Here is a 49242-nt window from a genome sequence, read left to right on the forward strand (position 1 = left end):
GGCGGCATCGCCCTTTAGCGGCGATTCCAGGGCCAGCTGCAGCGCCACTGGCTTGGTCGTGTCGTTGCGCAGGGGGATGCTGAGGTCGTATTCGACGCCGTAGTTGCCGTGGGCGGCCCAGGCGGTGCCTGGGTAATAGGCCTGGAGCTCGGCGGTTTGTACCTGGCCGCTGCCGAGAGTGCCCCGCTCCAGGCTGCTGATCGGCCAGGAGATCGGCGCCCGGCTCACGCTCAGCCAGTTTTTGCCCGGATCGCTGAGGCGGCTGCGCCAGGTGCTGCCCACCTGCACCCCACTCACCCGCGAGTACACCATCCCCCCTTTGCTGCCCCGCGGGCTGGGGGCGTGCTCCCGGGGGCTGAGTCCCCCCTCCAGCAGGGCGGCCCAGGTGGCGGCGTCCGGGGGCTCATTGCCGCGGCCGAAGGCCGCCAGGGTGGCCAGGCTCACGGGACCAGAGCTTTCCAGCCGCAGCTGCAGGTTGCGGCCGTTGAGCAGGGGGTCCAGGCCCCGCACCGGCAGGGGCAGCACGATCAGGGTGGTGGGAGCGCCTGTGGTCAGGGTCCAGCTGGTGGGCAGCTCGGGGCTGCGCTGGCGGGCCAGCAATTCGGTGGCCACCCGGCTGCCGGGGCCAGCCCACACCGGCGTAGTGCCCTGAACCATCAGGGATGGCAGGGGCAGGAAGGGGGCGCCGGCCTGGCCGGGATCCACCGCCTGAGACAGGGCCGTTGAGCCAGCCAGCAGCTTCAGAGTTACGGGGCCGGGGCCGCGGGGAGCGGCCAGCACCGCCAGCCACATGGTGGAGTCGAGGCTCTCCGGCTTGCCCGCATACACGTGATGGCTGAACAGATCAAAGCGGCCGTTTAGCGCCACATCCAGGTGGGCTGCAGGCACGCCGCGGCCGGCGCCGGGGAAAGTGGAGAGCAGGATCCCTGGCGCCCGAATCAGCTCGGGGTTGTTGTCGTTTACCAGCAGCAGCTGGTCCAGCCCGCCGCTCAAGGGCGCCACGGTCTGGGGGCGCAGCAGCGGGGCCGCTGGGTTGGCTTTGGTCTGGGTCAGGGCGGGGGCAGCCAGGCTGGTTAGCAGCAGCAGGGGCAGCCAGCTGGCCTGGAGCAGGCGAGGGCGGTTCATTTACGGCCTACCAGGGTTTTTGAAACTTCAGCTGCCATGGCGCGGATCAGATCGGTGGAGCGGGGGTCGTTGAACGGACCTTTAACCATGAAGGCCGCCACGGCGCGCTGGCCGTTGGGGAGCTGGATCAGGGCCGCATCGGCGTAGGCAATGCCGATATCACCGGTTTTGTTGTAGACGGTGATGCCGAAACTGAGCAGTTCGCTGTCGGGGTCGGCGGCATCTTTACCGAGTCCCTGGAGTAAGCCCAGGGGAATCAGGGTGTTGGTGCGGGAGCTGCCCATGATTTCCCTAAACAGGTCCCGAGCCCGGGGACTCAGGATTTCGCCGACATCCACCATGGCGATCGACTTGGCCAGGTCGCGGCTGCTGGTGGTGTTGGTGCCTTCGAGATCGGGCAGCCAGTTATTGACTGCCGTTGAGGGCAGGCCCATGGCGGTGAACCGCTCATTGAGGGTCGTTTTGCCGCCTAAACGCTTGATCAGCAGGTTGGTGGCGCTGTTGTCGCTCACCCGGATCATTTCGGTGGCCGCTTCAAAAAACGGGAAGCGGGTGCCCACCGGTTTGTTGGCCATCCAGCCGGCTCCGCCGCCCACCACCTCTTTGGTGAGGGGCAGGGGCTCGTTCCAGCGCAACTTGCCGTTGTCGAGGTCTTCCAGGCCTGCCAGCAGGATCGGCGTTTTGATTGAGCTGGCGGCAGGCAGGGGTAGGTCGGGCTGCAGCTGGGCAAAGCGGCCGTCGTCGAGCACCAGCAGGAAGGCGCTGGCGGTGAGGCCTTTCTGGGCTGCTGCCAGCTCGCTCCAGCGCTTGCTCACCGCTGCCAGCTCCGTGCGGGCTTCGAACTGTCCCGGATCGAGGCCCTTGCTATTGCGGGCTGCGCCGAGGTCGAGGCTGGGGGCCTTGCTGGCGCCTTGGGCCAGGCGGGGGGCCAGCAGCTTGAGGCTGGTGCCGGTGACCACGCCCAGACCAATTCCCATCACCACCAGGCGCAACACCAACCGAAAGGGGCCTCCCCAGCGGTTCTTGGGGCTACGGGGCTGACGGCCAGCGGTCACGGGCCACTCCAACGAAGTGACCTGAAGTTAAGGGGTCTGGCCAGGGTTGCTCCCGCGCTCACTAGCCCAGCGCAGCTGGCGCACCATGCCGCGCACCAGGGCCACCTCTTCAGTGGAGATTTGGGCCCGCTGTAGCAGCCCCCGCAGCTTGGCCATGCGGGCGTGGGCAGTGTGGGGATGGAGGAAGCCCACGTCGAGCAGCAGGGCCTCGGCATCGCCGAGCATCGCTTCGAGGGCCTGGCGGTCGCTTGGCTCCGGCAGGGCGCCAACCTCAGGGCTGCTTTCTAAGCCGCTCCCTAAGCAATGCCAGCTATGCAGCACCAGGGCTGCAGCGTGGGAGAGGTTGAGGGAGGCATAGGCGTCGCCGCTGCCCAGGGTGAGCAGCTGGCCAGCCTGGAGCAGCTCGTCGTTGCTGAGGCCCCGATCCTCCCGGCCGAACACCAGGGCGCAGGGCCCCCTGGCCTGGGCCAGCCAGCGCAGGGCCGGCTCCGGTGCTTGCAGGGGTAGGGGCTCGCCGGAGCGCCGGCCGCTGGTGGCCACCACCCGGCAGCAGTCGGCCAGGGCGGCGCTGAGACTGGGGAACAGGCGGGCCTGCTCCAGCAGCCAGCTGCCGTGTACGGCCATGCGCCGGGCCTCCTCCCCGAGGTGGTCGCAGCGGGGCGCCACCAGGCGCAGCTCAGCTACGTCGAAGTTGGCGCAGAGGCGAGCAACGCTGCCGACGTTGAGCGGCCCGGAGGGTTCCACCAGCACTACGGCCAGCTGGGCGGCGCCGCTCACACAAGACCGTTCAGATAGGCCAGCAGGTCCGCCATGGCCTGGGGTTCCGGTTGGAAGCGGGGCATCGGCGGCGTGCGGCCACTCACCACCTGCTGGATCAGCTGGCGGGAGCTCTTGCGGGCGGCGACCCCGTGGAGATTGGGGCCCACCAGCCCTTGGGCGGCGATGCCGTGGCAGCCGGCGCAATTGAGCCGAAACAGCCGGCCGCCCTTCTCGCTGGAGCCGCTGAGCTCAAGGGTCTGACGGCTGTAGGGATCGGCCTGGGCTGCAGGCAGCACTAGCAACACCGCCACGATGCAGGCCGCGGCCGCCATGCCCACAAGGGCAGCGATCAGGCCGCGGCGCCCTTTAGCGGCATCTGGGTTTAGGGGTTGGCCGGTCACAGTTGGTGCGGGGCGCTCGCGATGGGGGGGATGGGCGTGGAACAATTGTGCCCTGAACGCCTTGTCAGTGCTCCCATGATCGAACCCCTGCTCTGCGGCATCGTGCTCGGTCTAATCCCCGTGACCCTGGCTGGTTTGTTTGTAGCCGCCTGGAACCAGTATCGCCGTGGCACCCTGCTCGACTGAGCTTTTGTCTGAGCTTCAGACGGCGCTTCAGTTGACTTGGTCCAGCAGCAGCAAGCTGGTGCTGCCGTAGCGGCGTTCATCGCGCTTGCTCCACCCGGCTGGAATCGCTGGCAGCTTGGAGCTGGCGCATTCCCAGATCAAGGTGCCGCCTGGATTGAGCCAGCCTCCTGCCAGCACAGCACTGGCTATCTGGGCATAAAGGTCTGCGGCGTAGGGGGGGTCGGCATAGATCAAATCAAAGGCTGCCTGTTGATTTGGCTCCGCCAGCCAACGCCCCACCTCGCGGCAGTGCACCGCCCAGGCGCTTGCTTGGCGGCCGGCGTCACCTAGCCCCTGATGCACCGCTTCGAGATTGGTACGGGTCACGGCGGCGATGCGGCGGTCCTGCTCGATCGCCACAACTCGGCTAGCACCCCGATGCAGGGCTTCGCAGGCCATAGCGCCGCTGCCGCTGCATAGATCCAGCCAGGCGCAGCCGGGCAGCTCGGCTGCCAGCAGGTTCATTACCGCCAGCCGCACCCGGGAGCTGGTGGGGCGGGCGATGCTCCCCGGTGGACTCTGCAGCCGCCGGCCCCCGCTAAGCCGCAGGCTCATAAGGCAGCGAGCCAGGCCAGCCAGCGGCGCAGGATCGCCTCGCCGTGGGGGCCTGATTTTTCCGGGTGAAACTGGCAGGCGCCAATGGCTCCTTGCCAGACAGCGGCGGTGACAGCGGTGTCGGCGAAGCGCACCAGGGCGGTGTTGCAGGCCGGATCACTGGGCTCGGCGGCGTAGGAGTGCACGAAATACACCCAGCTCTCCGGGCTGCCGGCCGGTAGCAGGGGACTGGGGTTTGCTGGCACCAGGGGCTCCCAGCCCATGTGCGGAATCGGGTGGCCTGGCCGGCGGGGCAGGGCCCGCACCCGCCCCTTGAGCAGGCTCAGACCAGTTGCTTCGCCCTCGTCACTGGCCTCAAACAGCAGCTGCAGCCCCAGGCAAATGCCCAGCAGGGGCCGGCCGGCATCGCACCAGGTCGTGATCGCCTCGGCCAGACCACCCTGGCGCAGGCGCTCCATCGCCGGATCAAAGGCTCCCACCCCTGGCAGCACCAGGGCCTTGCAGCCCTCCATTTCGGCGCCGCTTTGAACGGGCTGGACCGTTGCGCCAAGCCGTTCGAAAGCTCGCTGCACAGAGTGCAGATTGCCCATGCCGTAATCGATCAAGCCGAGGCGACTCATGGGGCCGAAGAACTGGGTTGGCGGCGGCCGGGCTCCGTAAGCAGCTGCTCTGGAGGCACCTCCAGCCCGTTGAGTGTGTCGAGCAGCTGGTAGAGCCGGCCGATGCGGCGGCGATTGAAGTGGAAATTCAGGCAGGGGCGCAGCAGGCCGGCATCGTCGACGGTCTCGCTCGCCTGGATAACACCCTCATCCACCAGATCATCGAACTGCAGGTTGAGGGCAGCTAGCTGAACTGGCTGCAGGGCGCAGTTGAGCAGCAGCTCGATGCGGTTGTCGCCCAGCCTGGCGGAGTGAAAAAGGCGATAGAAGCGGCTGATGTGGGCCACTGCCTCCTCGGCACTGTGGGCCTCCCTCAATATGTCGCCGTCTTCGGGGGAGATCAGGCCGCTGGCGGCCAACCCCTGGCTGACATCCCGCTTCCAGCCGCTCCAAAAGGGGTTGCCGGGAGGGGCAAGCAGCACCAGGGGAATCGGTGGGGTGCGGCCGGTTTGGATCAAGGTGAGCGATTCGAATAGCTCGTCGAGGGTGCCGAAGCCGCCTGGCATCACCACCAGGGCATCGCTCTCACGCAAAAAGAAAAGTTTGCGGGTGAAGAAATAGCGGAAGTGGAGCAGCCGGCCATCGCAGCTGCTCACAAAGCGGTTGGCGTGCTGCTCAAACGGCAGGTCCACGTTGAGGCCGATGCTGGCCTCGCAGCCGGCACCGCTGTTGGCGGCCTCCATAATGCCGCCGCCGGCGCCGGTCATTACGTCAAATCCAGCGGCCACCGCATAGCGGGCCAGCTCTTCGGCCAACGCGTAGCTGGGGTCGCTTTGCACCGTGCGAGCTGAACCGAAGACGGTGATCTTGCGGGTGTGGCGGCGGGGGCGAAAGACCTCAAGGGCCTCACTGATGTCGGCCAGCGCGCCACTGATCAGCCGCCATTCATCCCGGCCATGCTCGTGGCGACCCACCTGCAGCAGGGAAACCAGGGAGCGCTCGATCAGATGCCGCTGGGGGTGGTTTTCGAGCTCATGGGCCAGAACCTGCAAAGGGCTCTGGCCGAAATGGGATGGGTCGCTCAGGACTAGATGCTCAACTGCGCTCAGAGGTACTTGGAAATTGTGGACGACAGGGTTGTTTTAGGTACGGCACCAACCACCGTGTCGACCTTTTGGCCCCCCTTGAAGATCATCAGGGTGGGGATGCTGCGGATGCCGTACTGGCTGGCGACGTTTGGATTTTCGTCGGTGTTTAGCTTGAAAACTTTGATCTTGCCTTCGAATTCGGTGGCGATTTCGTCGACGATTGGCGCCACCATGCGGCAAGGGCCGCACCAGGGGGCCCAGAAGTCGATCAGCACGGGCAAATCACTTTTGAGCACGTCTTGCTCAAAGGAGGCATCAGTGACAGCAGCGGCGCTGGACATCCTTGCAGGATCAGGGTTTGGCGAATCTAGCAAGGTTGTTTAAGGCCTACCCACGACCGTTGCAGGTCGTGATCCGGTGAGCCTGGGCAGGGAGAAGACAAAAGGCCCGGACGCGCCGGGCTGGAGGGTGTGAGGAGTGTGAGAGCCGAAGCTCGCACCTGCTGAGGCTAACGCTGCAATCTGTCCCGCCTGCAGCAACAACCGCCCTTGCTTATTTGCCCATGCCTAGCTGCTGGGCTTTTTGGTAGACCTTGCCTTCAGTGAGCAGGGATGGGGCGACCACCACCTCCACTTTCTGCATGTCTTTGATGGTGCGGGCGCCGAGGGTGCCCATTGAGGTGCGAATGCAGCCCAGCAGGTTCTGGGTGCCGTCATCGAGACCGGCCGGACCCCGCAAAATTTTTTCCAGGCTGCCGGTGGTGCCAACTTTGATGCGGGTGCCGCGGGGCAGCACCGGGCTAGGGGTTGCCATGCCCCAGTGGAAGCCCCGGCCGGGGGCCTCGCTGGCGCGGGCAATGGGGGAACCGATCATCACGGCGTCGGCGCCGCAGGCCAGGCACTTGCAGATGTCACCGCCGTTGACGATGCCGCCATCGGCCACGATCGGTACGTAGCGGCCGCTCTCGGTGAAATATTCGTCGCGGGCGGCGGCACAGTCGGAAACTGAGGTGGCTTGGGGAATGCCTATACCCAGCACACCGCGGCTGGTGCAGGCAGCACCGGGGCCGATGCCCACCATCACGCCGGCGGCGCCGGCCCGCATCAACTTCAGTGCCACCTCATAGGTGACGCAATTGCCAATGATCACGGGCACCCCGAAGGTGCGGCAAAGGTGCTCAAGATCCAGGCTCTCCTGGCCCTCAGGGCCGATGTGCTCGGTGCTGACCACCGTTGCCTGCACGAAGAAAAGGTCGGCGCCGGCTTCGGCGATGGCCTTGCCGAATCGCAGGGCGGCCACTGGAGTGGCGCTCACCGCCGCGATGCCGCCCTGCTGCTTGATCTCGGCAATCCGCTGACGGATCAGGTCTTCCCGCACCGGCTGGCTGTAGAGCTCCTGCATCAGGGGCACGAAGTCCTCCTTGCCCACCGCGGCGATGCGGTCGAGGATGGGATTGGGGTCGTCGTAGCGGCACTGGACGCCCTCCAGGTTCAAAACGCCTAGGGCTCCCTGTTTGCTCAGTTCCACCGCCATGGCCACATCGACCACCCCGTCCATGGCACTGGCGATGATCGGAATCTCGCGGCTGATGCCGCCGAGGCTCCAACTGCTGTCCGTGATAGCTGGATCAACCGTGCGGCCACCCGGCACCAGGGCGATCTCGTCGATGCCGTAGGCACGACGCACAGTGCGGAAGCGACCGAGCTGAATGTCCACCTGGAGTTAACTAATTCGGGACAAGCTATCAACCAGCCGCCCGCAGGCCGCGGGGCAAGGTGGGATCAGGCCTTGCCGCGGAAGGCTTTCCAGCTTTGGCTCAGACCGCCCAGCAGCCGTTCGCGCTCGCTGCTGCGCAGCAGTTTGGGAATGCCGTAGCGCACCGCCCACACCACCCCAGCTAGCTCGAGCAGGCCGGGCACCAGGGGCAGGCTGTCGAGGGCACCCAGCACGGCGCTGTAGACCCGCACCACCAGCAGCAGGCCCACCAGGCCAGCCAGGATGGTGACCGGTTTGCGGGCCTGGGCCCACAGGTTGTTGAGCTCGTTTTGATCGAGCCACTGGCGCAGCTTGCCCAGCAGCACCTCCCACTCACCACCTTCGCCGCTTTGGGGCCCGGCTTCGTCACTGAACGAGTTGGAGCCGGCGCTGGGACTGGCTTCAATTACCAGGGTGGCGGCAATGCTGGGTTCGGGGGGCGCCGCCTCTGGAGCGGGCTGTTGAACAGCCCCGTCGGGGTTGGTGGTGGTGTCGTCGGCCATGGCGGGCGGCGCGGCGGGGATAGGAATGTGGCGGGAGCTTAGGTGCGGTTGGCTAAGACTCCAAGCCCTAGGCCTCAATCGGCAGCAAGCTGGGGCGGCTGCTCAGCGGCACGACCGGTAGGCGCAGGGGGAAGCTGCCGTCGATCAGGGCCGCTATTAAGGCCTCGCAGGCGGCGGCGGCCAGTCGCGGGCTGTGGGAGGGCGCACAGGCCACCGAGCGGCCTCCCACCTGGATCGTGCCGCTGAGCAGTTCGGCGTAGCTCACCGAGCCCAGGCTGGGTTTGATCCGCCGCGGCACCGACAGGTCGAGCACGGGCGCCTCGAGCTCCTGGGGGCCAGCGGCGGCCTGGCGCGCTACATCGGCATTGATCAGGGGCACAGGCGCCGCAATCGCAATCAGTAGGGCGCTGCCATGGCCCTCAAAAAAACAAGGGCGCACCCACTCGGGTCGCAGGCCGTGTAAGTCCACGCTCACGGCGGCGGCCGCGCCGGGGGTGCGGGCGTGGCCGCTGGCCTGGCGCCGGCAACCGGGCTGGTGGCCGCTGCCAGCCCCTATCACCCAGCCGATGGCGCCGCCTACCAGCACCGGTGAGCCAGGCCCCAGCAGCGACAAACCCGGCATGGTGAGGCCGATGCTGCCGGCGCCGCCGCAGGAATAAAGGGCGTTGGCGGCTGGACCCAGCAGGGTGCCGTAGGGGCTGGGGCAGGGCCCTTCCGCCTGGCTGAGGGCGACTACGCCGTTTTCACTGATGGCCCGCTGCAGCAGCAGCCGGCCAGCGCCGATCTGCTCCAGCCCCAGCTCCGTGTGCAGCTCCCGGCGGGGGTGCAGGGCGGTGGCCTCGCCGCTGGCGTTGAAGGGCAGGGCCCGGCCCTGCAGCAGGGCGCCGAGCAGCTGGGCGCCGCCCATCGCATCGCCTAGGCCACCGCCGATCGGCAGCACCAGCTCGCCGCTGCCGCAGCCCGCCAACCCCGCCACTCCGGCCAGCTGGCCGTCGCGCAGGCGGATCGGTGGATCCGTGGGGCCGAGGCTTAGGAGCAGGCTGGCCTGGTCGCTGAAGCCCGCATCGGCTGCCACCACCACATCAGTGCTGGCGTAGGCCTCGGCCAGCCCGGCTTGCAGCACCAGGCTGCGAAAATCAGCGGCGGCGCGCACCTGCAGCTGGCCCCGTTGCTGCTTGAGCCTTAGCTCCGCCTCCTGGCGTGGCGGGAATGGATCGGATTTGGGCATTCCCCCTGGGCTTTAGATAAACTGACCACTGGTAAAGACGGTCATCCATGGCGGACCCCAGCGAACCCGGTGCTGATATTCCGGGGGAGTCCGGTGGCAACGGTGATTCGAGGATCATCCTGACCGATCTGCGCAACGAGATGTCGCGCTCCTATTTGGAGTATGCGATGAGCGTGATCGTGGGTCGGGCCCTGCCCGATGCCCGCGATGGCCTTAAGCCGGTGCACCGGCGCATCCTTTACGCCATGTATGAGCTGGGTCTCACCAGCGACCGGCCCTATAGGAAGTGCGCCCGTGTGGTGGGTGAGGTGCTTGGTAAGTACCACCCCCACGGCGATACGGCCGTCTACGACGCCCTGGTGCGGATGGCCCAGGACTTCAACATGCGCATGCCCCTAGTCAATGGGCATGGCAACTTTGGCTCGGTGGACGGCGACCCCCCGGCCGCCATGCGTTACACCGAATCACGGCTGCAGGCGCTGACCACCGACAGCCTGCTCGACGATATCGAAGCCGAAACGGTCGATTTCGCCGACAACTTTGATGGCTCCCAGCAGGAGCCCACCGTGATGCCGGCGCGGATTCCGCAGCTGCTGCTCAACGGCTCTACCGGCATCGCCGTGGGCATGGCGACCAACATCCCACCCCACAACCTCACTGAGCTGATCGACGGCACGCTGGCGCTGATCGCCAACCCCGACATCGACGATCTGCAGTTGATGGCGATCATCCCGGGGCCGGATTTCCCCACGGGAGGTCAGATCTTGGGTCGCCGCGGTATCCGTGACACCTACACCACCGGCCGCGGTTCAGTGACGATGCGGGGCGTCGCCTCGATTGAAACGCTGGAGGTGAAGGGCCGCCCCGATCGCGATGCGGTGATCATCACCGAATTGCCCTTCCAAACCAACAAGGCCTCGCTGATTGAGCGGATCGCCGAGCTGGTTAACGACAAGAAGCTGGAGGGGATCTCTGATATCCGCGATGAATCCGACCGCGATGGCATGCGGATCGTGATCGAATTGCGCCGTGATGCCTACCCCCAGGTGGTGCTGAACAACCTGTTCAAACTCACGCCGCTGCAAAACAACTTCAGCGCCTACATGCTGGCGTTGGTGAGGTCGGAGCCGGTGCTGCTCACCCTGCGCAAGATGCTGCAGGTGTTTCTCGACTTCCGCATCGAGACGATCGAGCGCCGCACCCGCTACTTCCTGCGCAAAGCCGAGGAGCGCGACCACATCTTGCTGGGCCTGCTGCTGGCCCTAGACCAACTCGATCCGATCATTGCCCTGATCCGGGCTGCTTCCGATGCGGCCACGGCCCGCGTGCAGCTGCAGGAGCGCCACGGCCTCAGTGAGATCCAGGCCGACGCCATTCTGCAGATGCAGCTGCGGCGACTGACGGCCCTCGAGGCCGACAAGATCCGCCTTGAGCATGAGGATTTAGTCGCCAAGATTGCCGACTACAAAGACATCCTGGCCAATCGCGAGCGCGTACTCACGATCATCACCGAAGAGCTCGGTGCGATCCGCACTCGCTACAACTCGCCCCGCCGCACGGAGATTCTGGATCTCGAGGGCGGCCTCGAGGATATCGACCTGATCGCTAATGAGCGCTCGGTGGTGTTGCTCACCGAGAACGGCTACCTAAAGCGGATGCCGGTGAGCGAATTCGAGGCCACCAGCCGCGGCACCCGCGGCAAGGCCGGCACCAAGACCCAGGGTGAGGAGGCGGTGCGGCTATTCATCAGCTGCAACGACCACGACAACCTGCTGCTGTTCTCCGATCGCGGCGTTGTTTACACCGTGCCGGCCTATCGGGTGCCGATCAGCAGCCGCGCTGCCAAGGGCACGCCGATTGTGCAGATGTTGCCGATTCCCCGCGAGGAGCAGATCACCTCGTTGCTGGCGGTTAGCGAATTCACCGATGACGGTGTGCTGGTGATGCTCACCAGTGGCGGCACGATTAAGCGCACCCGTCTATCGGCCTTTGCCAACATCCGCTCCAATGGCTTGATCGCCATCGATTTGGTGGAGGCGGATGCCCTCACCTGGGTGCGCTTGGCCCTGCCCGGCGACAGCATCCTGATCGGCTCGCGCAACGGCATGACCATTCACTTCCGTCTCAACGACGAGGAGTTGCGGCCCCTGGGCCGCACCGCCCGCGGCGTGCGGGCCATGAACCTGCGCCCCGGCGACCAGCTGGTGAGCATGGATGTGCTGCCCGCCGAGCTGGCCGATCGGGTGGCCAGTTCGGCGGGCGCCGAAGACGATGACAGTGAGGAGGTGGCACCGAGCGAGGGTCCTTGGGTGCTGGTGGCCAGTGCCAGCGGCCTGGGTAAGCGGGTGCCGGTGGATCAGTTCCGCCTGCAGAAGCGCGCCGGCATGGGCCTGCGGGCGATCAAGTTCCGCAATAAGGGTGATGTGCTGGTGGGCCTCAAGGTGCTCGGGGCTGGCGAGGAGCTGCTGCTGGTGAGCGAGAAGGGGGTGATCGTGCGCACCCAGGCCGATGCGGTGCCGCAGCAGTCGCGGGCGGCTACGGGCGTGCGCTTGCAGAAGCTCGATGCCCGCGATCGCCTCAGCGAAGTGGTGCTGGTGCCACCGGCTGCCGAGGAGGAGGAAGTGCCCGTCGACGAGGAGGCGCCCCCTTTGGAGGTGGTCGCCCTGGATGAAGCTGTCGCCCTCACCACCGAAGACGCCGGCGCTTCCCCTGCCGAACTTGAAAGCCCAGCCAGCGAGGGGTGACCATGGCGTCGTTTGTGCGGCTCGCGGCCAAGGCGCGTGCGGCCGAAGCCATCCAGCGCGACCAGCAGAGCACCCTGTCACAACAGGATTTCAAGGCCTTTCATGCCGCCATCGCCCAGCCGTTTGAGCCCAACGCCGCCCTGCAGGATGCGTTGGAGCAGGGCTGCACGCGCGTGAGCCGTGTTTGAGGAGGAGCTGCTCGACCCAACCCGTCACAATCGCAAGGAGTTTTGCTGTGGCGAGCCCGCCCTCGATCGCTTTTTAAAACAGCAGGCGCACCAGAACATGCGCCGTGGTGTTAAACAGGCATTCGTGCTGGTTCCTGCAGAAGCCCCTGGCCGTACAACGTTGCCTCCATGCCAGTGCCTCGGTCGGAGGGTATGCCCTGGTTGTTGATGCCAAGACTCCTGCTGCGGTGGCGTTTTATGCGGACCATGGTTTCCGTCCCTTTAAGGACACCCCACGAAGCCTCTATCTGCCCCTGTGATGCAGCATGAGCTCTCTTTCGACCGGTGTGATGCCCACTGATGTGCTGGTGGTGGGCGCAGGCCCGGCGGCCCTGGCCATCGCCGCTGAGCTGGCGGAGCAGGGGCTGGCGGTGGCAGTGCTGGCGGCGACTGATCCTCGCGAACCCTGGCCCAACACCTACGGGATCTGGGGAGACGAGGTGGATGCGCTAGGCCTGGGCCACCTGCTGGAGCACCGCTGGAGCGACACCTGCAGTTACTTCGGCTCCGGCAGCAGCGACCCTGCCGATCCAGCCAACAGCCCCACGCGCCACGGCCGCGACTACGGCCTGTTCGACAAAACGCGCTTGCAGCAGTTCTGGCTGGAGCGTTGTGAGGCCGCCGGCGTGCAGTGGCTGCGCGGGCAGGCACAGGAGCTGAGCCATGGGAGTGGCCGCAGCCAGGTGCGCTATGCCCCTGCTCGTGCTGCCGATCTAGCGGTGATCGAGGCGCGGCTGGTGGTGGATGCCAGCGGCCACAAGGCGGTGTTTGTGCAGCGGCCTGAGCGGGGGCCGGTGGCGGGCCAAGCTGCCTACGGCGTGGTGGGACGCTTCACGGCGCCGCCGGTGCAGTCGGGGCAATTCGTGCTGATGGATTATCGCGCCGATCACCTCAGCGAAGCGGAGCGGCAGGAGCCCCCCACTTTTCTTTATGCGATGGATCTGGGGCAGGGACGGTTTTTTGTCGAGGAGACCTCCCTGGCCCTGGCTCCGCCGGTGCCCTACGCCACGCTCAAGCAGCGCCTCGAGCGGCGGTTGGCCCATCGCGGTGTGGCGATCGAGCAGGTGGAGCACGAGGAGTTTTGCCTGTTTCCGATGAACCTGCCGCTACCGGATTTGGATCAGCCCGTGCTGGCCTTTGGTGGGGCTGCGGCGATGGTGCATCCAGCCTCCGGCTACATGGTGGGGGCGCTACTGCGCCGGGCGCCGGTGCTGGCGGCGGCGGTGGCGGCGCGGCTGCGGGCTGAACCGGCCGCCGACTCGCTGCAGCTGGCCCAGGCGGGCTGGCAGGCGCTCTGGCCCCCGGAGCTGCGCCGTAAACACGCCCTCTACCAATTTGGGCTGGAGAAATTGATGCGCTTCTCGGAGCCCCAGCTGCGCAGTCACTTCACCAGCTTCTTTTCCCTGCCCAGCGCCCAGTGGTACGGCTTTTTGATCAATACGCTCAACCTGGGCGAGCTGCTGGCGGCGATGCTTGCCCTATTTGCCACGGCACCCTGGAGCGTGCGCTGGGGCCTAATGGGCATGCGGGGCCGGGAGTTGCAGCTGGGCCTGCGCATGCTCTGGCCGTTAGGACTCTGATGGGGCGGCGTCTGCCCAGGCTTTGGCCCCGCTCGATCGGCAATCAATGCCTGCTGATGTTGCCGTTGGGGCTAATGGTCGGCCTGCTCTGGCCTGAGGCCGCGGAGATGCTTAAGCCTGTAGGGCGGGTGTTTCTGCAGGCCTCCCAGATCGTGGTGATGCCCTTTCTGATCTGTGAGCTGGTGGTGGGGTTCGGCTCTTTGCGGCCGGGAATGATTCGCAGCTTTGCCCGCTCGGGGTTGCTGGTGCTGCTCGGGCTTTGGCTGGTGGGGGGCTTGCTGGTGGTGCTGCTGCCCCAATTCCTGCCGCCGTTGGTCACCTCCCAGTTTTTCCACGCTGGCTTGTTTGACCGCCCTGAACCTGTGGACTTGCTGGAGACATATCTGCCAGACAACATTTTCAGCGGCCTCGCGAATGACAACTTCCCCGCAGTGGTGCTGTTCAGTGCAGTTCTGGGCATTTTGCTGCAGGGCGTAGAGCAAAACCAGCGCCTTCTGGCTCCGCTGGAGGTGATGCGCGACTTGTTTGCACGACTCAACAAGCTGACGGCTCGGATGATCCCCTTTGGCATCTTTGCCTTGACAGCCCTCAACGTCTCTCGCCTGGATTGGCCCCAGTTGCTTCGAATCCAGGGCTTCTTTCAGCTTTCTCTAGTGGCCTTCCTAGTGCTGAGCCTGGTCTGCGCTGCGGCAGTACTGCTCCTGACTCCCTTGCCCCCGGCACAGTTGTGGTGGGTTGTGAAAGGCCCCCTGGCCCTCACCGCCAGTAGCGCAAACCTACTGATGGCCCTGCCAATGCTTGTGGATAACCTCCGCCATGCGTTGCCCGCGTCCCTGGATCCCTCTGGCCGGCAGCTCCAGGCTGTCGACGAGATCGCCCCACTGGTTTCGCTTGGCTTTGCCCTACCCACTCTTGGTCAAGTTGCGGCGCTTTGGTTTATTCCCTTCGCCGGCTGGTATGTGGATCAGCCACTCCAGCCCTCTGCCACACTGCGGATGCTTGTCTCCGCAATACCTGCAGCGGTATCGGGTCTGAAGGCGGTGATCCGCCAGGAGCTCCAGGCCCATGGCTTGCCACTCGACTTGCTCCAGCTGGTGTACATCAACGGCGAATGGCTTTATCGCTTTGAGAAGGTGCTGGCGCTGGAGGGTTTGGTGGTCCTGGTCACTCTGGTCTATGCCTCGACTGTTGCCGCTTTGCGTCCGCGCCCCTTGCCCCTAGTGGTAGGTCTTGCTGCCATTGGGCTGCTTCTGGGAGGCCTCGGTGCCGGTGCCCGTATCTATCTAGATCGCTCCCTGGCGGGGACCTACAGCAACGACCGCAAATTGCTGGCTCTGGCTTCAGCCAGCAGCGGTCCACAACCCGCCGTTTTGCGGCACCTCAAGCCTGAATTGGTGGCCCTGGCCGCCATTTTGGATCGAGGTGTGCTTCGGGTTGGGGTGCGTTCCGACGGTCTGCCCTGGGCCTTTCTAAACGGTCGTGGCGAGCTAGTGGGATACGACCTGGATATGGTTAAGGGATTTGCAAGCAGCCTTGGCGTTCGGCTGGAGGTGCGTCAGGCGCAGCTTCAGACCCTGGAGCAGTGGCTGGACAAAGAGTTAATTGATGTAGCGGTCGGGGGCATCCAATCCATTCCCCAGCGGGCGGCGCGTCACCAGCTCAGTCGCGGTTACCAAAGCGTGCATCTGGCCCTAGTTGTTCCTGATGCCAAGGTGGCCATGATTCAGAACCTGCGACAGCAGCCCCTTGATAAGCCCCTGCGGCTGGGGGTGAGCGATCCGCAGCTACTCAACCCTGAGTTGCACCAACAGATTCGCCGCGAGCTGGTTGGTGATGGTGGAAAGCTCAGCTTGCAGTTGGTTCCGCTGGCTCAGAAGCAGCAGTTTTTCAACTCCGCTGCTGAGAGTGACCTGGATGGACTGCTCACCACTGCAGAAGGGGGCTCAGCCTGGGCGATACTCCACCCTCGCACCGCCTTGATTGCCCCCTTCGATAATCACCTTGGCAGTGAGCTGGTATGGGCAATTGCCGGCGATGATCCCGCGATGCTGCGCTATGTCGACGCCTGGTTGGCGCGTGAGCAGGCCCGAGGGCGGACCCAGGAGCTCTTCAATCATTGGGTGCTGCTCGGTAGTTGAGGAGTAGATGCTGCTCAGTGGCCGCCGCTGGCGATTGGGTCTATCTAGCCAATCAATTCCAAGTATTTATGCTTCCGCTCAGTCTGGGGCCCAATGCAAGCAATATTTGCTAGAAGAGGGAAGTGATGATTTTACTCTGGAGTATTTCGCCTGGAATGTTTTCGTCTGGTTTAAATTATAAGCCCCAGCGATGCCCTAATTGCTGGCACCATAGACAAATTGTGGTGTTGCTGCCCTCCCGCTCTCATTGCTTGAGCTTGAGTTATGGCCGAGTGGTAATTAATAAGCATGTGTTGAATATTGGCCTACTCTGCGGTAGTTGCACTGAGCCCAGTATGTGCCCGTTCTATTGCGAATGCTGACAGCTACTGGGTGCGCTTGTAATCGGCTTGAAGCTATGAAATGCGATTAAAAGTATGATCTTTTATGAATAAAATAGCGGCAAGGAGGGGTAGCCTGTGGTTAATGGCGGCCATTGTATTGCCGAATGAGGTTTGCTCGCCATGAGATTTACTCGCCTCAAATGGGCGCCGGTAGCCAATCGGCCGCATTGAGCAGGGGGAATAGGCCGTCTTCGATGGCTATCGCTTTGAGCCATTTGGCGGGTAGTTCGGTGCCGTTGTCGATCGCATCCAGCAGGCGCCAGAAGCGATCCAGGTGGCGCTCGATCCTTTCTTTGGCCAGTCCGGTGGTGGTGCCGGCCCGCAGAATGAAGCTCCAATCAGAGCTTTGGGCCAGCAACAGTTCCCGGCCCGCCTGGGTGAGTAGGTCCCGCTGGGCTGGGCTGCCAACGCCGCGCTGCACCCGAGCCACCATGGCCTGGGAGGCTCGCTGCCACTCGGCCACCACCCAGGCGTTGGTCTCGTTGAGCCAGTAGTCGTGGTAGCCCCCCTGGCCCCAGCTGCTGGGGGAGGGGCGGCATACCTGCAGGGGGTCGCTGCCGCCGAGGGCCTCCCGCAGGGTGACCAGGCGCACGCCGGCCCCATCAGCCTGGCGGAATAGGGCCGCCAGAAACTGGGGCCCCTCAAACCACCAGTGGCCAAATAGCTCGGCATCGAAGGGGGCCACCAGCAGGGGCCGGCGCTCCATCGAGCGGGCCAGGCTGCCTAGCTCCTCGGCTCGGCCCTGCAGGTAGGTGGCGGCATGCTCCTCGATTCGCTCGGCCGCAACTGCGGGTTCGTAGGGCTGTTTCTGGTCGAGGGGGCAGCCCTGGGCCGTGACCCGGTGCAGCTTCAGGCCGAGGGGCCGGCGGCTGGCGATGGCATGGCTGGCTAGTTCGCTATCGGGCAGATCCCAGCCCAGGTCGCGGTGGAATTCCCGGTAGGCGCCATCGCCGGGGTAGCCCTCGCGGGCGCTCCACACCGGCAGGGTGGCGCTGCTGTCGCGGCCGAAGAAGGCGGCCCCGGCCGGCGAGCAGATCGGTGCGAATACGCCATAGCGGGGGCGGGGCAGGGCGTGCAGCAGGCCGTGGGCATCGAGCACCGAGTAGCGCAAACCGCAGCCCACCAGCTGCTGATCGAGGCCTTCGTAGTAGGCGCATTCCGGCAGCCAGATGCCCAGGGGCCGCTCACCCAGCAGGCGTTCGTGCTCGCGCACTGCGGTGACCAGCTGGGCCCGCACCGCCTCTGGCACCTGGCGCAGCAGAGGCAGGTAGCCGTGGGTGGCACCGCAGGTGATCAGATCGAGCACCCCCTGTTGCTGCAGCCTGCGGAAGCGTGGGATCAGTTGCCCTTTGGTCTGACGCCACTGGCTCACCACCGCTTCCAGTTGTGCTGCCAGGTGGCTGGCAGCTGGGCCTAGGGCTTGCGGGGCTTGCAGCAGCAGCTCCTGGCGAACGGCGATCCAGGCCAGGAAGCGGCCATTGAGCTGGGGATCGGCCAGCAGGGAAAGAAGGGTGGGCGAGAGGCCGAGGGTGAGCCGGGGGCGCTGGCGCCGGTTAGCGGCGGCGGCCTCCAGCACGGCCAGTAGCGGCAGGTAGCACTCCTGGAGCGCCTGAAAATACCAATCTTCTTCCAGCGAACCGGGTTCGCTGGAGCGCACGTAAGGAAGATGCGCGTGGAGGACTAGGGCCAGATCGCCTGCGGCCATAACCATCCTGCGATCACGTCACTCTAGGCGTAGTGCCCGCATACAATGAGCTATCTCATAGTCATTCCGCCTAGAGGGGCTCCCCTATGGCCCGCGATCCCGGCCGCGTATTGATCTTCGATACCACCTTGCGCGATGGCGAGCAGTCGCCTGGCGCCAGCCTGAACCTCGAGGAGAAGCTGGCGATCGCCCAGCAGCTGGCCCGGCTGGGGGTGGATATCATCGAGGCCGGCTTCCCCTTTGCCAGCCCCGGCGACTTCAACGCCGTGCAGCGCATTGCCGAAACGGTGGGCACCCCCAATGGGCCGGTGATCTGTGGCCTGGCTCGGGCCACCGCCGGCGACATCAAGGCCTGCGCTGAGGCGTTGGCGCCCGCTGCTAAACGGCGCATCCACACGTTTATTGCTACCAGCGACATCCATCTCGAGCACAAGCTGCGCAAGAGCCGCGCTGAGGTGCTGGCGATCACCGCCGAGATGGTCGCCTACGCCCGCTCGCTGGTCGACGATGTGGAATTCTCCTGCGAAGACGCCGGCCGCAGCGATCCGGAGTTCATGCATCAGGTGATCGAGGCGGCGATCATCGCCGGTGCCACCACGATCAACATCCCCGACACCGTGGGCTACGCCACCCCGGCGGAATTCGGTGAGCTGATCGCCGGTATCAATGCCCAGGTGCCCAACATCGACCAGGCGGTGATCTCGGTGCACGGCCACAACGACCTGGGCCTGGCGGTGGCCAACTTCCTCGAGGCGGTGAAAAACGGCGCCCGCCAGCTGGAGTGCACGATCAACGGCATCGGCGAGCGGGCTGGCAATGCCTCGCTCGAGGAGCTGGTGATGGCCCTGCACGTGCGGCGCAGCTACTTCAACCCCTTCCTGGGGCGGCCGGCCGAGAGCACCGAACCGCTCACGGGCGTGCGCACCGAGGAGATCACCAAGACCTCGCGGCTGGTGAGCAATCTCACCGGCATGGCGGTGCAGCCAAATAAGGCGATCGTGGGCGCCAACGCCTTTGCTCACGAGAGTGGCATCCACCAAGACGGCGTGCTCAAAAACCGCCTCACCTACGAAATCATTGATGCCCGCACGGTTGGCTTGGCGGACAACCGCATCTCCCTTGGCAAGCTGAGCGGCCGCAGCGCCTTCCGTGCCCGGCTCGAGGAGCTGGGCTACACGCTCGAGCGTGAGGATCTCGACGATGCCTTCGCCCGTTTCAAGGAGCTGGCGGATCGCAAGCGGGAGATCAGCGACCGCGATCTCGAGGCGATCGTGAGCGAGCAGGTGCAGCAACAGGATGGCGGCAGCTTCACCCTCAAGAGCGTGCAGGTGAGCTGTGGCACTGGCTTGCAGCCCACCGCCACCGTCACCCTGGTGACTGCGGATGGCGCCGAGCTCAGCGAGGCGGCGATCGGCACCGGGCCGGTGGATGCGGTGTGTCAGGCGCTCAATCGGCTGGCCCAGGTGCCCAATGAGCTGGTGGAATTTTCGGTGAAATCGGTGACCGAAGGTATCGATGCCATGGGCGATGTGACGATCCGGCTGCGCCACGAGGGTGTGCTCTATTCGGGCCACTCAGCCGACACTGACATCGTGGTGGCCGCCGCCCAGGCCTTCGTGAACGCCCTCAATAGGCTGGTAGCCGGTGGGCGTCACCAGCCTCTGCACCCCCAGAAGGCGCCGCTGCCCGTAGTGGGCGACTTGCCCCTGGCCGACCGGCCGAGGTTTTAGGCAGGTGGGTTTAGGCAGCTGGGGGTATGGCGTTTCAGTTTGGGATCACGCCCTGGGCTGAGTGTTGTTTTTGTTGATTAGCTAAGCCAAGACTAAGCTAAGCGCCAAAACACTTGCTCCCCGGCCCGGCCCGCCCCCCTGAGTCATCTGCTTCCCTTCAGCTCCCCCCGCCATGAGCCTGCCCCTCTCCGGACCGCGCCGCTCACGGCTCAGTGCCGCCGCCCAGCTGATTTTGCTGTTGCTGGTGGCCCTGGCGATGCTGGTGCCGCTGCTGTGGCTGGTGAGCACCTCGCTCAAGGGTCCGGCGGAGGACATTTTCACCAGCCCGCCAGCCCTCTGGCCCAGTCAGCCCAGCTTTGAGGCCTACAGCCGCCTTTTTACCGACAATCCAATCGGCACATACCTGCTCAACAGCACGATTGTGAGTGGCCTGGCGGTGCTGGCCAACGTGCTCTTCTGCTCGCTGGCGGCCTATCCCTTGGCCCGCATGAATTTTCGCGGCCGCGGCTTGGTGCTGGCCCTAGTGGTAGCAACGATTTTGATCCCCTTTCAGGTGGTGATGATTCCGCTCTACCTGCTGATGGTGCAGATCGGCCTGCGCAACACCCTCTGGGCCCTGATCATTCCCCAGGCGGCCACCGCCTTTGGCATCTTCCTGCTGCGGCAGAGCTTCCTGGGGGTGCCGGTGGAGCTGGAGGAAGCAGCCCGTTGCGATGGCTGCACACCCGTGGGGGAGTGGTGGAACGTGATGATCCCAGCAGCCCGGGCCGACCTGATCACCCTGGCGATGTTTGTTTTTATCGGCACCTGGAGCGATTTTCTCTGGCCCCTGGTGATCCTCGATGAACCCGAGCTCTACACCCTGCCGCTTGGGCTGCAGCAGCTGGCCAGCAGCTTTTCGCTCGACTGGCGCCTGGTGGCAGCAGGAGCGGTGGTTTCGATCCTGCCGGTGCTGGTGGTGTTTATCGGTCTGCAGCGCTACATCCTGCCCAGCGCCGCCGGCGATGCAGTTAAAGGTTGAAAACCTGATCAGTTAGCAGTTGCAGGGGGGCGCACAGGCGGCAGGGCTGGCACTCCCAAAGGCAGCTCATCGGTTTTCGGGTCAGTCGTTTCGCTGGGGCGGGTTGCGCGCAACTTTCTGAGCTCGGCCCGCAGGTTGGCGGTTTCGCGGCTCAGCCCATCGATGCGGGTGCCGTTGCGCTCCACCGCCTGCAGCCGCTCCACGGTGGTGCGTAACTGCTGTTCCAGGCCATTTGTGCGATCAAGGGCCCGGCTGTTCTCCAACCCCTGCACCCGCTCCTGCAGCTGGCGGATGGTGGCGTTCTGCTGGCGGGATTTGCCCACGATCACAAAGAAAAGCACCACAAGCATTGCCGTGACGCCGGCCTGCAGCCAGGGCACCCAGGCGAGTGAAGTGCCGTTGGGGCTGGCTTCGGTGCTGATCGCGGCTTGGTCAGGGGCTGGGGTCATCAAGGCAAGCTGCCGAGGATGCTTCGATCCTGCCGGCAAGCAGGACTTTTGTCAGGGATGTGAACTCCTGTGGGAGGTTGAATGTATTGGAAAAGGAGAGCCGACTGTGCCGGTGGCTGGCCCAAAACTTAGGTCGCTGCCAAGGCCATTTCTGGTCATGTGGGTGGGCCAGCTGCTCTCAAACCTCGGCACTCAGGTGAGTCTTTACGCCTTGGGGCTGTGGCTGTTCCAGCAGCATGGCCAGCTGAGTGCCTTTGCTGCGGTGGCGGTTGTGGTGCAGTTGGCCAAGTTGGCATCCCTTTCGCTATTGGGCCGTCAACTGGATCGTTGGCCGCCGCGACGGGTGATGCTTGCCGCTAACGGCCTCGGCAGCACCTGCACTTTGGGCCTGGCCTTCACCTTGATGATGCGTCCAGCCACCCTGCCACCGGTGTTGCTTTGCATTGGGCTGGCAGCGGCAGCAGAGGCGGCTCTTTTGGTGACCTGGTCCAGCCAACTGGCCAGATTTGTGTCTAGAGAGCAGCTGGGAGCGGCCAGCGGGCTCTTCGCTGGGTCGGATGGAGCTGTGGTGATGGCAGCCCCCCTACTCGGCGCTGTGCTGGCGGCGACGGCCGGGTTGCCGGGTGTACTCGTCACTGACAGCCTTACGTCACTTATTGCTGCGGCCTGCACGCTTCTGGTGGCCTGGCCGCAGTCGTTGTCAGCCCCGCTCACTACGGCTGCTGGTCATGAGGCTTCCCCTCAGGTAGGTGTGCGCTATGCCTTGAGCGAGTTGTGGAGCAATCGGCGCTGGCGCCCCCTGTTGCAGATCAACAGCGTGGTGGTAGGCGTGTTTGCTGCCATTGAGATCGCTTTCCCCGCCTGGGTGGTGGCGGCAAGCGGCTCCCAGCGTCTGATCCTGGCTCTGGCCCTGGCCGGATTGGGCTATGTCGGTGGGCTCTGGCTATGGGCCCGGGTGCCTCGCTGCCATTGGCTGGACTGGCTGCGCATCGTGTTGCTGCTCCAGGCGGTGCTACTTACCGGGGCTGGGCTGGTGTGCTTTCAGCAGTGGCAGGGGGTGTGGTTTTTGGCCGTGGCCCTATTTGCTGCTGCGGTTCCGGTTGCTCTTGGCGCCCTCCAGAGTCTTTGGTTGTCCTGGGTGCCTTTGGCTTTACAGCCGCGGCTGTTTGTCGGCCGTTATGGCCTGGAGTGGATCTCCCGTCTAGGAGCTCTGCTGGGGATGAGCTTGCTGGCAGATGGGGTGATAGCCCCGCTGATCCGGGGAAGCTACTGGCCCGCTTGGCTGCTGGACGCTCTTGGCCGGGGCCCGGGGCGCCCGACGGCGATGGCGATCGGCTTGCTGGGCTGGGTTTTGCTGATTCCTCTTTGGCGGCTCTGGCGTCCGCTGGGACGCCTTCAACTGGATGAAAATAGATAGTGATGAAAGTTCTGATTTATACATCCAGTGGCGGCACTGCTCACGACTCGGCCGCCGAGGCAATTCGGCAATGGTTGGAGCGTGAGCGGCCGAATATCGAAGTGCGTGTCGATCAGGTGTTGGAGCGCTCGAGTAGCACCTATCGAGGTGGCGTAGAGCTCTACAACTGGATCCAACGCCGACGCCCCTGGCTGCACCAGATCTACTGGCGGGCTATGGAACTGGAAGATCTGGTCAAGCCAGGCACCGTTCTATTCGGGCGCCGATACTTGATTCGTGAGCTTCAGGACTTCCGCCCGGATGTGCTGATCTCCACCCACCCTCACACCAATCGTGGCCATTTCGATTTGGCTAAAAGGGTTTTGGGTAACCAGCTTCGTTGCATCACTTGCTGCACTGAGCTCGATGGTGGTTTTGGCTTTAGCCGCAACTGGCTCAGTCGCAAAACCGACCTGTTCTGGGCCCTTACAGAGGAGGTGGTCAGGGAAGTGCGGCGACGACGTCCAGGGGTTCCAGTGGAGCTGCTTGGGCCCCTCCTTTACCCGGACTATCACGATGGTGGGCCGGCGCCTGCTGCTGTTGAAGGTCTGCCCCTGTTGGTGCTCGGCACGGGCTCAAATGGAGCAAATAACCACATCCCCCTGCTGGAGCAGCTACTGCCGTTTGCTGGTCAGCTGACGGTGGCGGCCCTATGCGGCCGACGACAGATTGTGCGGGAGGAAGTGCAGGCCTGGGTAGATCGGCACCCAGCGCTGGCTGTTCAGGTGCTCGACTATCAGGGACCGGCGGAGATGGCTGATCTTTATCGTCGCGCCTGGGCCATGATTAGCCGCCCAGGTGCCCGAACTGCCACTGAGGCTCTGTTTATGCGATGCCCACTGGTGTTCAACCATTACGGCACAACCATGCCTCAGGAATTGCTGGCCCCCCGGTATTTCCATGCCCGAGAATTGGAGTCTGCCATTAGACAGACTAAAGAGCTGTCAACCTTGGTGCACCAATGGCTGACCAATCCACCTGCGTATTTGGCCCTACGGCATCGCTATCAGCAGCACCGCCTTACGGCCGATCCGGGCAAAATCCTCGAGCGCTTAGCCCTTGAGTAACATTGATATGCATTTGATAGTCCCGATGCCAGAGCCGATTGCAATCGTGGGCATGGGATGCCGGCTTCCGGCGGGTATCAATTCACCTGAAAGTTTTTGGCGATTTCTAAGGGAAGGGCGTGAGGCGATCACAGAGGTGCCCCCCGACCGCTGGAATTTGGATCTCCACTACAACCCTGACCCTGGCCATCCGCTCACTCAGCATGTGCGCCACGGCGGTTTTGTAGAGGGCATCGATCAGTTCGATGCGGCCTTTTTCGGCATTACGCCCAGGGAAGCGGTCTGTATGGATCCCCAGCAGAGGCTTTTGCTTGAAGTGGCTTGGCGGGCCCTCGAGGATGCAGGCAAGCCCCTAGAGCATGTGCGCGGCACGGCGGTGGGGGTGTTTATGGGCATCTCCAGCGCCGACTACAGCTCCTTGCTTTGGGCTTCGCGGGAGCGCTTTGTTACTCCCGACAACGAGCCATTCGTGTTGCCAGGCAACACAGGCTGCATAGCTGCAAACCGTCTCTCCTATTTCTTTGATTTCAAGGGCCCCAGCTTCACTGTCGACACCGCTTGCTCCTCCTCCCTGGTAGCGGTGCACTTGGCCTGCGAAAGCATCTGGCGGGGCGAATCCGAGGCTGCCCTCGCCGGTGGTGTGCAGGCGTTGATTCACCCCGGTATTCAAATGAGCTTTTGCAAGGCCGGCCTGCTGGCGCCGGATGGGCGTTGCAAGAGTTTTGATGCCAGTGCTGACGGATATGTGCGTTCGGAGGGAGCCGGGGCGGTGCTGCTCAAGCCCCTAGCCGCTGCCCAATCAGACGGAGATTCGATCTACGCGGTTATTCATGGCTCAGCCGTCAATTCTGATGGCCGCAGCAATGGCATGGTTGCTCCCAATGCTCGGGCCCAGATCGCCTGCGTGCGCGCGGCCTTTGCCAAGGCAGGCATTGACCCATCGGCTACCCAGTACGTCGAGGCTCACGGTACGGGCACTCGCCAGGGAGATCCGATTGAACTTCGGGCTCTCGGCACCGTGCTTGGCGAAGGGCGTACTGAGGGGGAGTTCTGCCGCGTGGGTTCGGTGAAAACCAACCTTGGTCACTCGGAAACTGCTGCTGGCATAACCGGATTGATCAAGGCGGCCCTTTGCGTAGCTAAGCGACAACTACCCCCCAGCTTGCATTGCCTCCGCCCAAATCCTTCCATTGATTTTGCCGGCCTAAAGTTGCAGGTTCAGACCGAACTGGAGCCGTTCCCCCATCAGGATCGAGCCTTGGTGGTGGGGGTTAGTTCCTTCGGTTTCGGTGGAACCAACGCCCATGTCGTGCTGGCAGATGCTCCCCGCCAGAGCGCCCCTATTCGCTTTGGCGCGCGCATGCCGCTGCAGCTAATCACCCTCTCGGCTCGTACACCTGAGGCTCTCAACAGGATTGCCTTCGAGTTAGTTCAGCAGTTGCAGGAGCAGCCCAACACCAAGCTCACCGATCTGGCTGCTTCCGCAAACCTAGGTCGCACTGGCTTTCGAAGGCGGGCGGTCTTTCTGGCTCGAGATAAGGATCATCTGGTGTCCCAGCTCCAATCCTTGGCAAGCGACCGACGTCCTCTTCCTGAAGGCGTCTACTGCGATACCGCATCAAGGCGCCTTGGCAAGCTGGCTTGGCTATTTACTGGGCAGGGTTCTCAGGCCCTTGGCATGGGCCAAGAGCTGCTGGCCCATCCCACTTTCCTTGAGGCTTTTGAAAGGGTTTCGGTTCTGCTGGATCCACAGCTAGATAAACCCCTGCGCGAGTTTTTGACGCCCCGGGATGGGGATGAGGCCGAGGCTGCGGCCCTGCTTAATCAGACCGGAGCTACCCAGCCAGCTCTGTTTGCGGTGGGCTATGCCCTGAGCCAGCTCTGGCAAAGCTGGGGAGTGCGACCTGATCTGCTGATGGGTCACAGCATTGGCGAGGTCCTCGCCGCGCACTTGGCCGGTGTTTTTTCCCTGGAGGATGCCTGTCGCCTGGTGTCGGCTCGTGGCCGACTAATGCAGGCTTTGCCTACAGGGGGCGGGATGGTGGCTTTGCTGGCTCCGCTTGACCAGGTACAAGCCTTGCTAGCGCGCCACCCAGAGTTGGTGGTGGCGGCTTACAACGGCCCGTTAAACACGGTGGTGGCTGGACCCAGCGCTGCCCTGCGGCAGCTGCTTGCGGATGCTGATGCAGTTGGCTGCAACGCCCGTCAGCTGTCTGTTTCCCATGCCTTTCATACCCGGGCAATGGCTCCGATGCTTGAGGCCTTCGAGCTCGAACTGCGCCAGCTCAGTTATGCGCCCCCCAGTAAGCCGCTGGTGAGCAACCTCACTGGTTTGCTAGCTGGCGCGGAGATTGCCCAGCCGGACTACTGGTGTGACCAAATACTCAGCCCTGTGCAATTTGCCCAAGGTATTGACACCCTTGTCTCACAAGGTGCCCAGGTGTTTCTTGAGATCGGTGCTCGCCCCACGCTCATTGGCATGGCGCGTCAATGCACTCAAGATCAATCCCTCACCCACTGGCCTTCCCTGGAGCAGGGAAAGTCTGACTGGCAGGTGCTTTTCACGAGCCTCGGTGGCCTCTGGCGCGATGGCTACGGCATTGACTGGGCCGGATTCCATCGCCCCTTCCCTGCCCTTCGCATCACCCTGCCCGGCTACCCCTTCGAGAGGCAGCGCCATTGGTGGAGCCGCCAGGGAGAGGGCCCAGCTCCAGGTGGCTTCTGGCTGGACCATTTGGGGATCACGGCTTTAAACAGCACGCCTCAAGCCCCTGTTTTCCAGCCTGGAGTGGATAGGCCATCCTCCAGTGGTTCGCGTTCTGCTGCTGAGAGGTTCACTCGGATCGATCTGCCTGGCGAAACGGAGGTGCACCAGACGCGTTTGTGTATTGAGGGAACCGACCTAAGCGACCACCGGATTCGCACTCAAGCGGTGTTTCCGGCTGCGGGGTTCATTTTGGCGGCACTGGCGCTATTGGATCAGGCCGAGCAGCCCCTGAGGCTGGGTTCGATGAAACTGGATCAGCCGCTGAAGTTGGTCGCTCCAGGTGCAGCGGCCTGGCTCCAGGGCCATTGGTGCACTGATGGAATGACTTTCTACAGCCGGCCCGATGCTGCCGAGCTCTCCCCCTGGCAGCGTCATGGCGAGGTGTCCCTAGCTGGGGACTTGCCGGTAGAGCCGCCATTTGCCCTGTCGCCGGCGCCGGACTCGGTGCAGCAGGTGGAGCTTGATAACTTCTACGAAGCCTTGGCGCAGGTGGGTCTGGAGTACGGCCCTACCTACCGCGGCCTGCGGCAACTCAAGCTGGCGGAAGGTCAGGCCTGGGCTGAGCTGGAGCGACCGGAGAGGGGCCAGGACCGGGGGCTCCTCGACAGTTGTTTCCAGGCTGTGGCTGTGCTCCTGGATCCAGCGGCCCGGGAAGGCCAGCTGCTTCTCCCCGTGGGGCTGGAGCAGCTTTGGCTGGCGGCCTTGCCCCTACCTGATCGTTTGCAATGTCAGGTGCGGCTTCAGCCGAGTCAGGAGCCGGCCTTCGTTCTCGCTGACCTAGTGCTCCATGAGGGCGGCGCTCCCTTGGGCTGGATTCGGGGCTTCCGGCTGCGGCGTCTGCCTAGGCAGGCGATGGAGTGGTTGTTTCTCCTGCCGGCGGCTAACCCCCAGCCAGGCGCGCAGAACTGGTTGCTGGAAACAAACTGGCAGGAGTCAACGAACTTCAATTCACAGCCGCTGACAGGCCCCGCACCGCTGAGACTTGCTGAAGGTGAGGTGATCCCCCCAGGAGTTGGGCCGCTTTTGCTCTGGCCCGATCTCACTAAGCCTGCCTGTGAGTTGGAGGCGTTGGCAGCCCAAATGCTGCTTTGGGCCCAGCAGCTGGCAGCCGTCCCGCCCAGGCCTGTTTGGCTTGTGCTGCAGGGAGAGGGGCCTCTCGCTGCCGGCTTGGCAGCGTTTGGGCGTTCGGCTGCGCTTGAACAGCCCGCCCTGGGTTGGACAGTGCTTCTTATTCAAGAAGGCAGCCCGCCAGCTGCTGCCGATTGGTCAGCCCTGTTTGCGCTAGGTGAGCGCGAACCTTTGCTGGCCTGGCGTGATGGCAGGGCCTGGGTGCAGCGTCTTAAGACCCTGGCCGATGCCCCCTTCCGCTTGGAAAGCGGTTCGTTGGGCAGCCTGGAGACGTTGCGGGCAGTGCCCCTGGAGAGGCGGTCGCCGGGCCCCGGGGAACTGGAACTGGCGGTAGAGGCCACGGGCCTCAATTTTCGCGATGTGTTGAACGCTCTTGGATTGCTGGCGGGCTACAGCCGTGAACTTGGCATGGATGCTGATGCCCGCATGCCCTATGGCGGCGAATGTGTGGGTCGGGTGGTGGCCGTTGGCCCTGGTGTGGATCCGGGGCTGGTGGGTGAGCGGCTGCTGGCCGCCTTGGCGGTGGGCAGCCTGGCTAGCCACGTTGTCTGCCGCGCCGCCCTTTGTGTGCCACTGCCACCGGCGCTAGATCCGGCCCTGGGGGCCAGCGTCAGCACGGCTTTCCTCACAGCTATTTACGGCCTCCAGACCCTGGCCCAGCTGCTCCCTGGCGACACTGTGCTGATCCATGCGGCCGCTGGGGGGGTTGGTCAGGCGGCCCTGCAGGTGGCCCGACGTTGCGGTGCGCGGGTGTTCGCTACCGCCAGTGCGGCTAAGCAGGCGGGTCTGCTGCAGCAGGGGGTGGAGGCTGTGTTTGATTCCCGCAGCCTCGACTTTGCCGAGCAGGTGCTGGCCGTCACCGGCGGTCGGGGAGTGGATGTGGTGCTCAACAGCCTCAAGGGCGACTGGGTGGAGGCAAGTTTTGCTGCCCTGGCTGACGGCGGCCGTTTTGTGGAGCTTGGCAAAATTGAGATTTGGAGTCGGGAGGAGGCACTTCGCCGCCGGCCCGACAGCAGTTACCTGCCCTTCGATCTGCTGGAGGTGGCCGCTGCCGACCCCGGCCTTGTGCGCGGCTTATTGCTGGAGCTGCTAGCCGATCTTGAGGCCGGCCGCTACGCGCCGATCGCGCTGCAGGCGTTTCCGATCGAGCGCGGCGTGGAGGCGTTTCGGCTTATGGCCCAGGCCCGGCACGTGGGCAAGGTGGTGATCACCCAGCCAGAGCGGCCGGCTGCCTGGGCGATCCGCCCTGAGGCTTGTTATTTGGTGACGGGGGCTTTCGGTGCAATCGGCCAGCAGCTCTGTTTCTGGTTGGCTGAGCAAGGTGCTCGTTCCCTTCTGCTCTTAGGACGCAGACCTGACCCCACCCTGGTGGAGCGCTTGCAGGCCCAAGGGGTTGGCTGCGAAGTGGTCGCCTTTGATCTGGCTGCCGATCCGGTAGAGCGGTTAGCCGAGGCTCTGCGGGGCCAGCCTTTGGCTGGCTTATTCCACGCCGCCGGTCATTTGGATGATGGTCTTCTGGAGGGGCAGACCCCCGCTCGCCAGGCCGCGGTGATTGCGCCCAAATTGGCTGGCTGGCAGAGGCTGGAGTTGGCCTGCCGGCTGGCCCACTGCCAGCCGGAGTTTGGAGTGGCCTTTTCATCGATGGCCGCTCTGCTCGGATCCCCCGGGCAAACCAGCTATGCCACGGCCAATGGCGCTCTCGATGGCTTGGCTGCCGCTGCAAACGATTGGCCTCTGCTCTCGGTGCAGTGGGGGCCTTGGGGTGGGGCCGGCATGGCCGAGGGGCTTGAGCGCCGCTTTGCCGCCCTGGGGGTTGGCCTGCTTCCACCTCCTCAGGCATTTGGGGCCCTGGGATTGCTGTTGGAGAGGGGCAGGTCTGGTTGCGTAGCCGTGCTCAACAATGACTGGCCCAAGCTGGCAGCCCAGCTTGGTAACCGTCAGGCGGCCATGCTGCAACCGCTGCTTGATGTTGACGGCCGCGGCGATCAAGGGGGCGAGGGTGAGATCCTGCGCCGCCAGCTCGCCGAGGCCGACTCTGACCAGCGCTCGGCGCTGGTGGTTGCGCTGCTGCAACAGCGCTTGGCGATTGTGATGGGGCTGGAGGATGGGCGCAGTCTTGATTCCGGTGATTCCCTGTTCCACATCGGCCTTGATTCGCTCATGGCGGTGGAGCTGGCGGCGGGGATCCAGCGGGACCTGGGGGTGAAGTTGGAGCTTGAATCCCTCGCTGGCGATCCCACGATCGAAGCCCTGGCGGCGGTATTGCTAGAGGCTCTGGTAGATCCCCAGGCTGGGGCAGAGCGGGTGTTGGATTTGGGCAGGGAAGCCCAGTTGGCATCTCACTGGAGCTTGCCAGCGGTCTCCACCACTACCTCCTCCGCAGCAGCAGGCCCAGGGGAGGCGATTTTGGTTACGGGCGCTTCCGGCTTCCTGGGGGCATACCTGCTGGCGGGCCAGCTGCAGCGCTGGGATCAAGTGCAGGTGCGGTGCCTGGTGCGGGCCAGCGATCCCTCCCAGGGGCTGACGCGGATTCGCGCCAACCTTGATCACTACGGTCTCTGGCAGGACAGCTGGAGCGAACGTCTGGTAGCAGTGCCCGGCGATCTGGCCCAGCCCCGCTTCGGTCTCTCGGAGCATGGCTTTGCTGAGCTGGTTCAAGGCCTAGGGGGCATCCTGCACAACGGTGCCCAGCTCAGCCAGATGGCCCCCTACAGCCAACTGGAGGCGGCCAATGTGGGCGGCACCAAGACGGTGCTCGAGCTGGCGGTGCATCCGGCCGCCGTCGGGGCCCTGCCCGTGCAGCTGATCTCCAGCGTGGCGGTCTTTGAGGCGGCCGCCTACCGCAACCGGGCGGTGCTGGAAAGCGACGACGTGTCGGGGTGGCGCGGCATCCATGTGGGCTACTCCCAAACCAAATGGGTGAGTGAGCGGCTGGTGCTGGCCGCTGGGGCTGCCGGCTTGCCGGTCACGGTGTATCGCCCGCCGCTAATTGGTGGCCATTCTCAAACAGGCGCTTGGCACCAGGACGACCTGCTGCACCGGCTGCTGCGGGGTTGCCTAGCTCTGGGTATGGCGCCCGATCTGCCCTGGGAGCTGGATCTGGTGCCGGTGGACTACGTGGCCGATGCGGTTACGGCTCTGGCCTGGACGCCGGAAGCGGTGGGCCGCAACGTGCACTTGCAACATCCCCAGCCGATGCTGCTGGCCGATCTGCTTGGCAACCTGATCGAGCGGGGGGCACCGCTGGAGCTGGTGTCGATGGAGCGCTGGCTGGAGGCTATCGATGCTGATCCGGCCAACCCCCTGCACGGCATTCGCGCCTTCTTCGTGCGGCGCTGGGGCGACGAGCAGCTCACCTACCCCGAGCTCAATCAGGCCGGGGTGCGGGCCCGGCCCAGCTGCCTGGCCACCGTGGCGTCCCTGGCGGCCCATGGCGTGCGCTGCCCGGGCTTCGAGGAACTGATCGGCCCCTATGCCCGCAGCCTGATCACCGGAGCCGCAGCTCTGTGATTATTTCTCTGTGATCAGTTCTCTGTGATCAGTTTCCAGTGATCATTTGCCTGTGATCGCAGCGCTTCTAGCCGGCGCCCTGCTGGCCACCCTCGGCTTGCAGCTGCTGCTCACGCTCGCCTTCGCGGTGGTGGTGCGGCGGCGGCTGCGGCGGCTCCCCGGCCTGGCCCAGCCAGCGCCGGCGGCCGAAGTGGTGTTGTGCCTGCGGGGAGCCGACCCCAGCCTGGCTGATGCCCTCATGGCCCTGGCGGGCCAGACCTACCCGGGCCCCTGGCGACTGTTGGTGGTGGTCGATTCCCGCCAGGATCCGGCCTGGCCCCTGGTGCAGCACACGATTGCCCGGCTGGAGGCGGCGGGCCAGGCTGGCTGGCAGGCGGCCAGGCTCACCCCCCTGGCGGCCCGGCCGGCCCAGGGTTCGCTCAAAAGCGCCTCGCTGCGTCAGGCCTTCGGCGAGCTGGATGCAGCCACCGAGCTCGTGGCCCTGGTGGATGCCGATGCGGTGGTGGCACCCGGTTGGCTGGCGGCCCTGGCGGCGGGCTGCGGCCAGGATGGCGTCGGGGCGGTGTCTGGCAACCGTTGGTATGCCCCGGAGCATGGCAGTGGCCCCGGGCTGGTGCGGGCGATCTGGAATGGCGGCGCCCTGGTGCTGATGACCCTGCTGGGCATCCCCTGGGGGGGATCGCTGGCGGTGCGACGCGAATTAATCGAGCCCAGTGGTTGGCGGGAGCTGCTGGCTACCAGCCTCTGCGAGGACACCGCCCTGGCAGCGCCCTTGGCCCGCAGCGGTTGGCGCTACCAGTTTCGGCCGGAGCTGCTCGCCCTCGACCGCGACGACGGCATCGCCCTGCGGCCGCTGCGGCGCTGGATCAGCCGCCAGCTGTTGACGGCGCGGCTGCACCACCCCGCCTGGCCCCTGGTAGCCCTGCATGGCTTGGGTAGCTGGCTGCTGCTGCTAGCTGTGCTGGCGGCGCTGCTGGCGGCGCTTTGTTTGGGTCTTTGGTCTGCGGCAGCCGGATTGTTGGCTGCCCTGCTGGCCTACGAGCTGGGCTGTGTGGCCCTGCTGCTGTTGATCGAGTCGGTGGCCTGCCGGTCGCTGCGCCCTCTAGGGAGAGAGCTTCTCCAGCAAGATTTCGCCCACGCCTGGCAGTTGTTGCGCTGGCTGCCCCTGGCCCAGTGGGTATACGGCTTGGCCACCCTGCGGGCCTCCCTGGCTAGGAGGGTGGAGTGGCGCGGAGTGCACTACGAGGTGCGGGGGCGCGGGGTTAGGAGGGTGCGCGGTTGACGCTATTAAGCATCGCCTTGGCCAGGATTTGCATCGATTGGCGCAGGTTGGTTTCGGTGAGTTCGTAGTAGGTGCCCAGCAGGAAGCCGGGAATTTGGGGCACCACCTGTAGCTGGTGCTTCAGCAGCACGCCGCCTTTGACCGGCGTAATCGTCCAGTTACCGCTTAAATGCTTGATGCGGTCGCCGCGGATCAGGGAGTAACTCATCTTGGTGGGAGGAGTCTCTTGCACCTGGAGGTTTGCCTTAATGCTCAGCCCAAAGGTGTAAGGGGCTTTGTAAGTCTGCGAAAGTTCAATATGGCGTCCCGAGCGGCTCAGTACCTTGGTCTGCTGGATGTCGGGCATCAGCCCAGGCATGGATTCGTAGTTGGAGAGCACCCTCCAGGCTTGCTGGGCTGACACCGGCACCATGACGGATGCGGTGTAATTTCCCTGGCTTCCCTTCAGGTTGACTCGAGCAGCGGGTGAGGCAAGTATCGGCATTGCCTGCTGAGATGCTACTAATGCCAGTGCGAACGGGAGACAGAGTCGTTGCGGCAGAAAAGTTGCGAGCACGGCACTAGGAGCGATTCCGACATTCTTGACCAGGATGGCCCCCGTCGGCGCGTCTACTTTTTAAGTGGCTTCGATCCCCGCGGGGCCAGTTTTTACTACCGCATGTTTGGCGAGCAGGTGCGTCAGCTCAAGCATTGGAGCGGCCGTTGCTTGAAGACAAGCCACCGTCGTGGTCAAAAGCAGGACCACCTGATCAGCCGTTGGCAGGTGCAGGAAGATTTGGCCTTACGGCTGGATTTCTGTTTCCTGCACTGGGACGACATCGCCCGGGCCCATTGGCCCAAGAATCCACTGGTGCTTTTGCGCGATGGCATCAGCATCTATTGCTGGTACGTCTTTGCTGGTGGATATTTAAAAATGCGCCGCTTGTCGGAGCAGGTGGCCTTGTGTGGCCTCTATCCAGTCCTCTACGTGGGTACAACGCTGCTGGTACTGCTTGTTGCCTGCAGTTTGTTGGGCCTACTTAGCTATCTGCAACTGCTGCCGGCCGGCTTGCTGTTGGTGCTGCAGCTGGTTGTCGTGCTTTTCGGCTGCGGGTTTGCCTGGCGCTTGGCCAACCACCTCGGCGTGGTGTGGTTGTTTCGCTCAATTCGCTTCACCCACCGGCTGGGTCAGGCGCGTGACGGCGATCTGCGGCGCCGGGTGGCGGAGCTGGCTCAGCGAATCGGCGAGCTGGAGGCCAGTGATCCTGCTGCTGAGGTGCTGTTGGTAGGCCACAGCAGCGGCTCCTTCGTGATGGCGATGCTGGCTGCAGAACTGCGCCGCCAGGGTGTGGACCGGCAGCTGGCCGGGCGGTTGCAGTTGCTCAGCCTGGGCCAGAACCTGGCCAACCTGGCTGTTCATGGCAAGGCCCGCGCCTTTCATGACGATCTGGCCCTGCTGGCTGAGGCACCGCGGCTGCCCTGGCTTGATATCACCTCCCGCGACGACTACCTCTGCTTCGCGGCGGTTGACCCTTACCTCAGCTGCGGTGTGGCCCGCCAGGGCCCCGAGGCCTACCCGGAGCTGCGGCTGATACCCCTGGCCCAGCGCCAGGGCCTCAGCAGACTGGTTGATCTGCTTAGCCACCAATTTGATTTGCACTTTGAGTACCTGCGCACCGCGGAGCCAGGGCGCAGCGGTGGCTTTGATCTGATCGAGCAGCTGCTGGCGCCATGACCCAAGAGCCCGTCTATCCGCCGCCGCAGCCCTACACACCGAATTTTCTGCGCCGCATCCGCCGGGGCCTTTATTCCTGGTTTGGCCTGCTCAATGAATGGGACTTCCGCATTCCGGTGGGGGCGTTGCGATTCATGGGGCTGAACCTGTTGCTGGTAAACGAGCCGGCGGCAGTGCGCCAGGTGCTGGTGAGCGAGGTGGAGGCTTTCCCCAAGCATCCCTACATGCTCTGGATTCTGGAGCCACTGATCGGTCGGGGAATCTTTGCGGTGAACGGCGCCGAGTGGGCCCAGCAGCGCCGGCTCCTGGACCAGGCCTTGCAAATGGCCCAGCTGCAGCGTGTCTTGCCTCAGATGGCAGCAGCTTGTCGGGCAAGTTTGGCTCGGCTGGAGGCCCAGGTGGCTGGTGATCTGGTGGCTGGCCGCTCGATTGACGCCGACGCCGAGATGACCTTGGTGACTGCTGATGTGATCGTGCGAACTATTTTGTCGCGACCGCTTGAGGGGGCGGAAGCGGAGGCGATTTTTGCGGCCTTCACTCGCTACCAGAAGCGCGCTGGTCAAGCGCTGATTCTGCGTTTCCTGAGGCTGCCGCGTCGGCCCTTGCAGGGCTACCTGGCCACCCATGCCACCCCGATCCGCGCCTGGATCTCCGCTGCGATCGATGCCCGCTTGGCTGATGCCAGCGCCCCTGGTGACGACCTGCTGGCGGCTCTGATCGAAGCCCGTGATCCCGAAACAGGTGCCTGCTTCAGCCGCGAGGAGTTGGTGGATCAGGTGTGTGTCCTGTTCTTGGCGGGCCATGAAACCTCCGCCAGTGCGCTGGGCATGGCGGTGTATCTGCTGGGCTGTTTCCCCGAGGTTCAGCAGCGCCTGCGCGCTGAGGTGCTGGAGGTGTTGGGCTCCCGGGCCGGCGCGCTGGATCGACCGCTGGACTTTGAGGATCTGCGCCAGCTCTCCTACGGGGCCGCCATTTTCAATGAAACCCTGCGGCTATATCCACCGCTAAGTTTTTTCATCCGCGAGTCCCAGGCCAACACCGAGCTGGCGGGCAGCCGCTGCCCGATGAGGGCCCTTGTGACGCTGTCGCCTTGGGTAATCCAGCGCCACGAGCAGCACTGGAGCGAGCCCAACGCCTTTAGGCCTGAGCGCTTCCTGAGTGATGCCAATGCGGACGATCGGCGCTGGGCCCGCGATGCCTTTTTGCCCTACGGCCTGGGGCCGCGCAAGTGCCCGGGAGCGGCTTTTGCCCAGCAGGAAGCCCTGCTGGTGCTGGCCGAGCTGGTGCGCCGCTTTGAGGTGCTGCCCGATCCTGGGCACGAGCCGGAGCTGGTGGCGCGGCTCACCCTGCGCTCCCGCAACGGCATCCGGGTGCGCTTGAGAGCTAGAAGCTGAAACCGAGCCGGGCGCCCACGCGCACTTGGTCGTTGCCGAGCAGCTGGCCGAGGTCGTAGAGGCCGGCGGCATTAGACACGTAGACATCGAGGGTGGTGGAAGCCGAGGCCAGCCAGCGCAACGCCAGGCTGCCGTTGGAGCCGTTGTCGCCGCCGAGATCGGTTGCTACCAGGTTTATTTCTGGGATTATTTGAAAGCGGCGACCCAGTTGCAGGTTGGCGGCCAGGCCCACGCCCCAACTGGTGCCGTCGCCGTTCAGGGCGAGCTTGGGGTTGAGGTGGAAGGCCAGCGTTGGGGTTGCCTCCCAGGTGTTCATGGTTTCAAAGAAGAGGTAGCCCTGCTTGCTGCTCTCGTCTTCGTTGCGGCCAACGGAGACGCGGCCGGCTGCCCAGATTGGCAGGCCCTTGCTGGGCCGAAACACCATGGCCTTGCCGCCGAAGCGCAGGTTGAGGCCACCGTTGCCGGCAAAGGTGTTCACGTAGCTGTTGCGGGGCTCGATGCCGTTAAACAGGCCGCCGGCGATCTGGAACTGGAAGTCGTTGGACACTGAGTAGCCGGCGCCGCCGAAGAGGTTGCCGCGGCTGTCGCCGTTCAACCACAGCTGGGTTGTGCCATCGGCGGGGGTGAGGGCGGTGTTGACACTGAGGCCGCCGAGGGCCAGGGAGGCCTGGCGGCGGGTATAGCGGGGGCTGGGGGAATCCATGGCGCCGGGATTCCAGGTGAAGCGCCCATTGAGCATGGGTTCGGTGGGCGCGCTGGGCAGGGCCAGGATGGCGGTGGCCGGGCTGAGGCCAAAGCCGTTGGTGATGCTGGCTTCTAGGCCGATGCGGGGGTTTACTGCCACGTTGGCGCCGGCGCTGAGGATCGGCACGCGGGAGTACACCAGATCGCCATCGAAGGCGTTATTGCCCGGGCCGAAGGGCAGCAGCGCCGAGGCGAAAAGCTGCACCTGGTTGCCGAGGCGGTAGCTGGCGCCGAGGCCCAGGCTGATGGTGGTGCCGTAAAACTCCCCGGCACCGCCCTGGCCGGAGCCCTGGGAGTCGGGCAGGAAGGACACTGCCGGCACAAAGGAGAGCTGCAGTTGGCGGCTGGCCTGCCAGGTGAGGGGCAGGGAAAGGGCCCCCACCCAGTTGCGGGTGAACACCAGCTGGCCGGAGTCGTTGAAGATGTTGGGAGTGCCGGGCCCATCGCAGCTCACGGTGCCGCCGCAGCCACTGCCCACGGTGAAGAGCTCGAGGGCTCCTTCGGCGGCGAGCTGCCAGTTGGGGCCCCCGGCGAGGCGGCCGCGCAGGCTGGCGCCGGCGGCATTCCAGTAGTTGGCTGGCTGGCTGGGCCGGCTGGGGATGGCGGCGTAGAGGGGGTCGTCGGCGTAGGTGTAGGTGAGGGACAGCAGCAGCGCTCTGGAGAGGCCCACATCGGCGCGGAAGCCGTAGTTCTGGTTGCCGCTGCCGCCTGCGGCACCGCCATCGCCGGGGCTCACCTGCTGGAAGCTGAGCTGGGCCAGGCTTTCATCCAGGAACCAGGCGGTGGGCAGGGGGCCCAGGCGCAGCAGGGGCAGGTAGTCGGCCCGGTTGGGCAGCAGGCCGGCGAACACGGCCTCGGCTTCCGCGGCGCTAGCTGGGGCGCTCGCTCCAGTGCTTGGCGCGGCCGGGGGCGCCAGGGAGGGATCACCTTCAGGCACCGGAGCCCATTGGGGTGACGCGCTGCTGCCGGGATCGCCGGGGGGCAAGGGCTGCCAGCTGGCACCGGGTAGGGCCGGATCGGTGGCGGGCGGCACGGGGTTCCAGCCCTGGGGGCTGGCGGTGGTGCTGCCGGGGACGGGTGCCAGGGGCTGCCACTGGGGCTGGGCCCAGCCGGGCTCCCCCAAGCTGCTGGAGCCCAGGCTGAGCAGGGCCGCGGCGACGGGCAGCAGCTTGGCCAGAGGCCTAGGCATCCGTGCTCTGGAGCTGCAGCCAGCCCAGCGTGGGCCTGCCTTGGAGTTGGAGCTGCTGGCGTAGGGCGTCGAGCTGGGGGCGGGTGATGGCGCCAGGGCGGGCCACCAGCAGCTGGGCCTGGCAGGTGCCGGCCTCCACCAGATCACTGGTGCAGAGCACCTGGGCACCGGGGGTGGCCTGCTGGAGCGCCAGTTGCAACGCCTCAGCCAGCTCAGGTTCGCCTTGGCCGGCTACAGGGATCAGGGCCACGGTGGACGACCCGGCCAGGGGGCCTGAGGCCAGCAGGGCCATGGTGGCGGCCCAGCTTTCAGGCGCGGCGGGATCGAGGCGGGCCAGCAGGGGGCCGGGCAGGGCGGCCTGGAGCTCGTCGGTGGCAAACACCCGGCCGCTGCGGCGCTCGGCCACCAGGGCGGCGCCGGAGCCGAGCACCAGGCCGGCCAGCAGCCCCAGGGCCAGGTTGCGGCCCTTGCTGGGGGAGACGGGCTTGTCGAGCAGGGTGGGGGTGGAGATCAGCTGCCAGGGGTCGGGTTTGCGGGCCTGCTCGAGGGCCAGCACCCGGCGCTCGTCTTCCAGCTTGTTGAGGGTGGCCTCATCGCGGGCGGCCACGCGCAGCAGTTCGCGGTAGCGAATCAGCACGCCCTTGGGGCGATCGGCGGCGGCGAGGCGAGCTTGGGCGGCACTGCGCTTGGCCTCTAGGAAGCCAAAGGCCTTGGTTCTCAACAGGCCGATCAGCAGGCTCCGCTCCTCCTTGAGTGTCCTGATCGAATCCTCTCTTTCAGTGAATTTTGAGCGCAGGAAAGCCAGCTGGTTGTCGATCGAGTTGAGGCGCTGGGGAAGCCCTTGGGCGGCGAGCTCGGGAATCAGCAGGCCCTGGAACATGACGCTGTTTGGATCGCTGCCAAGGGATCTGAGTTGTTTGAGTTGTTCATTGATATTGCGGATTTCATTGGCGGCTTATACCCGAACGGCTTCGATGTTGAGTGAATTGACCACCTCATCGTCCCCTTTGCCTTCACCCTTGAGGGCGGTGAGGTCCTGTTCGATGGCGAACCGCTGGGCGGCGCGCAGGGAGGCCACGGCCCGGCGGCGGTACACCTCGATCTGCTGGTCGAGGTAGGCCACGCCGCGCACCAGGCCGCGCTCGCGGTCGCGCCCGGAGTAATCCTGGTAGGCCTTGGAGATGCGGTCGATCACCGGCAGCACCAGGGGCTTGTCGGTGTCGCGGTAGGCGAGGTTGAGCACGGAGGTGCCCTTCTCGAGCTTGATCTTGAGGTTGTTCTTGAGCCAGTCGGCGTAGCGCAGCCGATCTATGTTTTCACCGGCCCGCTGCTTGCTGGTTTTGACGAAGTCGAACACCGGCTTGAGCACCGAGGGGCTCTCGAGGATCTTTACCTCGGTTTCGAGGCTGTCCTTGCCGCCACCCCCGGTGCCGATCAGGGAGGCCAGGGCAGGATTCTGGGCTAGCAGCTGGGCGGCTCCTCCGCCCTGTTTCTTGTTGGGATCGGCCAGCACGATCTGAAATTCCCCTTCCCACACCGGCTTCTGCAGCAGGGTGACTGCGGCGGAGAGCAGCAGGGTGCCGCCGGCGACCTTGGCGATCAGGCGCCAGCGGCGCCGCAGGGAGGAGGCGAGCTGGCCAAGGTCAATCTCGTCGTCGGCTGGAGCCGGCTGGGGTAGGGAGGGGCTCATCAGCGGGCTCCTCCAAACAGGCTGTACACCGAGTAAACCCCCACAAAGGGACCAGCGAGCTCGTTCATCACGCTGATGCTTGCGGAGAGGGCCGAATCCTGCACGCGGATGATGTCGCAGGCCATCAGGATTGGATTGGCCGCCGAGTCGCTGGCGGCGTTGGGGTTGTAGGTGAACAGGCGACGATCCAGTTCGCCTTCTCGGGTGAAGCGAATGAATTCCACCTTGCCGCGCAGCAGGGAGGGGCCGCCAGCGAGGTTTAGGGCCTGGTTGAGGGCTGAGGCCTGGGGCAGGGTGATGCCACCGGGGGTCTTGACCCGGCCACTCACGTACACCTGGATGAACTGGGGGCTGAGGTTGGTTTGCCCTGCCTTAAGCAGCTGCTCGCGCAGCACCACGGGGCTTTTGGCCACGCTCACCACGTCGCCGTCGAAGAGGCGGATGTTCTGGGATTCATCGCCCTCGGTGATCAGGCTGAGGAAGTTGAGCTGGGTGCGGATCTTGCCGCCGCCGGCACTCACGGGCTGGCGGCGGGTCACCTGCACCTCAGCCAGGTTGGAGTAGGGGGTTATCCCCTGGGCGGTGCGGATCGCGTCGAACACTGTCGGGAACAGGGTGGCTGAACTACTGCCACCGGCGCTGCTGCTCCTGCGTGTGGTTAGACCCTGCCCCAGGGCTGTCGAGCCGCTGGAGATATCAGGGGTGGTGTTGGGATCACTTAGATCTTCCATGTTGCTTTGCACACCACTGAGGGTGTAGTAGCCCGGCCGCTTCACCTCGCCGCCCATGTAGATGCGGATCGGGCGGAAGCCCACCGGGCGGATGTAGATCTCGGGCTGGCGCACGTAGCGCTTGAACTGTTCGGTGAGGAAGTAGCGCAGCTCCTCCACCGTGAGCCCTTCGACATAGAGGGCGCGCAGGTGGGGTAGGTAGAGGGTGCCATCTGGGCCGATCGACACGGTGCCGCTGAGCTCGGGGATGTCGACCAGCTCAATCTGCAGGGTGTCGCCCGGGCCGAGGATGTAGCTGTCGTATACGACTCGGCTGCGGCTGGTGGCCGCAGGGGTTGGGGTGTTGGCCAGGGAGGGTTGCAGGCCCAGAACAGCCAATGCCACGGCTGTGCCAGCCCACCAAGCTCTTCGTCGCAGCGGTTGCACCGGGATGGAATGACGCTTATACCCCAACCCTATCTGCCGTAGCGGGCAGATCTGCTGTTGCAGTGCCGCTCTGATTACTGGGAGTAGAGGGGGGAGCTGAGATTAGCTCTAAACGTGCAAATTAGGAGTTGTTTACATGACTAAATCTGGATCTGTTGCTGTGCGATCTTGGGCTAGCAGAGGTGAGAAAGTTGAGTTCTGCTCCCTTTCCTTCTGCGTTCATACGCCATAGTTATATTCATTCAGCAACTACCGCAAAGACCTGGAGCTCCTGGAGGATTTCCTGGAACACCCTGCGTGATCGGCTGCGCAGCCAGGGCGAGGCCTTCCTGCTGGGATCGCGGGACACCTTGCGGGACCGCCGTCTAACCAGCCATACCTACAACCTCGCCACAGCGGATGCCATTGCGGCGCAGATCATCGATTGCTACCTGCCATGTTTTCAGCAGCTACGCACCAGGCTGGAGCAACGGGTTCAGGAGGAGGCGCCATGACCATCCCGGCACAGCCGCAGGTTCAGGGCATCTGGCTATTCGGCTCGCGGATTGGACCTGCAGCGCTTGGCCGAGGCCGCTTAGGCCTCATTTCTGGCTAAGTTAGCTAAACAGAGGGTTGCTGATCGTGCAGGTCAACATGCTCGATGCCAAGAGCCAGCTCTCGTGCCAGCCCATGTGGATGCCGCTTTCAGTGAGGCTGTGGATCAACAGGTTGCACGGCTGTTTGGCAGCTGATGCGCCTGCTGCTCGACACCAGAGCCTCGCTGCTGGTGCGCTGCTTTTGCCTGTGCTGGATGGTCATGTGATTCAAACTGCCCAGCTCCCTCTGGTGCACCACGATTCTTTCGGCCACCTGTTGATTACCCAGGCCCAGGCCCAGGTCGAGAGTCTGATGGCGTTGTCATCGGACGCCCATTGGCCTGCTTACGACGTGCCACTGCGACGCCCTCGGCACTCCAGTACTGTTTTAGGTACTAAGCTTTAGGCTCCAGCGATTGCTGTGCCATGGATCAGCAGAACGCGCTCACCTCAGCTGAGCTCAAGCGCCGTGGGATTGCAGCGATTGAGCAGGCGCTGCAGCATGGACCAGTCCATTTGTTGAAGCGCAACCGATCGGCTGCTGTGGTGCTGAGTGAGCAGCACTATCGCCAGCTGAAGTTGCAGGCATCACGAGCTCCTGTGGCTGAAGCATCGGCGTTGCAGTGGCTGCTGGCCCTGCCGCCATCCACGAGCCCGCGCAGTAAGGCTGAGATCGATGCTGAGCTGGCAACTGAGCGCAACTGGTGATTGCCTTCCTGGATGCCAGCGCACTGATCTATTTGGTGGATGGTGAGGCCCGATGGGCCGAAGCCACCCAGGCAACCCTCCATCAGCTTGCTGTCGAGGCACCTGATCTCCCACTGGCCGTGAGCCGCCTCAGCCTGCTGGAGTGTCGTGTGGCTCCACTGCGGCGGGGTGATCAAGCCTGTTTGGATCGCTTTGAGGCGTTGTTTGCCCAGCCAGATCTGCTGGTTGTGGAGCTCAGCGCCTCTGTGGTGGAGCTGGCGACCCAATTGCGCGCCAACCATGGGCTGCGTACACCCGATGCCCTGCAGGCAGCTTGCTGCCTGCAACTGGGGCCTGATGCCGTGATGATCACGGGTGATGCCGGATTTCAGCGCGTCCAGGCTTTGCAGGTGCGCTTGATTGCCTGCGCCTGATGCCCTGATCGACTTTCAGGGTCCGGCCGACCTGGCTGGCCGCCAACGGCTGAAGCGGGGCCTTCGCGTCATAGCCGATCTGCCAGATCTAAATCTGGGGCTGGCACTGGCCTGCCCCTCAATCCGCACCGAGGGTGATGAGAGTGCTGGCGTGAACGTTCTGCTCGCCACCAACGTGTTGCCTGAAACGATCAAATGGCTTATGGCGTGTTTGAGCAGCCAGCCAGCACGGAGACCTAATTGAAGGCCCCCCACCCGCTGCTGCATCAAGCCAGCCCACTGCATCACTGCCGCACCGCAATCGGCGCACTGGCGTAGCGGGCTGTGTATTTGGGGCTGACACCCGAGATCACCGTTCTGGAGGTGCTGGTGCATCTCAATCCTGATCAGTGAAGCCCAACTTGAAGCCCTGTTTGGCCAGGCCTAAAACTTGGGCTGTGGCCCTACATTAATGTCATTGACATCTCCTCGACTTCGCGGTGACTCCCATGGTTCAGGTCACGGCCAGGCTTCCCGACACCCTCGGCGCTGAGCTTGATGCAGCGGCACAGCAGCTCAACCGCTGCCGAGCCGACATCATTCGTCAGGCAATCGAGTACTACCTCGACGACATCGAGGATTTGCGCTGTGGGGTGGCAGCCCTGAAGGACCCTGCCGACCCTGTTCTCGACTGGCTTGAGGTGCGAGATGCGCTGCTCGCTGCGGATTAAACGTTCTGCGGCAAAGGCGTTGGCCGCGCTGCCGAAAGCTGACCGGGTGCGGCTGGTTGAGGCCATCAACCTGCTCTGCGACACCCCAGCCGCCGGCTCTGCCCTCAAGGGTGAATTTGAAGGACTGCGGCGGTTGCGTGTAGGGAACTACCGCGTTGTCTATGAATGGCAGCGCAGCGAACTGGTGATCCTGGTGGTGCGCATCGGCCATCGACGCGAGGTCTATCGCTGACCTGCCTCCAACAAGTGCACGCAGCCAGTGAACACCGACCGCTGGTACTACCGGGTCTTCCAGAGCGCCCCCGGGGATCGGCTCTACCGCTACTGCCTCGCAGAAGCCTTGCGGCTTTGAAGCCCTCGAGATCAAAGAGCTGAGCCAGCAGCCCAATCTCGACCCCCTTGCTCAACCTGCTCACCCTGCCGGTGCGGCCCGAGAGCGAACTGGCAGCTAGCAGTCAGCAGATCCTGGCCAGTCGCCCTGATTTAAAAACAGTTGTACTGCCTATGCCGGTACAAAAATTTCCTGAACTCACCACGGCTGTTTCTTGCAGCACGCTCAAATCATGGTGATAGCCGGCCTCCCCCGAGAAGAGATCCTCCATACCAGGGCGATACAGGATTGGCTGGCAGAAGGCCGCCAGGAAGGCGAAGCCCGCGGCGAAGCCAAGGTGACCCTCCGCCTCCTCAACCGCCGCTGCGGCCCACTTACTGGCGCCACCACCACCCAGATCCAGGCCCTACCGCTGGAGCCGCTGGAAGTCCTAGCCGATGCCCTGCTCGACTTCCAGGGCCCGGCTGACCTGGCCACCTGGCTGGCCGCCAACGGCTGAAGCGGGGCCTTGATTCGACTGTTCAAACTGCTTGACGCATCAGAGTCACAGCCGATCTGCCAGATCTAAATCTGTGGCTGGCACTGGCCTGCCCCCCAATCCGCCCCGAGGGTGGTGAGAGTACTGGCGTGACCGTTCTGCTCGCCACCAACGTGTTGCCTGAACCGATGCGGGAACAGCCGGATACCTGGCGCTACAAGCGGTCTCGCCATTTGACGCTAGGATCGCTTCAAATGACGTTGCTTGGACTGATTAGCTCATGGCTTCTGTGATCCCTGCCACAACGCACAAGGCGTCTCAGGAGGCTGATCTGAGCCAATCGTTCTGGCAGCGCGCTGCCGAGCTCGGCGCCCTGGATGAACAGCAGCGCTTGGATGCGATTGAGCAGGGCTGGAGCAGCAGCTGGCTGGCGGCCCTGCGCCAGCACCTGCACCTCAAGGCGGCGGATCTTGAGCCATTGCTGGCCCTCTCGGAGGCCACGATGGCCCGCCGCAGCCGCGAGCAGGCGGCGCTGGATCTTGTTTCCTCCGAAAGGCTGGACCGGCTGATGGAGGTATTGAGCCTTGCTTATGGCGTGTTTGAGCAGCCAGCCAGCACGGAGGTCTGGTTGAAGGCCCCCCACCCGCTGCTGCATCAAGCCAGCCCACTGCAGCACTGCCGCACCGCAATTGGAGCGGGACAGGTGCGGCGTCTGCTCCAAGCGCTGGAGCACGGCGCACCGGTGTGAGCGAGGGTGTGATTCGGGCCTGGCGGCTTAGCAAGGCTCGATACGCCGGCGATCTCACCGGCCAGGGAGCGGCGCGCGATGGCCAGCGCTGGAACCAATCAGGGCAGCGGGCTGTGTATTTGGGGCTGACACCCGAGATCACCGTTCTGGAGGTGCTGGTGCATCTCAATGGTGTGTTGATCGCGCCGTTGGTGCTCAGTGCCTACGAGGTGCCTGCTGGGTCGGGCCTGATCAGTGAAGCCGAACCTGAAGGCCTGCCAGCAGGCTGGAACGCGATCCCCCATGGCCAGGCCAGCGCCGTGTTTGGTGGCGACTGGCTGCGGGACGGAGGGCAGCTGGGCCTTCTGCTGCCCTCGGTGGTGGTGCCTCAGGCCCGCAACCTGCTGCTCAATCCGCTGCACCCGGCCATGCCGAAGGTGGCGCTGGTGCATCAGGAGCCGTTCCAACTGGATGAACGCTTGGCCTAAAAATAGGGCTTGCAATTGGCCCTTAGGTGGATCAAAAAGGGCTTCTCCACGAGCCGCCAGAAACACCAGCCCGAATAACCCAGTCAGCCGCCTGCCGCCAACGAGACCCCGAACCCACAAAGCCCCTCACGGGTCGCAGCCCGAACCTCAAGCCGCGGCTACCTTTTCGCCAGCAAGCGCCCGCAGCCAGTGAATACCGACCGCTGGTACTACCGGGTCTTCCAGAGCGCCCCCGATCTGATCCGCGCCCTCCTGCCCGGCTCAGCCGCCGCCGACAACCCGCTGGGCCTCGACCCCGGCGCCCCCGGCGATCGGCTCTATCGCTTTGAGGCGCTCGAGATCAAAGAGCTCAGCCACCGCCTCGATGGTGTTTTGTGGCCGCGCCAAAGCACTGGCTGCGCCGAAACCGGCAGCCCCGAGTTCCCCGTGGTGCTGCTGGAGGTGCAAATGCACCCCGACCAAGGCTTCCACCACCGCCTGGCAGCACAGACCTACCGCTTTCTGCAGCAGCAGCCCCAAGTGGAGCACTGGGCTGTGCTGGTGATTACGCCCCACGGCCGGCTCAAGCTCGGCCCCACCCAGGCGCTGCAGCTGTTCCTGCAGCAGGTGGTGTGGCTCAGCCTGGAGCATCTGAGCCAGCAGCCAGATCTCGACCCCCTGCTCAACTTGCTCACACTGCCGGTTAGGCCTGAGAGCGAGCTGGCGGCCAGCAGTCAGCAGATCCTGGCCAGTCGGCCTGATCTAGACACGGTTGTGCTGCCTATGCTGGTGCAACGTTTTCCCCAGCTCACCGAGGCAGAAATCATGGTGATTGCCGGCATCCCCCGGGAAGAAATCCGCCACACCCGGGCGGTACAGGACTGGCTTGCCGAGGGACGCCAGCAGGGCCGCCAGGAAGGCCGCCAGGAGGGCCGCCAGGAAGGCGAAGCCAAAGGGCGCCAGGAGGGCGAAGCGGCAGTCACCCTCCGCCTCCTCAACCGCCGCTGCGGCCCCATCAGCGAGCCCACTACCGCCCAGATCCAGGCCCTGCCGCTGGAGCAGCTGGAATCATTGGCCGACGCCCTGCTCGACTTCCAGTGCCCAGCCGACCTATCCGCCTGGCTGGCCGCCAACAGCTGAAGCAACACCTCTAAGGTTGTTTTTGAGAGTCCGGACTTAGCGTCGCCAACGCCGCCCACCAATCCATCGGCCGTGGCTGCCGCTGGAGAAAAGAGCTGATGGCGCTACCAGAGAAGCCTGCAGGGGAACGCCTGAAGCGCTGGATCCACGGTCACCAGGGTGAGCCTGGCCAGCTCAGCCTGGGCGGCCAGCAGACGATCAAAGGGGTCGCGGTGGGGCATGGGGTAGCTGCCAGCATGCAGGCCCTGTTGCAGGGTGATCGGCAACAGCTGAAACCCTTGGGCTGCAAGCAACCCGGGCAGATCATCGAGCAATTCCCTGGCCGCTGGCAGCTTGCCCAGGCGCACCTTGGTGGCGATCTCCCAACCGGAGGCGGCGCTCACATAGACCGCATTGGCGGGATCGCTGATGGCGGCGTGTACGGCAGGGGAGAGACGACCCGGCTCAGCCAGCCACCACAGGAGAGCATGGGTGTCGAGCAACAGCTGCGTCATCACGGGCAAGGTCAGAAGAGAGGCTGCTCGAAGGCAGCAAGCTCCTCCTCCGGCAGAGGTTCCAGCAGCAGCTCCGGTGCTGGCAGCGTGATGCTGCCAGCCAGGACTCCGGCCTGGCGGCGCGGGCGAGGCTGGTCGAGAGGCACCAAGCGCGCCCAGGGCTTGCCTCCTTTGGCCACAAGGATTGTTTCGCCGGCGTGGGCGGCATCGATTAAGCGAGAAAAGTGGGTTTTGGCCTCATGCACATTCACAACACGCTCAGCCATGGGGTGCGGATCCATCGGAAACCAACTTAGTCCACTTGTGGACCAAGCAGGAGGCATCAGCTGATGGATTGCATGATCACCCCCGACGACTCCATCTTCGTGGCCGGCCATCGCGGCATGGCGGGCAGCGCCATCTGCCGGGCGCTGCAGGGGGCGAGCTACAGCAACCTGCTCACGGCCAGCCGCGCCGAGCTGGATCTGGAAGACGGCCCAGCCGTGCAGCGCTGGTTCGAGCAGCACCAACCCACGGTGGTGGTGCTGGCGGCGGCCAAGGTGGGCGGCATCCAGGCCAACAACAGCTACCCGGCTGATTTCCTGCTCGATAACCTCAAGATCCAGACCAACCTGATTGACACGGGACAATCCGCCCGCAGGCGCGGCACCGAGCGCGGTTCCTGAGGCAGCCTGGCCCTCCCCCGGCGGTTGCACTGACCCGCCTGGTGCAGCACCCGATAGAAGCTGCTCTCTGAGCCAATAAAAAGTTTCTGATCGACCAGTGCCGGCACGATCTGCCCTGGCGGCAGTGCGGCGTACTCCGGCTGGTTGCAGGTCAACAGGATCCGCTGGCGCTCTTCCTCGCTCAGCCGGTGACCTACCAGGCGAGCACTGCCTTTACGGCGATCCACGCCGTCCCCATCACCCAGGAAGGCCTTCCGCCAGCGTTTGAGGGTGCGCAGGCAAATGCCGATCACACCGCAGGCCCTCAACAGGCCGGCGCCCGCAGCATTGGCCTCGCCGATTAACTCGATCACCTTCCGCCGGTGCACGGCGCTGGTCAGCCTTCCTCGTCCTCCGAACAGAAGGCATCCCACTTTTTTTGCAGCACCAGCAAAGCCGCCATTTCCGCCATGGCCTTCTCCTTGCGCTGCAACTCCTTTCTGAGGGCTTTGATCTCCCGCTGGTCCTGGGCGCGGAGCTTCTCAAGCTCCTTCTGTTCGGCCATCGTCAGCACCGGCTTGGCGTTGGCATCCTGGGCCGCCTGCCGCCAACGGCTTACCTGCTCCGGGAACAGGCCCCGCTCGCGGCAGTAGGCGCTGAGCTCGGTGGCGTTGAGGCCAGAGCTCTCCAGTACAACCGTGAACTTGTCAGCAGCGCTCCAGCCCTCTGGTTCCTTCTCGGATGACGGCACCACCTCTCCCTGCAACCGCCAGGCCTTTCTCCAGTTGTAGAGGGTGGCGAGGTGAATGCCCAGCTCTTCTGAGATCCGGGCCACGCTCTGCCTGTGCGGCGGGCTCATCCGCCTCCTCACATCAGCCTTGACGGCCTCGCTGTATCGACGCATTAGTCATGTCCTCAAGCCCCCGGATGTACTGATCAGAGGGGTGACAACTTTCCTGAAACCGGGGGCAGGGTGATGAAGTGATCACCACCCCTCGCACATTTATTGCCACCGCCTCCAGCGCTGTGCTGCTGGGAGCCAAGCCCGTGTTCGCTGATGTGGATCCCGATTCCGGCGCCATCACCGCAGCCACCATTGCTCCCCTGATCACCCCCCGCACCAAGGCCATCTCGGTGGTGCACCTGGGCGGCTGGCCGGCCGACATGTCCGCGATCTGTGATCTGGCCCGCGCCCACGGCATCGCCGTGATCGAAGACTGCGCCCAGGCCCATGGTGCCCGGATCAATGGCCAATCCGTGGGCAGTTTTGGCGATGTGGCCGCCTGGAGCTTCTGCCAAGACAAGATCCTCACCACCGCCGGCGAAGGCGGCATGGTCACCACCTCCCGCGACGATCTCTGGGATGCCATGTGGGCCTTCAAGGACCACGGCAAAACCCACCAGGCTGTGTTCGGCCGCGAGCACCCGCCTGGTTTTCGCTGGCTGCATGAGCGCTTCGGCTCCAACTTCCGCCTCACCGAACTTCAGAGCGCCATCGGCCGCATCCAGCTCCAGCGCCTGCCGGAGTGGACTGCAGCTCGCACCCGCAACGCGCTGCAGCTGGCCGAGGCTTTGCATGACCTGTCCGCCGTGCGTGTGCCTCTTCCTCCTGAGGGGCTCACCCATGCTTGGTACAAGTTCTATGCCTTCGTGAAACCTGATGCCCTCGCCGATGGCTGGAGTCGTGATCGCATCCTTTCCGAAATCGCTGCCCTTGGTTATCCAGCCCTCTCCGGCAGCTGCAGCGAGATCTATCTGGAGAAGTGCTTCCAGGATGCAGGCCTATCCCCAGCCGAGCGCCTGCCCGTTGCCCGCGAGCTCGGCGATACCAGCCTGATGTTCCTCGTGCATCCCACCATCACCACTGAGCAGATGGCGGGCTATGCCGAGGCTGTGCGAACGGTGGTGCAGCGGGCTTGCCGGTAGTGCTTTTTGGCCAGAAGCGTCGCCAAGTGCTGGTTGTCCTTTTGCTTGGAACTTCGGCTGCAGGGCTATGGCTGGCCTGGCCCTGGCTTGTTCCGCTTGTTTTCCCGGTTCCCACGTCTGGCCCTGGTAGCGATCTGGTGGTGGTTCTGGATGGTGGCTCAGGTCGCTTCGCCGCAGCCGATCGCATCGGCCACGCCCTGCCCCAGCCGCCCCACCGCCTACTCATCCGCTGCCCCAGAACCACGCAACCGACCCTGCCCA

49 protein-coding genes are annotated in these 49242 nt (G+C 64.5%); 28 read left to right on the forward strand and 21 right to left on the reverse strand.

Translation table 11 applies throughout. From position 1 onward, the window contains the following. The 4 genes from KBY72_RS06900 to KBY72_RS06915 all read right to left on the reverse strand — a co-directional run. Positions 1–1125, reverse strand: a 1125-nt coding sequence (locus tag KBY72_RS06900) for a DUF3370 domain-containing protein (protein WP_254993299.1), incomplete at its 3' end; no start/stop codon positions are given. Then, positions 1122–2102: a serine hydrolase gene (locus KBY72_RS06905; RefSeq protein WP_254993314.1), complete on the reverse strand. Its 981-nt coding sequence runs from the start codon at positions 2100–2102 to the stop codon at positions 1122–1124. The genes KBY72_RS06900 and KBY72_RS06905, both read right to left, overlap by 4 nt. 105 nt (positions 2103–2207) lie before the next feature. Further along, entirely contained in the window at positions 2208–2957 is a 750-nt protein-coding gene (locus KBY72_RS06910; protein WP_254993300.1) for an RNA methyltransferase, read from the reverse strand. Then, complete coding sequence (locus KBY72_RS06915) at positions 2954–3271, reverse strand: c-type cytochrome (protein WP_106501704.1); 318 nt, start codon at positions 3269–3271, stop codon at positions 2954–2956. Before KBY72_RS06915 ends, KBY72_RS06910 begins: the two co-directional genes overlap by 4 nt. A gap of 144 nt (positions 3272–3415) precedes the next feature. Between KBY72_RS06915 and petG the strand changes: the two genes are divergently transcribed. Continuing rightward, positions 3416–3526: a cytochrome b6-f complex subunit V gene (gene petG, locus KBY72_RS06920; protein WP_094559756.1), complete on the forward strand. Its 111-nt coding sequence runs from the start codon at positions 3416–3418 to the stop codon at positions 3524–3526. 27 nt (positions 3527–3553) lie between these two features. On the opposite strand, the gene rsmD is transcribed toward petG, so the two are convergent. The 7 genes from rsmD to KBY72_RS06955 all read right to left on the reverse strand — a co-directional run bounded on the left by rsmD (position 3554) and on the right by KBY72_RS06955 (position 9293). Next, entirely contained in the window at positions 3554–4120 is a 567-nt protein-coding gene (gene rsmD, locus KBY72_RS06925) for a 16S rRNA (guanine(966)-N(2))-methyltransferase RsmD (protein WP_254961850.1), read from the reverse strand. Next, on the reverse strand, positions 4117–4740 hold the full coding sequence (hisH, locus tag KBY72_RS06930) for an imidazole glycerol phosphate synthase subunit HisH (RefSeq protein WP_254961849.1): 624 nt from the start codon (positions 4738–4740) through the stop codon (positions 4117–4119). Before hisH ends, rsmD begins: the two co-directional genes overlap by 4 nt. After that, positions 4737–5771 carry an LOG family protein gene (locus KBY72_RS06935; RefSeq protein WP_254961848.1) on the reverse strand — a complete coding sequence of 345 codons (1035 nt, stop codon included), beginning with the start codon at positions 5769–5771 and terminating at the stop codon, positions 4737–4739. Before KBY72_RS06935 ends, hisH begins: the two co-directional genes overlap by 4 nt. 53 nt (positions 5772–5824) lie before the next feature. Beyond that, on the reverse strand, positions 5825–6148 hold the full coding sequence (gene trxA / locus KBY72_RS06940; protein ID WP_106501486.1) for a thioredoxin: 324 nt from the start codon (positions 6146–6148) through the stop codon (positions 5825–5827). Between the two features lie 211 nt (positions 6149–6359). Next, complete coding sequence (locus KBY72_RS06945) at positions 6360–7523, reverse strand: GuaB3 family IMP dehydrogenase-related protein (RefSeq protein WP_106501487.1); 1164 nt, start codon at positions 7521–7523, stop codon at positions 6360–6362. Between the two features lie 65 nt (positions 7524–7588). Further along, positions 7589–8065, reverse strand: coding sequence for a CAAD domain-containing protein (locus KBY72_RS06950; protein WP_254961847.1), 477 nt, complete (start codon positions 8063–8065; stop codon positions 7589–7591). 67 nt (positions 8066–8132) lie between these two features. Next, positions 8133–9293, reverse strand: a complete 1161-nt coding sequence (locus KBY72_RS06955) for a homocysteine biosynthesis protein (protein ID WP_254993301.1) — start codon at positions 9291–9293, stop codon at positions 8133–8135. Between the two features lie 47 nt (positions 9294–9340). On the opposite strand from KBY72_RS06955, the gene gyrA reads away from it, so the two are divergent. The 4 genes from gyrA (at position 9341) to KBY72_RS06975 (ending at position 15982) form a co-directional block, all read left to right on the forward strand. Continuing rightward, on the forward strand, positions 9341–12037 hold the full coding sequence (gene gyrA, locus KBY72_RS06960) for a DNA gyrase subunit A (protein ID WP_254961845.1): 2697 nt from the start codon (positions 9341–9343) through the stop codon (positions 12035–12037). A gap of 2 nt (positions 12038–12039) precedes the next feature. Next, on the forward strand, positions 12040–12225 hold the full coding sequence (locus tag KBY72_RS06965) for a DUF1778 domain-containing protein (protein WP_254961844.1): 186 nt from the start codon (positions 12040–12042) through the stop codon (positions 12223–12225). A 305-nt stretch (positions 12226–12530) separates the two neighbouring features. Further along, a complete protein-coding gene (gene crtL, locus KBY72_RS06970) occupies positions 12531–13844 on the forward strand; it encodes a lycopene beta cyclase (protein ID WP_254961843.1) in 1314 nt (437 codons plus the stop codon). After that, entirely contained in the window at positions 13844–15982 is a 2139-nt protein-coding gene (locus tag KBY72_RS06975) for a cation:dicarboxylate symporter family transporter (RefSeq protein WP_254993302.1), read from the forward strand. The genes crtL and KBY72_RS06975 overlap by 1 nt, the downstream gene beginning before the upstream one ends. A gap of 519 nt (positions 15983–16501) precedes the next feature. Here KBY72_RS06975 and KBY72_RS06980 read toward each other — a convergent pair. Beyond that, on the reverse strand, positions 16502–18070 hold the full coding sequence (locus KBY72_RS06980; RefSeq protein WP_254961852.1) for a glycoside hydrolase family 57 protein: 1569 nt from the start codon (positions 18068–18070) through the stop codon (positions 16502–16504). An 86-nt stretch (positions 18071–18156) separates the two neighbouring features. On the opposite strand from KBY72_RS06980, the gene KBY72_RS06985 reads away from it, so the two are divergent. Together KBY72_RS06985 and KBY72_RS06990 are read left to right on the forward strand one after the other, a co-directional pair. Then, positions 18157–19800: a 2-isopropylmalate synthase gene (locus tag KBY72_RS06985; RefSeq protein WP_254993303.1), complete on the forward strand. Its 1644-nt coding sequence runs from the start codon at positions 18157–18159 to the stop codon at positions 19798–19800. A 172-nt stretch (positions 19801–19972) separates the two neighbouring features. Continuing rightward, on the forward strand, positions 19973–20821 hold the full coding sequence (locus KBY72_RS06990; RefSeq protein ID WP_254932244.1) for a carbohydrate ABC transporter permease: 849 nt from the start codon (positions 19973–19975) through the stop codon (positions 20819–20821). Positions 20822–20829: 8 nt separating this feature from the next. Here the strand turns inward: KBY72_RS06990 and KBY72_RS06995 are convergent, their stop codons facing one another. After that, positions 20830–21270: a hypothetical protein gene (locus KBY72_RS06995; RefSeq protein ID WP_254932243.1), complete on the reverse strand. Its 441-nt coding sequence runs from the start codon at positions 21268–21270 to the stop codon at positions 20830–20832. A 157-nt stretch (positions 21271–21427) separates the two neighbouring features. Here KBY72_RS06995 and KBY72_RS07000 point away from each other — a divergent pair, with 157 nt between their 5' ends. The 4 genes from KBY72_RS07000 to KBY72_RS07015 are packed head-to-tail and all read left to right on the forward strand — an operon-like array spanning position 21428 to position 32480. Beyond that, positions 21428–22687, forward strand: a complete 1260-nt coding sequence (locus KBY72_RS07000) for an MFS transporter (protein WP_254932242.1) — start codon at positions 21428–21430, stop codon at positions 22685–22687. Positions 22688–22689: 2 nt separating this feature from the next. Further along, positions 22690–23793, forward strand: a complete 1104-nt coding sequence (locus KBY72_RS07005) for an MGDG synthase family glycosyltransferase (RefSeq protein WP_254932241.1) — start codon at positions 22690–22692, stop codon at positions 23791–23793. A gap of 25 nt (positions 23794–23818) precedes the next feature. After that, complete coding sequence (locus KBY72_RS07010) at positions 23819–31198, forward strand: type I polyketide synthase (RefSeq protein WP_254993304.1); 7380 nt, start codon at positions 23819–23821, stop codon at positions 31196–31198. Between the two features lie 52 nt (positions 31199–31250). Further along, positions 31251–32480, forward strand: coding sequence for a glycosyltransferase (locus KBY72_RS07015; protein WP_254993305.1), 1230 nt, complete (start codon positions 31251–31253; stop codon positions 32478–32480). Here KBY72_RS07015 and KBY72_RS07020 read toward each other — a convergent pair. After that, positions 32461–32964, reverse strand: a complete 504-nt coding sequence (locus KBY72_RS07020; protein WP_254993306.1) for an SRPBCC family protein — start codon at positions 32962–32964, stop codon at positions 32461–32463. The genes KBY72_RS07015 and KBY72_RS07020 overlap by 20 nt on opposite strands. Before the next feature lie 48 nt (positions 32965–33012). Between KBY72_RS07020 and KBY72_RS07025 the strand changes: the two genes are divergently transcribed. Together KBY72_RS07025 and KBY72_RS07030 are read left to right on the forward strand one after the other, a co-directional pair. Then, positions 33013–34194, forward strand: a complete 1182-nt coding sequence (locus KBY72_RS07025) for a hypothetical protein (RefSeq protein WP_254993307.1) — start codon at positions 33013–33015, stop codon at positions 34192–34194. Then, positions 34191–35588, forward strand: a complete 1398-nt coding sequence (locus KBY72_RS07030; protein ID WP_254993308.1) for a cytochrome P450 — start codon at positions 34191–34193, stop codon at positions 35586–35588. Before KBY72_RS07025 ends, KBY72_RS07030 begins: the two co-directional genes overlap by 4 nt. On the opposite strand, the gene KBY72_RS07035 is transcribed toward KBY72_RS07030, so the two are convergent. The 4 genes from KBY72_RS07035 to KBY72_RS07050 all read right to left on the reverse strand — a co-directional run bounded on the left by KBY72_RS07035 (position 35578) and on the right by KBY72_RS07050 (position 40326). Further along, entirely contained in the window at positions 35578–37521 is a 1944-nt protein-coding gene (locus KBY72_RS07035; RefSeq protein WP_254993309.1) for a hypothetical protein, read from the reverse strand. The two genes, KBY72_RS07030 and KBY72_RS07035, sit on opposite strands and share 11 nt — an antisense overlap. After that, complete coding sequence (locus KBY72_RS07040; protein WP_254962415.1) at positions 37514–38401, reverse strand: hypothetical protein; 888 nt, start codon at positions 38399–38401, stop codon at positions 37514–37516. Before KBY72_RS07040 ends, KBY72_RS07035 begins: the two co-directional genes overlap by 8 nt. 75 nt (positions 38402–38476) lie before the next feature. Then, positions 38477–39211 carry a GumC family protein gene (locus KBY72_RS07045; RefSeq protein ID WP_254962416.1) on the reverse strand — a complete coding sequence of 245 codons (735 nt, stop codon included), beginning with the start codon at positions 39209–39211 and terminating at the stop codon, positions 38477–38479. Further along, a complete protein-coding gene (locus tag KBY72_RS07050; protein ID WP_254962417.1) occupies positions 39211–40326 on the reverse strand; it encodes a polysaccharide biosynthesis/export family protein in 1116 nt (371 codons plus the stop codon). Before KBY72_RS07050 ends, KBY72_RS07045 begins: the two co-directional genes overlap by 1 nt. A 233-nt stretch (positions 40327–40559) precedes the next feature. Here KBY72_RS07050 and KBY72_RS07055 point away from each other — a divergent pair, with 233 nt between their 5' ends. From KBY72_RS07055 to KBY72_RS14420, 12 genes are all read left to right on the forward strand, one after another. Continuing rightward, positions 40560–40862, forward strand: coding sequence for a nucleotidyltransferase substrate binding protein (locus KBY72_RS07055; protein ID WP_254962418.1), 303 nt, complete (start codon positions 40560–40562; stop codon positions 40860–40862). A gap of 127 nt (positions 40863–40989) precedes the next feature. Further along, on the forward strand, positions 40990–41349 hold the full coding sequence (locus tag KBY72_RS07060; RefSeq protein WP_254962201.1) for a hypothetical protein: 360 nt from the start codon (positions 40990–40992) through the stop codon (positions 41347–41349). 20 nt (positions 41350–41369) lie between these two features. Next, positions 41370–41651: a hypothetical protein gene (locus KBY72_RS07065; protein WP_254993310.1), complete on the forward strand. Its 282-nt coding sequence runs from the start codon at positions 41370–41372 to the stop codon at positions 41649–41651. Beyond that, on the forward strand, positions 41648–42064 hold the full coding sequence (locus KBY72_RS07070; RefSeq protein ID WP_254931966.1) for a type II toxin-antitoxin system VapC family toxin: 417 nt from the start codon (positions 41648–41650) through the stop codon (positions 42062–42064). The genes KBY72_RS07065 and KBY72_RS07070 overlap by 4 nt, the downstream gene beginning before the upstream one ends. Beyond that, entirely contained in the window at positions 42051–42308 is a 258-nt protein-coding gene (locus KBY72_RS07075; RefSeq protein WP_254993311.1) for a hypothetical protein, read from the forward strand. The genes KBY72_RS07070 and KBY72_RS07075 overlap by 14 nt, the downstream gene beginning before the upstream one ends. 244 nt (positions 42309–42552) lie before the next feature. Next, positions 42553–42774, forward strand: a complete 222-nt coding sequence (locus KBY72_RS07080; protein WP_106501115.1) for a ribbon-helix-helix protein, CopG family — start codon at positions 42553–42555, stop codon at positions 42772–42774. A 19-nt stretch (positions 42775–42793) separates the two neighbouring features. Beyond that, positions 42794–43006 carry a type II toxin-antitoxin system RelE family toxin gene (locus tag KBY72_RS07085; protein WP_254929046.1) on the forward strand — a complete coding sequence of 71 codons (213 nt, stop codon included), beginning with the start codon at positions 42794–42796 and terminating at the stop codon, positions 43004–43006. 167 nt (positions 43007–43173) lie between these two features. Continuing rightward, positions 43174–43344 (forward strand): hypothetical protein, encoded by a 171-nt coding sequence (locus tag KBY72_RS07090; RefSeq protein ID WP_254931965.1) that lies wholly within the window; start codon positions 43174–43176, stop codon positions 43342–43344. Next, positions 43338–43604 (forward strand): DUF4351 domain-containing protein, encoded by a 267-nt coding sequence (locus tag KBY72_RS07095; protein ID WP_254931964.1) that lies wholly within the window; start codon positions 43338–43340, stop codon positions 43602–43604. Before KBY72_RS07090 ends, KBY72_RS07095 begins: the two co-directional genes overlap by 7 nt. A 259-nt stretch (positions 43605–43863) precedes the next feature. Next, the gene (locus tag KBY72_RS07100) at positions 43864–44331 is read left to right on the forward strand and encodes an antitoxin Xre/MbcA/ParS toxin-binding domain-containing protein (RefSeq protein WP_254931963.1); all 468 of its coding nucleotides are present in this window, start codon (positions 43864–43866) and stop codon (positions 44329–44331) included. Beyond that, entirely contained in the window at positions 44328–44798 is a 471-nt protein-coding gene (locus KBY72_RS07105) for an RES family NAD+ phosphorylase (RefSeq protein WP_254931962.1), read from the forward strand. Before KBY72_RS07100 ends, KBY72_RS07105 begins: the two co-directional genes overlap by 4 nt. A gap of 189 nt (positions 44799–44987) precedes the next feature. Continuing rightward, positions 44988–45917 (forward strand): DUF2887 domain-containing protein, encoded by a 930-nt coding sequence (locus tag KBY72_RS14420; RefSeq protein WP_254993312.1) that lies wholly within the window; start codon positions 44988–44990, stop codon positions 45915–45917. A 104-nt stretch (positions 45918–46021) separates the two neighbouring features. Here KBY72_RS14420 and KBY72_RS07115 read toward each other — a convergent pair whose 3' ends face one another. Then, positions 46022–46411 carry a type II toxin-antitoxin system VapC family toxin gene (locus KBY72_RS07115; RefSeq protein WP_254962193.1) on the reverse strand — a complete coding sequence of 130 codons (390 nt, stop codon included), beginning with the start codon at positions 46409–46411 and terminating at the stop codon, positions 46022–46024. A gap of 11 nt (positions 46412–46422) precedes the next feature. Further along, entirely contained in the window at positions 46423–46677 is a 255-nt protein-coding gene (locus tag KBY72_RS07120; RefSeq protein ID WP_254962192.1) for a type II toxin-antitoxin system Phd/YefM family antitoxin, read from the reverse strand. A gap of 72 nt (positions 46678–46749) precedes the next feature. On the opposite strand from KBY72_RS07120, the gene KBY72_RS07125 reads away from it, so the two are divergent. Beyond that, positions 46750–47076: an NAD-dependent epimerase/dehydratase family protein gene (locus KBY72_RS07125; RefSeq protein ID WP_409995481.1), complete on the forward strand. Its 327-nt coding sequence runs from the start codon at positions 46750–46752 to the stop codon at positions 47074–47076. Positions 47077–47452: 376 nt separating this feature from the next. Here the strand turns inward: KBY72_RS07125 and KBY72_RS07135 are convergent, their stop codons facing one another. After that, entirely contained in the window at positions 47453–47914 is a 462-nt protein-coding gene (locus KBY72_RS07135) for a helix-turn-helix domain-containing protein (protein WP_254962191.1), read from the reverse strand. A gap of 122 nt (positions 47915–48036) precedes the next feature. On the opposite strand from KBY72_RS07135, the gene KBY72_RS07140 reads away from it, so the two are divergent. Further along, positions 48037–48981 carry a DegT/DnrJ/EryC1/StrS family aminotransferase gene (locus KBY72_RS07140; RefSeq protein ID WP_254962190.1) on the forward strand — a complete coding sequence of 315 codons (945 nt, stop codon included), beginning with the start codon at positions 48037–48039 and terminating at the stop codon, positions 48979–48981. Continuing rightward, positions 48972–49242: hypothetical protein (locus KBY72_RS07145; protein WP_254993313.1), on the forward strand; the 271-nt coding region annotated here is incomplete at its 3' end. The genes KBY72_RS07140 and KBY72_RS07145, both read left to right, overlap by 10 nt.

The organism is Cyanobium sp. BA5m-21 (genome assembly GCF_024346235.1).
Taxonomy (GTDB): Bacteria; Cyanobacteriota; Cyanobacteriia; order PCC-6307; family Cyanobiaceae; genus Cyanobium_A; species Cyanobium_A usitatum.

Excerpts from the sequence above, each read along its gene's own strand:
- KBY72_RS06905 (WP_254993314.1), bottom strand. The coding sequence starts at position 2,102 with ATGGGAATTGGTCTGGGCGTGGTCACCGGCACCAGCCTCAAGCTGCTG.
- KBY72_RS06915 (WP_106501704.1), bottom strand. The coding sequence starts at position 3,271 with ATGGCGGCCGCGGCCTGCATCGTGGCGGTGTTGCTAGTGCTGCCTGCA.
- petG (WP_094559756.1), top strand. The coding sequence starts at position 3,416 with ATGATCGAACCCCTGCTCTGCGGCATCGTGCTCGGTCTAATCCCCGTG.
- rsmD (WP_254961850.1), bottom strand. The coding sequence starts at position 4,120 with ATGAGCCTGCGGCTTAGCGGGGGCCGGCGGCTGCAGAGTCCACCGGGG.
- hisH (WP_254961849.1), bottom strand. The coding sequence starts at position 4,740 with ATGAGTCGCCTCGGCTTGATCGATTACGGCATGGGCAATCTGCACTCT.
- trxA (WP_106501486.1), bottom strand. The coding sequence starts at position 6,148 with ATGTCCAGCGCCGCTGCTGTCACTGATGCCTCCTTTGAGCAAGACGTG.
- KBY72_RS06950 (WP_254961847.1), bottom strand. The coding sequence starts at position 8,065 with ATGGCCGACGACACCACCACCAACCCCGACGGGGCTGTTCAACAGCCC.
- KBY72_RS06955 (WP_254993301.1), bottom strand. The coding sequence starts at position 9,293 with ATGCCCAAATCCGATCCATTCCCGCCACGCCAGGAGGCGGAGCTAAGG.
- gyrA (WP_254961845.1), top strand. The coding sequence starts at position 9,341 with ATGGCGGACCCCAGCGAACCCGGTGCTGATATTCCGGGGGAGTCCGGT.
- KBY72_RS06965 (WP_254961844.1), top strand. The coding sequence starts at position 12,040 with ATGGCGTCGTTTGTGCGGCTCGCGGCCAAGGCGCGTGCGGCCGAAGCC.
- crtL (WP_254961843.1), top strand. The coding sequence starts at position 12,531 with ATGAGCTCTCTTTCGACCGGTGTGATGCCCACTGATGTGCTGGTGGTG.
- KBY72_RS06975 (WP_254993302.1), top strand. The coding sequence starts at position 13,844 with ATGGGGCGGCGTCTGCCCAGGCTTTGGCCCCGCTCGATCGGCAATCAA.
- KBY72_RS06980 (WP_254961852.1), bottom strand. The coding sequence starts at position 18,070 with ATGGCCGCAGGCGATCTGGCCCTAGTCCTCCACGCGCATCTTCCTTAC.
- KBY72_RS06985 (WP_254993303.1), top strand. The coding sequence starts at position 18,157 with ATGGCCCGCGATCCCGGCCGCGTATTGATCTTCGATACCACCTTGCGC.
- KBY72_RS06990 (WP_254932244.1), top strand. The coding sequence starts at position 19,973 with ATGAGCCTGCCCCTCTCCGGACCGCGCCGCTCACGGCTCAGTGCCGCC.
- KBY72_RS06995 (WP_254932243.1), bottom strand. The coding sequence starts at position 21,270 with ATGACCCCAGCCCCTGACCAAGCCGCGATCAGCACCGAAGCCAGCCCC.
- KBY72_RS07000 (WP_254932242.1), top strand. The coding sequence starts at position 21,428 with ATGTGGGTGGGCCAGCTGCTCTCAAACCTCGGCACTCAGGTGAGTCTT.
- KBY72_RS07005 (WP_254932241.1), top strand. The coding sequence starts at position 22,690 with ATGAAAGTTCTGATTTATACATCCAGTGGCGGCACTGCTCACGACTCG.
- KBY72_RS07010 (WP_254993304.1), top strand. The coding sequence starts at position 23,819 with ATGCCAGAGCCGATTGCAATCGTGGGCATGGGATGCCGGCTTCCGGCG.
- KBY72_RS07020 (WP_254993306.1), bottom strand. The coding sequence starts at position 32,964 with ATGCCGATACTTGCCTCACCCGCTGCTCGAGTCAACCTGAAGGGAAGC.
- KBY72_RS07030 (WP_254993308.1), top strand. The coding sequence starts at position 34,191 with ATGACCCAAGAGCCCGTCTATCCGCCGCCGCAGCCCTACACACCGAAT.
- KBY72_RS07035 (WP_254993309.1), bottom strand. The coding sequence starts at position 37,521 with ATGCCTAGGCCTCTGGCCAAGCTGCTGCCCGTCGCCGCGGCCCTGCTC.
- KBY72_RS07040 (WP_254962415.1), bottom strand. The coding sequence starts at position 38,401 with ATGTTCCAGGGCCTGCTGATTCCCGAGCTCGCCGCCCAAGGGCTTCCC.
- KBY72_RS07045 (WP_254962416.1), bottom strand. The coding sequence starts at position 39,211 with ATGAGCCCCTCCCTACCCCAGCCGGCTCCAGCCGACGACGAGATTGAC.
- KBY72_RS07065 (WP_254993310.1), top strand. The coding sequence starts at position 41,370 with ATGGATCAGCAGAACGCGCTCACCTCAGCTGAGCTCAAGCGCCGTGGG.
- KBY72_RS07080 (WP_106501115.1), top strand. The coding sequence starts at position 42,553 with ATGGTTCAGGTCACGGCCAGGCTTCCCGACACCCTCGGCGCTGAGCTT.
- KBY72_RS07095 (WP_254931964.1), top strand. The coding sequence starts at position 43,338 with ATGGTGATAGCCGGCCTCCCCCGAGAAGAGATCCTCCATACCAGGGCG.
- KBY72_RS07100 (WP_254931963.1), top strand. The coding sequence starts at position 43,864 with ATGGCTTCTGTGATCCCTGCCACAACGCACAAGGCGTCTCAGGAGGCT.
- KBY72_RS07115 (WP_254962193.1), bottom strand. The coding sequence starts at position 46,411 with ATGACGCAGCTGTTGCTCGACACCCATGCTCTCCTGTGGTGGCTGGCT.
- KBY72_RS07120 (WP_254962192.1), bottom strand. The coding sequence starts at position 46,677 with ATGGCTGAGCGTGTTGTGAATGTGCATGAGGCCAAAACCCACTTTTCT.
- KBY72_RS07125 (WP_409995481.1), top strand. The coding sequence starts at position 46,750 with ATGATCACCCCCGACGACTCCATCTTCGTGGCCGGCCATCGCGGCATG.
- KBY72_RS07135 (WP_254962191.1), bottom strand. The coding sequence starts at position 47,914 with ATGAGCCCGCCGCACAGGCAGAGCGTGGCCCGGATCTCAGAAGAGCTG.